This window comes from Mesorhizobium denitrificans (assembly GCF_003403035.1).
Taxonomy (GTDB): domain Bacteria; phylum Pseudomonadota; class Alphaproteobacteria; order Rhizobiales; family Rhizobiaceae; genus Mesorhizobium_G; species Mesorhizobium_G denitrificans.
Map to the genome: position 1 here is coordinate 1 of NZ_QURN01000008.1, position 57,671 is coordinate 57,671.

The 57,671-nt window shown below is 56.7% G+C and carries 56 protein-coding genes (1 of these 56 running past the window's edge); 25 read left to right on the forward strand and 31 right to left on the reverse strand.

The window, feature by feature from the left end; translation table 11 throughout:
* Positions 1-87: 87 nt before the first annotated feature.
* Both DY251_RS11590 and DY251_RS11595 read right to left on the reverse strand, forming a co-directional pair.
* Complete coding sequence (locus DY251_RS11590; RefSeq protein ID WP_116624076.1) at positions 88-579, reverse strand: hypothetical protein; 492 nt, start codon at positions 577-579, stop codon at positions 88-90.
* Complete coding sequence (locus tag DY251_RS11595; RefSeq protein ID WP_199498827.1) at positions 576-1,742, reverse strand: tyrosine-type recombinase/integrase; 1,167 nt, start codon at positions 1,740-1,742, stop codon at positions 576-578. Before DY251_RS11595 ends, DY251_RS11590 begins: the two co-directional genes overlap by 4 nt.
* Positions 1,743-2,020: 278 nt before the next feature.
* Here DY251_RS11595 and DY251_RS11600 point away from each other — a divergent pair, with 278 nt between their 5' ends.
* Together DY251_RS11600 and DY251_RS11605 are read left to right on the forward strand one after the other, a co-directional pair.
* Entirely contained in the window at positions 2,021-3,076 is a 1,056-nt protein-coding gene (locus tag DY251_RS11600; RefSeq protein ID WP_116624077.1) for an SGNH/GDSL hydrolase family protein, read from the forward strand.
* Complete coding sequence (locus tag DY251_RS11605) at positions 3,073-4,146, forward strand: acyltransferase family protein (protein WP_116624078.1); 1,074 nt, start codon at positions 3,073-3,075, stop codon at positions 4,144-4,146. The genes DY251_RS11600 and DY251_RS11605 overlap by 4 nt, the downstream gene beginning before the upstream one ends.
* Here DY251_RS11605 and DY251_RS11610 read toward each other — a convergent pair.
* The gene (locus tag DY251_RS11610; protein ID WP_116624079.1) at positions 4,138-7,284 is read right to left on the reverse strand and encodes an efflux RND transporter permease subunit; all 3,147 of its coding nucleotides are present in this window, start codon (positions 7,282-7,284) and stop codon (positions 4,138-4,140) included. The two genes, DY251_RS11605 and DY251_RS11610, sit on opposite strands and share 9 nt — an antisense overlap.
* Complete coding sequence (locus DY251_RS11615) at positions 7,281-8,330, reverse strand: efflux RND transporter periplasmic adaptor subunit (protein WP_342633568.1); 1,050 nt, start codon at positions 8,328-8,330, stop codon at positions 7,281-7,283. The genes DY251_RS11610 and DY251_RS11615 overlap by 4 nt, the downstream gene beginning before the upstream one ends.
* Positions 8,331-8,535: 205 nt before the next feature.
* Here DY251_RS11615 and DY251_RS11620 point away from each other — a divergent pair, with 205 nt between their 5' ends.
* A complete protein-coding gene (locus DY251_RS11620; protein WP_116624081.1) occupies positions 8,536-8,757 on the forward strand; it encodes a cysteine rich repeat-containing protein in 222 nt (73 codons plus the stop codon).
* Positions 8,758-8,769: 12 nt separating this feature from the next.
* On the opposite strand, the gene DY251_RS11625 is transcribed toward DY251_RS11620, so the two are convergent.
* A complete protein-coding gene (locus tag DY251_RS11625) occupies positions 8,770-10,236 on the reverse strand; it encodes a hypothetical protein (protein ID WP_116624082.1) in 1,467 nt (488 codons plus the stop codon).
* Between the two features lie 467 nt (positions 10,237-10,703).
* Here DY251_RS11625 and DY251_RS11630 point away from each other — a divergent pair, with 467 nt between their 5' ends.
* Together DY251_RS11630 and DY251_RS11635 are read left to right on the forward strand one after the other, a co-directional pair.
* A complete protein-coding gene (locus DY251_RS11630) occupies positions 10,704-11,966 on the forward strand; it encodes an SAM-dependent methyltransferase (RefSeq protein WP_116624083.1) in 1,263 nt (420 codons plus the stop codon).
* Between the two features lie 103 nt (positions 11,967-12,069).
* Entirely contained in the window at positions 12,070-12,384 is a 315-nt protein-coding gene (locus tag DY251_RS11635; protein ID WP_116624084.1) for a hypothetical protein, read from the forward strand.
* An 11-nt stretch (positions 12,385-12,395) separates the two neighbouring features.
* Here DY251_RS11635 and DY251_RS11640 read toward each other — a convergent pair whose 3' ends face one another.
* From DY251_RS11640 to DY251_RS11650, 3 genes are all read right to left on the reverse strand, one after another.
* A complete protein-coding gene (locus DY251_RS11640) occupies positions 12,396-14,207 on the reverse strand; it encodes a L,D-transpeptidase family protein (RefSeq protein ID WP_116624085.1) in 1,812 nt (603 codons plus the stop codon).
* Positions 14,208-14,395: 188 nt separating this feature from the next.
* Complete coding sequence (locus DY251_RS11645; protein WP_116624086.1) at positions 14,396-15,298, reverse strand: protein-methionine-sulfoxide reductase heme-binding subunit MsrQ; 903 nt, start codon at positions 15,296-15,298, stop codon at positions 14,396-14,398.
* Positions 15,299-15,357: 59 nt separating this feature from the next.
* Positions 15,358-15,708: a gamma-butyrobetaine hydroxylase family protein gene (locus DY251_RS11650; RefSeq protein WP_116624087.1), complete on the reverse strand. Its 351-nt coding sequence runs from the start codon at positions 15,706-15,708 to the stop codon at positions 15,358-15,360.
* A 140-nt stretch (positions 15,709-15,848) separates the two neighbouring features.
* On the opposite strand from DY251_RS11650, the gene DY251_RS11655 reads away from it, so the two are divergent.
* From DY251_RS11655 to DY251_RS11690, 8 genes are all read left to right on the forward strand, one after another.
* Positions 15,849-16,310: a pyridoxamine 5'-phosphate oxidase family protein gene (locus DY251_RS11655; RefSeq protein ID WP_342633569.1), complete on the forward strand. Its 462-nt coding sequence runs from the start codon at positions 15,849-15,851 to the stop codon at positions 16,308-16,310.
* Between the two features lie 87 nt (positions 16,311-16,397).
* Entirely contained in the window at positions 16,398-17,387 is a 990-nt protein-coding gene (gene moaA / locus DY251_RS11660; protein ID WP_245415947.1) for a GTP 3',8-cyclase MoaA, read from the forward strand.
* Between the two features lie 85 nt (positions 17,388-17,472).
* A complete protein-coding gene (locus tag DY251_RS11665) occupies positions 17,473-18,393 on the forward strand; it encodes a DMT family transporter (protein WP_116624089.1) in 921 nt (306 codons plus the stop codon).
* Positions 18,393-18,995, forward strand: coding sequence for a molybdenum cofactor guanylyltransferase MobA (mobA, locus tag DY251_RS11670; protein ID WP_116624090.1), 603 nt, complete (start codon positions 18,393-18,395; stop codon positions 18,993-18,995). Before DY251_RS11665 ends, mobA begins: the two co-directional genes overlap by 1 nt.
* Before the next feature lie 2 nt (positions 18,996-18,997).
* A complete protein-coding gene (gene mobB, locus DY251_RS11675) occupies positions 18,998-19,513 on the forward strand; it encodes a molybdopterin-guanine dinucleotide biosynthesis protein B (protein ID WP_116624091.1) in 516 nt (171 codons plus the stop codon).
* Between the two features lie 177 nt (positions 19,514-19,690).
* Positions 19,691-20,476 (forward strand): ABC transporter substrate-binding protein, encoded by a 786-nt coding sequence (locus DY251_RS11680; RefSeq protein WP_116624092.1) that lies wholly within the window; start codon positions 19,691-19,693, stop codon positions 20,474-20,476.
* Positions 20,477-20,599: 123 nt separating this feature from the next.
* A complete protein-coding gene (locus DY251_RS11685) occupies positions 20,600-21,247 on the forward strand; it encodes an ABC transporter permease (RefSeq protein ID WP_116624093.1) in 648 nt (215 codons plus the stop codon).
* Complete coding sequence (locus DY251_RS11690) at positions 21,244-22,074, forward strand: ABC transporter permease (RefSeq protein WP_116624094.1); 831 nt, start codon at positions 21,244-21,246, stop codon at positions 22,072-22,074. The genes DY251_RS11685 and DY251_RS11690 overlap by 4 nt, the downstream gene beginning before the upstream one ends.
* Positions 22,075-22,080: 6 nt before the next feature.
* Here DY251_RS11690 and DY251_RS11695 read toward each other — a convergent pair whose 3' ends face one another.
* From DY251_RS11695 to tpiA, 4 genes are all read right to left on the reverse strand, one after another.
* A complete protein-coding gene (locus DY251_RS11695; RefSeq protein WP_116624095.1) occupies positions 22,081-23,709 on the reverse strand; it encodes a CTP synthase in 1,629 nt (542 codons plus the stop codon).
* Positions 23,710-23,844: 135 nt separating this feature from the next.
* Entirely contained in the window at positions 23,845-24,876 is a 1,032-nt protein-coding gene (locus DY251_RS11700) for a L,D-transpeptidase (RefSeq protein ID WP_116624096.1), read from the reverse strand.
* A gap of 217 nt (positions 24,877-25,093) precedes the next feature.
* The gene (gene secG / locus DY251_RS11705) at positions 25,094-25,570 is read right to left on the reverse strand and encodes a preprotein translocase subunit SecG (protein ID WP_116624097.1); all 477 of its coding nucleotides are present in this window, start codon (positions 25,568-25,570) and stop codon (positions 25,094-25,096) included.
* Positions 25,571-25,713: 143 nt separating this feature from the next.
* Entirely contained in the window at positions 25,714-26,478 is a 765-nt protein-coding gene (gene tpiA / locus DY251_RS11710) for a triose-phosphate isomerase (protein WP_116624098.1), read from the reverse strand.
* A 151-nt stretch (positions 26,479-26,629) separates the two neighbouring features.
* On the opposite strand from tpiA, the gene DY251_RS11715 reads away from it, so the two are divergent.
* The 5 genes from DY251_RS11715 to DY251_RS11735 are packed head-to-tail and all read left to right on the forward strand — an operon-like array spanning position 26,630 to position 32,040.
* Positions 26,630-28,522 carry a SurA N-terminal domain-containing protein gene (locus DY251_RS11715; protein ID WP_116624099.1) on the forward strand — a complete coding sequence of 631 codons (1,893 nt, stop codon included), beginning with the start codon at positions 26,630-26,632 and terminating at the stop codon, positions 28,520-28,522.
* A 6-nt stretch (positions 28,523-28,528) separates the two neighbouring features.
* Positions 28,529-29,545 (forward strand): anthranilate phosphoribosyltransferase, encoded by a 1,017-nt coding sequence (gene trpD, locus DY251_RS11720; RefSeq protein ID WP_116624100.1) that lies wholly within the window; start codon positions 28,529-28,531, stop codon positions 29,543-29,545.
* Entirely contained in the window at positions 29,538-30,356 is an 819-nt protein-coding gene (gene trpC, locus DY251_RS11725; RefSeq protein WP_116624101.1) for an indole-3-glycerol phosphate synthase TrpC, read from the forward strand. Before trpD ends, trpC begins: the two co-directional genes overlap by 8 nt.
* On the forward strand, positions 30,353-30,835 hold the full coding sequence (gene moaC / locus DY251_RS11730; protein WP_116624102.1) for a cyclic pyranopterin monophosphate synthase MoaC: 483 nt from the start codon (positions 30,353-30,355) through the stop codon (positions 30,833-30,835). The genes trpC and moaC overlap by 4 nt, the downstream gene beginning before the upstream one ends.
* Positions 30,835-32,040 (forward strand): molybdopterin molybdotransferase MoeA, encoded by a 1,206-nt coding sequence (locus DY251_RS11735; protein WP_116624103.1) that lies wholly within the window; start codon positions 30,835-30,837, stop codon positions 32,038-32,040. The genes moaC and DY251_RS11735 overlap by 1 nt, the downstream gene beginning before the upstream one ends.
* Positions 32,041-32,111: 71 nt before the next feature.
* Here the strand turns inward: DY251_RS11735 and DY251_RS11740 are convergent, their stop codons facing one another.
* Complete coding sequence (locus tag DY251_RS11740; RefSeq protein WP_158553251.1) at positions 32,112-32,900, reverse strand: SapC family protein; 789 nt, start codon at positions 32,898-32,900, stop codon at positions 32,112-32,114.
* Positions 32,901-33,281: 381 nt separating this feature from the next.
* On the opposite strand from DY251_RS11740, the gene lexA reads away from it, so the two are divergent.
* Entirely contained in the window at positions 33,282-33,995 is a 714-nt protein-coding gene (gene lexA, locus DY251_RS11745) for a transcriptional repressor LexA (RefSeq protein ID WP_116624105.1), read from the forward strand.
* Position 33,996: 1 nt separating this feature from the next.
* Here lexA and DY251_RS11750 read toward each other — a convergent pair whose 3' ends face one another.
* A complete protein-coding gene (locus DY251_RS11750) occupies positions 33,997-36,450 on the reverse strand; it encodes a ComEC/Rec2 family competence protein (RefSeq protein WP_116624106.1) in 2,454 nt (817 codons plus the stop codon).
* 123 nt (positions 36,451-36,573) lie between these two features.
* Between DY251_RS11750 and gltX the strand changes: the two genes are divergently transcribed.
* Positions 36,574-38,001 (forward strand): glutamate--tRNA ligase, encoded by a 1,428-nt coding sequence (gene gltX, locus DY251_RS11755; RefSeq protein WP_116624107.1) that lies wholly within the window; start codon positions 36,574-36,576, stop codon positions 37,999-38,001.
* 184 nt (positions 38,002-38,185) lie between these two features.
* Positions 38,186-39,475: a citrate synthase gene (gene gltA / locus DY251_RS11760; RefSeq protein WP_116624108.1), complete on the forward strand. Its 1,290-nt coding sequence runs from the start codon at positions 38,186-38,188 to the stop codon at positions 39,473-39,475.
* A 57-nt stretch (positions 39,476-39,532) separates the two neighbouring features.
* On the opposite strand, the gene lpxB is transcribed toward gltA, so the two are convergent.
* From lpxB to DY251_RS11830, 14 genes are all read right to left on the reverse strand, one after another.
* Positions 39,533-40,693 carry a lipid-A-disaccharide synthase gene (lpxB, locus tag DY251_RS11765; protein ID WP_116624109.1) on the reverse strand — a complete coding sequence of 387 codons (1,161 nt, stop codon included), beginning with the start codon at positions 40,691-40,693 and terminating at the stop codon, positions 39,533-39,535.
* On the reverse strand, positions 40,690-41,562 hold the full coding sequence (locus DY251_RS11770; protein WP_116624110.1) for an LpxI family protein: 873 nt from the start codon (positions 41,560-41,562) through the stop codon (positions 40,690-40,692). The genes lpxB and DY251_RS11770 overlap by 4 nt, the downstream gene beginning before the upstream one ends.
* Positions 41,555-42,388 (reverse strand): acyl-ACP--UDP-N-acetylglucosamine O-acyltransferase, encoded by an 834-nt coding sequence (lpxA, locus tag DY251_RS11775; RefSeq protein ID WP_116624111.1) that lies wholly within the window; start codon positions 42,386-42,388, stop codon positions 41,555-41,557. The genes DY251_RS11770 and lpxA overlap by 8 nt, the downstream gene beginning before the upstream one ends.
* Before the next feature lie 3 nt (positions 42,389-42,391).
* On the reverse strand, positions 42,392-42,856 hold the full coding sequence (fabZ, locus tag DY251_RS11780) for a 3-hydroxyacyl-ACP dehydratase FabZ (RefSeq protein WP_116624262.1): 465 nt from the start codon (positions 42,854-42,856) through the stop codon (positions 42,392-42,394).
* Positions 42,849-43,898 carry a UDP-3-O-(3-hydroxymyristoyl)glucosamine N-acyltransferase gene (lpxD, locus tag DY251_RS11785; RefSeq protein ID WP_116624112.1) on the reverse strand — a complete coding sequence of 350 codons (1,050 nt, stop codon included), beginning with the start codon at positions 43,896-43,898 and terminating at the stop codon, positions 42,849-42,851. The genes fabZ and lpxD overlap by 8 nt, the downstream gene beginning before the upstream one ends.
* Positions 43,899-43,938: 40 nt before the next feature.
* Positions 43,939-46,335 carry an outer membrane protein assembly factor BamA gene (gene bamA / locus DY251_RS11790; RefSeq protein WP_116624113.1) on the reverse strand — a complete coding sequence of 799 codons (2,397 nt, stop codon included), beginning with the start codon at positions 46,333-46,335 and terminating at the stop codon, positions 43,939-43,941.
* A gap of 214 nt (positions 46,336-46,549) precedes the next feature.
* Positions 46,550-47,689, reverse strand: a complete 1,140-nt coding sequence (gene rseP, locus DY251_RS11795; RefSeq protein ID WP_116624114.1) for an RIP metalloprotease RseP — start codon at positions 47,687-47,689, stop codon at positions 46,550-46,552.
* 113 nt (positions 47,690-47,802) lie between these two features.
* On the reverse strand, positions 47,803-48,615 hold the full coding sequence (locus DY251_RS11800) for a phosphatidate cytidylyltransferase (protein ID WP_116624263.1): 813 nt from the start codon (positions 48,613-48,615) through the stop codon (positions 47,803-47,805).
* A gap of 26 nt (positions 48,616-48,641) precedes the next feature.
* Positions 48,642-49,388, reverse strand: a complete 747-nt coding sequence (locus DY251_RS11805; protein ID WP_281004458.1) for an isoprenyl transferase — start codon at positions 49,386-49,388, stop codon at positions 48,642-48,644.
* 10 nt (positions 49,389-49,398) lie between these two features.
* The gene (frr, locus tag DY251_RS11810; RefSeq protein ID WP_116624116.1) at positions 49,399-49,953 is read right to left on the reverse strand and encodes a ribosome recycling factor; all 555 of its coding nucleotides are present in this window, start codon (positions 49,951-49,953) and stop codon (positions 49,399-49,401) included.
* A gap of 27 nt (positions 49,954-49,980) precedes the next feature.
* Positions 49,981-50,703: a UMP kinase gene (gene pyrH, locus DY251_RS11815; RefSeq protein ID WP_116624117.1), complete on the reverse strand. Its 723-nt coding sequence runs from the start codon at positions 50,701-50,703 to the stop codon at positions 49,981-49,983.
* 133 nt (positions 50,704-50,836) lie between these two features.
* Positions 50,837-51,760 (reverse strand): translation elongation factor Ts, encoded by a 924-nt coding sequence (tsf, locus tag DY251_RS11820; RefSeq protein WP_116624264.1) that lies wholly within the window; start codon positions 51,758-51,760, stop codon positions 50,837-50,839.
* Between the two features lie 131 nt (positions 51,761-51,891).
* Complete coding sequence (gene rpsB, locus DY251_RS11825) at positions 51,892-52,677, reverse strand: 30S ribosomal protein S2 (protein ID WP_116624118.1); 786 nt, start codon at positions 52,675-52,677, stop codon at positions 51,892-51,894.
* A 197-nt stretch (positions 52,678-52,874) separates the two neighbouring features.
* A complete protein-coding gene (locus tag DY251_RS11830) occupies positions 52,875-53,690 on the reverse strand; it encodes a cell envelope integrity EipB family protein (RefSeq protein ID WP_116624119.1) in 816 nt (271 codons plus the stop codon).
* Between the two features lie 147 nt (positions 53,691-53,837).
* Between DY251_RS11830 and DY251_RS11835 the strand changes: the two genes are divergently transcribed.
* The 3 genes from DY251_RS11835 (at position 53,838) to DY251_RS11845 (ending at position 56,283) form a co-directional block, all read left to right on the forward strand.
* Positions 53,838-54,302 carry a RidA family protein gene (locus tag DY251_RS11835; protein WP_116624120.1) on the forward strand — a complete coding sequence of 155 codons (465 nt, stop codon included), beginning with the start codon at positions 53,838-53,840 and terminating at the stop codon, positions 54,300-54,302.
* A 6-nt stretch (positions 54,303-54,308) separates the two neighbouring features.
* Entirely contained in the window at positions 54,309-55,037 is a 729-nt protein-coding gene (locus DY251_RS11840) for a glycerophosphodiester phosphodiesterase (RefSeq protein ID WP_116624121.1), read from the forward strand.
* A gap of 94 nt (positions 55,038-55,131) precedes the next feature.
* Entirely contained in the window at positions 55,132-56,283 is a 1,152-nt protein-coding gene (locus DY251_RS11845; protein WP_245415939.1) for a GNAT family N-acetyltransferase, read from the forward strand.
* Between the two features lie 2 nt (positions 56,284-56,285).
* Here the strand turns inward: DY251_RS11845 and DY251_RS11850 are convergent, their stop codons facing one another.
* Complete coding sequence (locus DY251_RS11850; RefSeq protein WP_116624123.1) at positions 56,286-56,621, reverse strand: DMT family transporter; 336 nt, start codon at positions 56,619-56,621, stop codon at positions 56,286-56,288.
* Between the two features lie 80 nt (positions 56,622-56,701).
* On the opposite strand from DY251_RS11850, the gene DY251_RS11855 reads away from it, so the two are divergent.
* Complete coding sequence (locus DY251_RS11855) at positions 56,702-57,130, forward strand: HIT family protein (protein ID WP_116624124.1); 429 nt, start codon at positions 56,702-56,704, stop codon at positions 57,128-57,130.
* A 2-nt stretch (positions 57,131-57,132) separates the two neighbouring features.
* Here DY251_RS11855 and DY251_RS11860 read toward each other — a convergent pair whose 3' ends face one another.
* Positions 57,133-57,480: an AzlD domain-containing protein gene (locus DY251_RS11860; RefSeq protein WP_116624125.1), complete on the reverse strand. Its 348-nt coding sequence runs from the start codon at positions 57,478-57,480 to the stop codon at positions 57,133-57,135.
* Positions 57,477-57,671 carry the 3' end of an AzlC family ABC transporter permease gene (locus DY251_RS11865; protein ID WP_116624126.1) on the reverse strand. 546 nt of this gene lie beyond the right edge of the window, so only the last 195 of its 741 coding nucleotides appear in the window; its start codon lies beyond the right edge, outside the window; its stop codon occupies positions 57,477-57,479. The genes DY251_RS11860 and DY251_RS11865 overlap by 4 nt, the downstream gene beginning before the upstream one ends.

Here is a 57,671-nt window from a genome sequence, read left to right on the forward strand (position 1 = left end):
CCGCCGCTCACCGCTTTGGGGAAAGGTTCACATGGCTCAATTCTCAGTGGAAATTAGACGCCTACCCGGCTCACTTCTGGGTGGAAATCAACACTTGTATCTGTTGTATGCTTTCTTGACGTTATCGGGGCCCATGCGTCGCTGGCCGTTGCTTCGCGCCCATTCAGAAACGTACTCAAACGCTTCTAGCTCATTCATGTTCATTGAGCGTATCGCATACGCGACTTCTAGCGCGATACGTTTATGGCGGACGTGGAGTGCGGGATCACCGCCACCGCGGGGTTTGCCGGCAACTTTCAAGCCAAGCCTGAATATGTCCGCAGTCTCTTTCACTGCCGGGTCATCGAGCCATCGCAGATCCGCGTCGGGGTGTCCGCGAATTAACATCACGGCCAGCGCCGTGATCACCTCCTGTCCAAGCACATGACCACGCAATAACCAATCTGATAGGGGCCGCGTGTCGCCCTTGATGAGCCAATCCATGATGACTAGATCGCGTGCGTTGCCCATTGATCGATTGTGTTCTCGTGCGACGGCTAACGCTTCTCCGTCCCATTCATGTTCTGGCAGCTCGCTCATAGCGCTAAATCCGCCAATGCGTCTGCCGCTGCACTACCCACCAAATGGCCGTAGTGCTTTTCGATCATCGCGACGCTGGTCCCTGAGATTTGAGCTACCGTCAGCACCGGCAAGCCTCCGTTGACCAGATCAGTCAGGACGCAGTGGCGCAGGGTATAAGCGGACACGCCAGAAGGCAGCTTTGCCTTTTTAACCGCTTCCTTGACCGGCAGTTTCCACGCATCCTTATTCCACGCGCTGCCCGTAGCACGCTGGAATATGGGCGCAGCAGGCAGTTTTCCCTTGGTCTGTTGCGTCAGGAATTCGGCTATGTTCGCCGGTATAGCGATCTGGCGCGGTTTGCCGTTCTTATCCTTGCCGATCGTCAATGTGCTTGTCCGCTTGTCGAAGTCAGCGGCTTTCAACGCTGCCAGTGTGCCAGGGCGCAACGGCAATAGACACATGGATCGCAGGAATGGCCCCGCCTCATCATCAACTGATTCCAGCAGGCGCTTTCGCTCCGCACGGTCGAGGTAGATGTCACGCCGTTTGTCGGCACCTTTCAGGGGCTTTAGCGCTTCTTGCCATGCTGCATCCGTATTGGGCGGACCAGGAACGAGAATGCGGCCTAGTGCGGCGCGCAGCGGAACCATGTCACGGTTTACGGTCGATCTCGCACGCGATTTGGTACGTGTCTCGCCGCCCTTGTTGCGCGTGATCAATGCGGGAGCATTCTCCAAGCGCTTTCGCCACGCAGCAAGATGGTGGCGGCGCAGCTTATCTACACGGACATTGGCGATCGGATCATCAAAGACGTGACGCCGGAAAACACCCTCCGCGATCAATCCCGGCTTTTCCTTCAGATATGATCGGCAGGCGTCAGCGACCGTCTCGACCTTCTCGGCTCTGATACCACCGCTCTCTACCTGTTCGGCCCAAGCCTCAGCATCCTTCCTGGCCTGCGTAAACACCTCGTTGCCGGTCAGAGCGCCATAATCGCCCAACGGCTTGCGAAGGTACTTTCCCGCCTCCCCATAGGCCCGTGCAAACCACGTCCCCTTCCCGCCCTTCCGAGATGGCCGGAAGCCGAGATAGCAGCCTGCCCGCAACCGTTGCCAATGAGGTTCGTCCCCCACCTTTGGCCGCAATCTATCCCGATCGCCTATTCTGCTCAGGTCTGCCATCTGCCTTTCCATGAAACGCATGAAATTTCCATGAAATACAGCCTTGAACAGCTTTGGACAAGAGTGTATTGTTTTCAGATGGTTAGTTATCCACCCTTGTCCAATATTATCCGGTTTCTCGCCCTTCACACGGGTGGGGTCGCAGGTTCAATCCCTGCATCGCCCACCATTCCGCGCCAGCATTTTTCAACAATAGTTCGCAAATGCGAAAAGACTTTCGCAATTGCGAAATGCTGCTAGGCTAACGCATTATCGGATATATCAGGGGCGGTTCTGCCATGAAGAAACCGATTGCGTTTTTTGCCGCGCTACTGGCAGCACTTGTTGCCGCTGCACCATCAGCGCACGCTGAGAACTCATATCTGCAAAATATCAGGCTCGTCGGGCGCTTTCTCGTGGACGGCTCCCGCGCCGCGTTCGAATGGCCGGGCAGCGCCATAGAGATAAACTTCGATGGAAGTTCGCTCGATCTATCGCTGACCGATACGGGTAACAACAGCATGATGGTCGAGGTGGACGGGACCGTTTCCCGCATCAATCTCGAAAAAGGCCGGCATGATTATCATATCGTCGGCACCGAGAAGAGCGGGCCACATTCGGTTCGGCTGATACGGCGTACAGAAGCTTTTTTGGGCGCAACTGTCCTCGAAGACGTTCGTGTGAACGGCACGATCCTGCCACCAGCGCAGAAGCCGCATAGCCTGCTGGTTATCGGTGATTCAATCTCGACCGGATATGGGGTCGAGGGCAAAGACACCAAATGCGGTTTCAGCGGCGACACTGAAAATCAGTATCTGACTTACGCGGCAGTTGCGGCTCGGCGTTTCGATGCTGACGTCATATCTCTGGCATTTTCCGGCAAAGGCCTGGTGCAGAACTACGATGGCAAAACAAATGCGACCATGGCGGACATTTATGGCCGCCTTCTTCCGTCGCGTACCAGCGACGCGCCACTGCCGAAATCCGATGTGATTATCGTGCATCTTGGCAGCAACGACTATGCCAATGGCGCGCGTCCGGTAGGCTTTGTGCAGCGCTATCTGGAGTTGCTTGCTGCGCTGCGCGAAAACGCTCCCGATGCACAGATCTATGCTGCAATTGGTCCCATGCTCGCCGGAGACGATCTGGACGTTGCGCTGAAATCAATCAATGAAGTGGTCGATAAGCGCCATGCGGAAGGTGATGCGAAGATCGCAACCATTCAGTTTACGGATCCGGTCGGAACCCCCTCACGTGGGTGCGACTGGCATCCAAACGAAGCGGGACAAGCGTTTATGGCTGAGCAGCTAACCGCGCAAATCCAGCGCGATCTCGGCTGGGCACAGGTGGAATGAGCGCGTCTTCTATCGCTTCCGTGGCGCCTGTCGACCGCACAAAAAGTCAGGCGCGCTCGAAGCTTGTAGGGCTTCAGATCCTACGCTTTGTGGCAGCGTTTGCGGTCGTGCTTTTCCACATTGGCAGCGCCTATCAGATCAAATGGGGCTACGAGAGCAATGTGTTTGCTATCGGCGCGGCCGGCGTAGACATATTCTTCGTCATCAGCGGCTTCATTATTGCCTATACGACCGACGCGGCGCGTGGAGCCTGGCATTTCTGCAAACGCCGTATAGTCCGCATCGTGCCGCTCTATTGGATTTTGACGCTGGGTATTGCGGCGATTGCCTTTATCAGGCCGGAGCTGTTGAATTCGACATTGGTGAACGGCGAAACGCTGTTCAAATCGCTATTTTTCATTCCGTTCGAAAAGGCGAACGGCGCCATTCAACCCATCCTGTTTTTAGGTTGGACGCTGAATTATGAGATGTTCTTTTATACGGTCTATGCGGCGTGCACCGCAGTGGGTTTGCGCACACCCTTTGCTCCTGCCCTATTGATTATTCTGCTCGTGGCGCTCGGCAGAATTGTGCGGGTCGATCACATTGCATGGCAGTTCTACACAAACCCCATAATGCTCGAATTCGTGTTCGGTATCACGCTCTATGCGATCCATTCGCGCTGGCCGGAGGTGTTTCGTCGACATTGGCTGTTCATTGCGGCGCTCGGCCTTCTGATCGCAGCACGACAACTCCTGCCCGGCTTACCCTGGATTTTTGCAAACGGCGTACCAGCGGCGACGCTAGTGGCGTTTGCGCTGACCTGGGCACCTAAGCACACGCCCTTGATAGCGATGCTCGTTCTATTCGGAGACTCATCTTATTCGCTTTATCTCTCCCACCCCTACATCATCGAGGCTCTTGCGAAGGTTTTGCCGGCGGATGCAGGCTTGTTGGTACAGATCGTTGCGGGTGCTATTTCCAGTTGTATCGCGATTGTTGCATCGGTCGCGCTATACAAGCTCATCGAGCAGCCGTCACAGAAGCTGTTTTTAGCGCGCACGCCGCAACTGGTGCGAAGCTCAGGCTGATTGAGCGGGTTTTGCACGTGTGTTTCCGCGCGCTGCCCACCATTCCTCAATGCGCTGGAATACAACGAAGAATGTCGGCACGAACAGCACCGCCAAACAGGTGGACGCAATCATGCCGGAGAACACCGTGATGCCGATCGATTTGCGTGCGCTGGCCCCTGCTCCGGTAGCGAACACGAGCGGCGCAACGCCAAGCGTAAATGCAAACGAAGTCATGATGATTGGGCGGAAGCGCGTGCGCGCTGCATCCACGGCAGATTGCAGAATCTCAGTTCCCGAATGGCGCAGTTCGCGCGCGACCTCGACGATCAGAATCGCGTTCTTTGCCGACAGCGCGACAAGCAGGATCAGACCGATCTGAACATACAAATTGTTGTCTACGCCGAGCCCCTTGAGCACGATGACCGGCCCAACGAGAGAAAGCGGCGTTGCAGCGATAACCGATAGCGGCGCAATCCAGCTTTCATACTGCCCCGCAAGAACGAGGTAGACCAGAAGCAATGCAAGCGCAAAAACAAGGTAAATCTGGTTACTTACGAGCTTTTCCTGAAACGAAAGTGCGGTCCAGTCATAACCCATGCCGGACGGGAGCGTTTGGTTTGCCACCTGCTCCAGCAGCTTGAGCGAGTCGCCCGAGGAGAAGCCCTTGGCCGGTATGCCAACCACCGACGATGACGGGTAGAGATTATACAGGCTGATAAGCGACGCGCCGACACTTGGCTTGATCGTCAGCAGCGTGCCGAGGGGTATCATGTCGCCATCGGCGTTTCGCACAGTCAGGCGCGAGATGTCGTCAGGCAACAGACGAAACTGCGCGTCACCTTGAACATAAATCTGGAACACCCGGCCAAACTTATTGAACTGGCTGACATAGGTCGAGCCCAGATAGCCGGCGACGGTCTGAAAAACCTGATCTGTCGTGAGCTTCAGATTCTGCACCTTTTCGCGATCGATCTCGACCTGGTATTGCGGGACATTTGCGCTGAACGATGATGAAACGCGCGATATGCCCGACTGAGTCTCCGCTGAATGCACAACCGCATTGGTAGCGCTTTGCAGCTTGGGCAAATCGAAACTTCCGTCACGCAGCTCGATCTGCATGGTGAAACCGGCGGCGTTGCCAATGCCCTGAATGGCCGGCGGAGGCAGAACGAGCGCCACGCCATCATCGAGTTGGCTCAACTTGGAGCTAAGCGTTGCGTAGAGCGACGCAAGGTCTTCGCCCTTGCCGCGTTCGCTCCATGTTTTCAGAATTATGTAGGCAACGCCCGCATTCGCCAGAGAAGCGTTGTTGTCGAGCGCGGAAATGCCGGAAATCGTAACGACCTGATCGACGCCGGGCGTTTCTTTGGCAATCTTGGTGAGTTCGTTGAGTGTGGCGCGCGTACGCCCAAGCGCTGCGCCATCCGGCAGTTTGACCGCCGCCAGCAGATAGCCCTGATCCTCAATCGGTATGAAGCCGGTCGCCACGCGCGAAATACCGTAACCAGCAGCGCCGATGATCATCAAGGCGGCGAGGGCGAGCACCGTGCTGTGATGGACCATCGCGCCGATCAGACGGGTGTAGCCGTTTTCGGCGCGCTGATAGATGGCGTTGAAGCCGCGATAAAAGGCGTTGCGCTGTTCCGGCGGCACAGGCCGACGCAGCCATGTCGCGCATTGTGTGGGCTTCAATGTCGCCGCGTTTACGGCGCTGATGAAAGCCGTAGCTGCAATGACCAGCGCGAATTGCGCATACATCTGACCCGTTAGACCCGGCAGGAAAGCCGCAGGAAGAAACACGGCCATCAGCACAAGCGTGATGCCGATGATCGGGCCAAAAAGAACGTCCATCGCGCTAATGGCAGCGTCATGCCCGGACATTCCGCTTTCGATATTATGCGCGGCACGCTCAACCACGATGATCGCGTCATCCACCACAATGCCGATGGCCAACACGATGGCGAACAGCGTGGACAAGTTCACCGAAAAGCCGAGCGCCCACATTGCAGCGAAGGCACCAATGATGGTGACGGGAACGGTTGTGGCGGGCACCAACATCGCGCGCCAGTCTTGCAGGAAAACAAGAATGACGATCAGCACGAGAATGGCGGCTTCAAAGAGCGTCTTGTACACCTCGTCAATCGCCTGCCCGACAAATTCGGTTGTATCGAACGGAATTGTGTAGTCGACACCCTGCGGGAATGCGCGCTTCAGCTCAGTCATCTTGTCGTTGACGAGCTTGGCGACATCCAACGCGTTTGCGCCGGGCGTCTGGAAGATCGCCATACCGGCTGCTTGCTTGCTGTCCAGATCGAAAAACTGGCCGTAGGTTTGCGCGCCAAGTTCAACGCGGCCAATGTCGCGCACACGCGTCATGTCGCCCGTTGCGCCCGTCTTGACGATGACATCTCCGAATTGGTCCGGCTCATCAAGACGGCTCGACACCTCAATAGTGTATTGAAACGACTGGCCGTCCGGCGTGGGCGGCGCACCCACCTGCCCCGCCGTCACCTGCTCGCTCTGCTGTTGGAGCGCTTGCACGACATCCTGAACGGTCAGGTTTCGCGCGCGCATCTTTTCGGGATCAAGCCAGATTCGCATTGAGTACTGACCTGCGCCGAACACGCTGACACCGCCAACGCCGGGCAAACGAGAGATTTCATCGCGAAGGCTGATGGTCGCATAGTTGGACAGATACAGGCTGTCGCGCGAACCGTCCGGCGATGTGAGCGTCACGATCTCAAGAATCGAGGTAGACTTTTTCTGGACATTGACGCCCTGCACCTGAACCGGTTGTGGTAGCGCCGCCAGTGCCGCTGAAACGCGGTTCTGCACAAGCACTTGTGCCTCGTCCAGATCGGTCCCAATCGCGAAGGTAACAGTCAGATTGTAGCTGCCATCAGAGGCGGCGAAAGACTGCATGTAGAGCATGCCGTCAACGCCGTTCACCTGCTGCTCAATCGGCAACGCAACCGTGTCGATGACAGTGCGGGCGCTCGCGCCCGGATACCGCGTTGTTACCGAAACCGTGGGAGGCACGACGTTCGGGTATTGCGCGACCGGCAAGTTATAAAGCGAGACAATGCCGATAACGACGATGAGAATCGCCAGCACATTGGCGAGAACAGGCCGCTCGACAAAAAAGCGCGCAATCATTGTGCGCTTCCGTCTGCTGCGACCGCCTCAAGTGTTTTCAGTTCAGGCTCGATCTTCTGGCCGGGAACAGCCTTCATCAATCCGTCGGTCAGAACCTTGTCTTCGGGCGACACGCCCGCAGTCACAACCCGCAACTGCCCGACAAGCTGACCGATCTCAACCGGGCGCTGCTCCACCACATTGTCCTTGTTCGCGATCAGAACATATCGCCCTCCCTGATCCGTGCCGATTGCGCGGTCGGGCACAAGGAGTGTGTCGGGCCGATCGCCAAGCGGCACCCTGACGCGTACGAAATATCCGGGCAGCAATCCCCTGTCAGCGTTGGGGAAAACGGCTCGCACAGCAAGCGTCCCAGTCGAGGATGTGACTTCGGGCGCCACGTAATCCAGCATGCCCTTGTGCGGAAAACCCGTTTCCGTTTGCAGGCCAATCTCTACCGGCACTTTTCGCAATTCCTGCTCAGTGATGCCGCGCTTGGCCATGCCCGCGCGAATTCCCAGAACGTCCTGCTCGCTGACCATGAAATCGACATGGATAGGGTCGAGCTGCACAATTGTAGCTAGCGTTGTGGGGCTGCCTGCGCCCACATATTGCCCTTGAGAAACCTGCCGGGCGGTGACGATGCCATCAAACGGCGCCTTCACCTCGGTGTAGCTGAGATTAAGCTCAGCCTGCTTTACATCGACTTGGGACTGCTGAACCTTTGCCGCATCTGCATCGGCCGCCGCGGACGCCTGATCCGCACTCGATGGCGCCACCACCTTTTGCTGAAGCAGTTCCTGCTGGCGTTTCAGCTCGGCCGCGGACACTTTGCTGGCGGCCTGCGCGGAAGCAAGCCCGGCCTGCGACTGCTGGAGCGCAAGTTGATACGGCTCAGGTTCAATCAGAAACGCGCGCGCGCCGGCTTTCAGCGTGTCGCCGTCCTTGTAGTCGATCTCCTGAATAAAGCCCGGAACGCGCGCCAAAAGGGTTGCAGTGTTAACGGCCGAGGTGTTGCCGGTCGCTTCAAGGAAAGGCGTGACCGACTGTTTGAGGGGCAACGCCACCTCTACCTTCGGCGGCGGGGGCGGAACATAGGTATTTTCCTCACTGCACGCTGTAAGCCCCGCCGACGCCAATAGCATCACGGTCGGGAGCGCAAATCGCCCGCACAACGTCATTCTCGGACCCCTCCAGAGACAAGTGACTGTAGGTCAGATCGTGATAATGTGAAAGCGTCAGTTCCTAACGTTCGTGCCAGGGAGCACAATCATGCGAATTGCGCATATAATCGCTTTTAGTGGAGCGCTTATCGCCACCAGTTCTGCCCATGCACAAACCGCGGCAGAGCAAGCCGCATGCAAGGCAGACTATGAAAAATTCTGCGCAAGTGTGATGCCGGGCGGCGGGCGCATCGTGAAATGCCTGAACGAGCATCTCGCCGAGCTTTCGCCTCAATGTCAGCAGGTGGTTAAGGCAAACACCCCGAAATAGTGCGCCATCAGATCAACGGCGCACCACGTACCTCGATACCAGCGCCGCGAGCACCATGTAGGCGATGGCGGCCAGCAGTGCCAACGCAATGGGCGCAGCGAACAGCGCGATCGTACGCGGGGTTATGGTTGGCTGTGCTGGTATAGCCGGTGCAGACAGGTCAGCGTAAAACGTCGAGGACGCCGTGCGCAGGCGATCAACCGATGCCGTGTATAGGCTACGGTAGTCCTCGGTCAATTTCCGTAAGGCAGCAGCAATGTCTGCTGGGTTCTCGGAGCTCGCCTGCGGCGCGCCGGGACTCGAGATCATTATCAATTCGCGTTCAAGCCGACCAATATTGGCATTTATCTGGTCTCTTTTGTTCATGATGTCCGGAACCATCGGGGTCAAAGACGCGCGCTGTGCCAGAGCCAGCAATTGGGAGAGCATGGTTCCGTCGCTCTGCACGACACTTTCCATCGATGGCTGCAGCGCAGCCTTGCCGATCGGATTGCTGAGCACGTCCTGCAAGGTGCGATTCATTGTCTCGGCTTCGCGCTTGCTTGCGGCCAGACGCGACTCCAAATCCTTGCGATATGCGACCACCGAAGGATTGTCCGTAGCAAACACAGGAGCCGCAAAAGGTGCGAAGTGAACGGTGCGGAACTGCCTTAGATTTGCTTCCAGATCATTCGCGGTCAGCCCATTAGCATTGGTAACGGTTGCCAGACGATTGTCGTTTGCCATCATATCGAGGCCGCGCAGCATCGATACGATTTTCATTTGAGCCGCTGTCACGCTTGGCGGATTGGAGAGATCGCCGTCGTCCTGCTCTGCCATCAGGTTCGGCAAATCAGTATTCAACAGAGTGCGGTAACGGTCGGTGTAAACATCACGCCAAGCTTGAGGTAGCGCTTTGGCAATCGCAACGGCAACGCTGCCCGAAACACCAAGCGCTGCGGGGCTGACATCAATGCGGAGGCCGCCCATGTTTGCCGAGAGAAGATCGCGTTCCAGATCGCTGTTCAAGGAATCAATATCGGCCTGCGTGATGCCACGCACAGCAAGGCGTTCCTTGTAGCGCCTCATAATTCCTTCGGTCCACGGCGCTTCGAAGCTTACTCCGATTCCACCATTCAAGGGCACGTCGTTGCCTAAGCCAAGTTGCTCTCTAACGCGCTGAAGCACTTGAGGATCGAGCAAGTCTCGGGGCAAAAACACGCTCCCGTTGGGATATGTGACCACAATTTTCAGACGGTCATTGGGGTCGCCGACATTGCCTTGACGCGTTATTTCCATACCCGTCAAAGAAATATAGTGCGTGACCGGCGCGGGGGCTCGCGGAAACGAGCTGGCGGCAGCCCAAAGCCCAATCAAGATGCCGATTGCAAGCGCTATCAGGACTATGCCCCGCTTGCGCCAAACCGTCCGGAAGACTTCGGCAATTGTTGTTTCGTCGGGTCGTGCTTCGACTACAGCTTGCACAGGCTCTTTCGCCATTTAGTTCTGCCAATTCGTTGCGCCGGCGCTTTTCGCCGATATGGGATACCGGGCCACGCCTAAACCGGATAGGAAAGCGGTGTCAACGCACGATGATATATTGGCTTCAAATTCCGACGGCCGTTAAAAGTCCGCGTAGCATTCGGATCGCCGCATCTGTTGCCTGCCCACCATTGCTGACAGAATCCCAAACAACAAAACCGGCTATCGCCAGAACGATAATGACGTAACGCATTGTATCGTTGCTATCTCCCGCCCAAAATCGAATTTCCCCAAGCGGCTCAAGTTACCATGTTCCTATGCGCATGTCTCGCAACCCCTTGCAGATCTTCCAAATGCCGTGGAAAATCATCTTCGGAGAGCAGGCTATTGGCGTGGGTTTCGCGATTTTGAAACCGATATAACGAACAAGCCTGTTTTGATGGTTGGCGCGCCAAGTTCAGGAGAGGGACCGCGGCGCATTGCGGATGGGGGAAGGATTGAGCGCACGAACGCAATCCGAGGTTGCTCAAGCTATTAAGCTGGACAAGACCAGTTTTGAAGAAATTGCGCGGGGCCTGCCGTCTACGGCGCGCTTCGTATTGCAGAGCGCGATGCATCTGCCTTATGGCACGCTGCGCGTTACGCTGCCGGATCGCCGCACTGTGCAGATCGACGGGAAGCAGCCGGGGCCTGCAGCAGAAGTCGTGCTCAACAATTGGCGATTGCCGCAGCGCGCATTCGCAAGTGGCACGATCGGCGTTGCGGAATCCTATCTGGACGGAGATTGGCACAGCCCCGATGTGACGAGCTTTCTTGAACTGTTTGTCGTCAATACCGAACAGGGCGACCAGATGGCCGGCGGCGCGAACTGGTTCCTGAATACCTTCCAGCGTATCCGGCATTGGCTGAACGACAATACTCGCACGGGGTCGCGCAAGAATATCTCGGCGCACTATGATCTCGGCAACCGCTTCTACAGTCAGTGGCTCGACCCGAGCATGACTTACTCGTCGGCTCTTTATCAAACGGGGGCCAACGATCTGGAAGGTGCGCAGGCCGCGAAATATCGAGCGCTGGCAAATGATATCGGCATTCGCAAAGGCGCGCATGTGCTCGAAATTGGATGCGGTTGGGGTGGATTTGCAGAGTTTGCTGCGCGCGAATTCGGCTGCAAGGTTACCGGCCTGACCATCAGCCAGGAGCAATATGACTACGCCAAACAGCGCATCGACAAGGCTGGGCTTTCGGATCAGGTGGAAATCAAGTTTCAGGACTATCGCGATGAACAGGGGCAGTACGACCACATCGCGTCGATAGAGATGTTTGAGGCCGTGGGTGAAAAGCATTGGCCGATCTTTTTCGGCAAAATGCGTGCTTGCTTAAAAAAGGGAGGAACGGCGGGACTGCAGATCATTACGATCAACGAAGCCGCCTACCCTAACTATCGGCGCAAGCCTGACTTCATACAGCGTTACATTTTTCCGGGCGGAATGCTCCCTACGCCGGCAATTCTCAGAGCGCTGGGCAACGAACATGGTTTCGCTTACCTCAAGGAACGGGTTTTCCCACAGGACTACGCCCGCACGCTTGCGGAATGGCGCGAGAGATTCTGGGTATCTTGGGAAAAAATCCTGCCAATGGGTTTCGACGAACGCTTCAAGAAGCTATGGGAGTTTTACCTACACTACTGCGAGGCTGGATTCCGTGCGGAATACATCGATGTACGGCAGATCATTTATAAGGCTTAGCCGAGGCGCCGAAGCGACCGTACGCATCATATTGCCTTGTGTACTCTTGCTGCCGCTATTCGCGGCGGGCGGGTGCACTCGTACTTCTGATGGCTCGATTGTTATGGCTCAATCCACCATGCCTTCCCATCAGCCGTGGTGGAGTCGCTCCAAGCCCGAGCCCTTGCCGGCGCCGGACGCGTATCCGCCGCAGCCCGCGGCAACGGCTACTCCAGCGGCAGCGCAGCCGGTTCGCACGCCAGTCCGTCGTGTGAGTTCACCACCGCGCCCGACGTCCCAGGCAGGCAAGGCAGTGCAACGCTATTCGGGCATGCGCGTGGGCGTGCGCCCACCCTTCACGCCTTCCGAAAGCGGCAAACCGCTCAACTGCGCGAACAAGACGCAGCCGGGCGGGCGCGTGAAGGTAGTTTGCGAATAACTTCTTCGGGCTTAGCCGTCGGTTTGCGCTACGGTTGGTGCAGGATTGCGCACAACCTCGGTACGATCTAGCGCTGCTTGCAGCTTTTCATCACGCCCGTAGACGTCCGCGAAATACTCGACGGTTCCGCTCTCGGTCGGCCAAGCCGTAAAATACGACACGTAGACGGGTACCTTCGGCGTCTTCTCCATCGAATGCCCCTGCGCGAGCTTCATCGCGACGTGGTCGCGGTCTGTGCCAAGCACGGCAGCGGCCATGCCGCGCGGATCTTGTAAGCGAATGCAGCCGTGGCTCAGTGCGCGCATGTCGCGGTCAAAGAACTGCTTTTGCGGCGTGTCATGCATGTAGATTGCGTGCTTGTTCGGGAAGAGTATTTTCAACTCGCCCAGTGCATTTGCCTCGCTCGGCGCTTGCCGAACTGCAAACGGAACCTTGGAGCCATACGCACCCCAATCCACCGCAGTGGATGGCACGCGCTTGCCCTTGGAATCGAACACTTCATAACCCGAACGATCCAGATAGCCGGGGTCGCTACGCAGACGCGGAAGCATCTCATTCACGATGATCGACTGCGGCACGCCCCAATATGGGTTGTAGTCCACCTGTTCGATCTCATCGTAGAAAAAGCTGGTCTGGTTGGTCGTTTTGCCCACAACCGCACGCATGGTTAGCGCTGGTGTTTCGCCCTGGATATAGCTCGCCGTGAAGGCAGGCTGATTGATCCAGACGCGAGGACTGCCGAGCTGCGAGGGAAGCCAGCGCAGCTGTTCAAGCGCAACCAGAACCTTTTCCAGCCGGTCAGCCTTTGAAGTGCCCGCGATGGCCTTGACCGTGCGCGGACCGATAACCCCATCTGGCTTCAAGCCGACTTTCTTCTGCTCTGCCTTGAATGCCGCAACCAGATCGTCCGAATAGGTTTCGCTGTCGCGCAGCCGGTAAAGCGTCTCGCCATATTCACCGCCCGTATCGTCATCAAGGCGGCTTGCAACAAGACGGATCAGCTTCGGCAACTCCGTACTGGATTGCCCCGGCTTCAAGAGAAGGTCGGAATCGACCACGATTTCGTTCTCAGCGCTTTCGCGCAATACCGCCAGTTCATCGCGCAGCGCTTTGTATTGCGGATTTTGCGGATGCTCTGCCTCCAACATCGCACGCACATCATCGGCGTGGGAGAACTGCGTCAGCAATCCCCTGAGATCCACGTCCTTCAAAGGAAAATCATAGTAGCCTGAGATGCGGTTAGGATCGACGCGCCCGCCATGTGCATCACGCGCATAGCGAAGCACGCGAGCGCTCATCTCCATTTCATACGCCAGCAAATCCTGCGGCGCAGAACTGGCGGGCAGATCAACTTTATAATCAGCCGCATTCAGGCCATAGCTATCGGCCTCCGCCAAAACCGCCGCCGCGTCCTTTGCGTGCTGGTTAGGCTGGCCATCGCTTATCCAAATAAATTCGGGCTGCGCGGCGTAGTACTCGGAGATGGCCGCGGCGATCTGCTTTTCAGCGCGTATATCAACGGCAGAAAGCAGACGAATATTGTCGCGGAACGGATTAGCTGAACCGTCTGTCGCCGGCGCAATTGCAAGCACCAGCGCAAAATCGACCCGCACCAACGGGTCAGCTCGATAGGTGTAGTAAGATGGTGCGGAAATGGTAGCGGCAGCCGCCGCTTTGAAGCGCTTTGGAGTTACCGGCGCAGGCGGAAACTGCTGATCCTGGATCACCCGACGCTTCGGCGGACCGAACAGCGCTTCAAGCAAGCCTTGCGCCTCTGCTGCGCTCGAAACGAACATCGCAGTGCCGCCAAGAGACAGCGCCATCAGTGATTTGAAGAAACGACTCACAGAGAGTACCCCACTTTTCTCGCCGAACCCCTGCCCTGTCGGCCACAGTGAAGCAACCGCTTTACGGTTAAGATTACGTATCCATACGGCAGTTGACCACAGCTCTCCCGATTTTGTGATCTTTCGTGGCAATTCGATGGTCGCACTCTTGCTGGCGCGCATTCTTAGGCTGCGGCGCGCACTGCTCTGCTTCGTTGCGAGCCTACTTTGCCACCCTGCTGCCATTGTCTAAGCGCGGCTATAACTGCCACGCCCAAGCCAACAAAAAGCACCCACCAAGCCGGTCGGATTGAATAGCCAAAGGTCAAATTGGCAGCGAGAACCTTGGCGGGCGGAATGTTGGTCGCGAGCGCATACCATCCATACTCTGCGGCTGCCGTTGTCAGCGAGGACAAAACCGCCAATACACAAAGCACCCATATCGAACTGGTGTTTACGCCTCTTGTGTGCGCGATGCGCCACAGCATCAAGTAGATGAAGAACCCTGCCATCAAAGTCGGCTCATAAACATCCGCCTTGGTCTGCATAAAGAAATGCAGCGCTGCGAGAATGGCGATCAAGTACGCCAGCCTATGCAGGCGGTTCCAGCTTTTGCCCATGCGCCGGATCATTGCGTCTGTCGATGTGATGCCCAGCGCGCAAAGCCCAAGCAATGCGATAAATCCAATTGTCAGATAATATCGAAGCACGATTTCCGCGGCGACCTTGGAAATATTGAGCTTCTGGTCAAAAGCGTAAAGGATCAGATGGGCGATTGCATAAAATAACGCTGCAAGACCCAATTGCCGCCGAACGGAGATAAGCTTCGGAAAGTTGACGATACGGCGCAGTGGCGTGATTGCGAGCGAAATAAACAGAAAACGTATCGCCCAATCGCCCGTGAAGTGAATCGCTTCTGTTATGGGTCTTGGACCAAGCGGTCCGGCTGGCGCACTCGCCAGCGTGCCGGAAACGGCACGCCAGATCAGCAACGCGGCAGGCGCGAGTATTCCGATAAGGGATATTGCCTTCAGCGGTGAAAAGCGCCCGCTTTTGTCATTCCAAGGAAGTTTGCCTGCCGCGATCATGCTTTAACCGTCCGTCGCTCAATACTGACTATACGGCACTCGCAGCACAAACGTTACAGCTATCCCCTGCTCAAACGCTTTTCAGCAAGCTCGTCGAGATAGCTTTGCCAGAGCGCATCCTTGTCATGACCCAACCGATGCAGATAATCCCATGTGAAAATGCCGGTGTCGTGGCGATCGTCGAAAGCAATCCTGACAGCGTAGTTGCCGACAGGCTCGACGCGCGAAATTGTGACGTTACGCTTTCCCGGCACGGTCACACGCTGTTCTGGCGAATGGCCCTGCACCTCCGCCGAGGGAGACAGAACGCGCAGCATTTCTGCAGGCAACTCGAAAGGCGCGTGCGCCGGAAAAGTGACCGTCAAAAATTTCCGGTCCTTCGATACGCGTATCTCCTTGGGTGCGGCCATTCTTCTCGCTCTCGCTTTGCAGTTCTGCGTTTGTTGCAACGCGCATGGCGCGCGGGCAAGCATATTCGACATGCTCGTATCAGCGGCGAAGCGTCACCTGCGACACAGGGTACATTTATGGCATATTGCGGAAGAAATAAGTGAGGAGTTTGCCGTTGCACGTCCAGACCATGAGCGAGGTGGATTGCCTCCGGTTTATCGAAGAGCACAGGCTTGCGCGGCTTAGCTGCGCGCTTGATGGACATCCCTATGCGGTGCCGATCCACTATGCGTTTCGCAACCATTTCTTCTATTCCTTCTCCATGATGGGAAGAAAGATCGAGACTATGCGCCAGAATCCGCGCGTGTCGTTGCTGATCGATGAATTTGGCAAGGATCGCGGCTGGACGAGCGTGGTGGCAGAAGGCATCTACGAAGAGTTGCCTGACCGCATCGGCTCGAAAATCGAGCGCGACCATGCATGGTCACTGCTCTCGCAGCATGCAAGCTGGTGGGAACCCGGCGCGCTCAAGCCTGAGAAAGGCGTTCCCGCTGGTGATACGGATCATATTTTCTACCGTATTTCGATTGACAAGATATCTGGCCGCAGAGCGAGCGCATAAGTTGTCGCTGTTGCGCTGCACCAACCAAAGCACGAGCCTGCCCAACTTGAACTCACGGCAAAGAAGCCCGACATTACGCTCATGAGCATGATTGACCCATTCGGCCGGGATATAAGCTACCTACGGGTTTCGGTTACCGACCGTTGCGACTTCCGCTGCACTTATTGCATGGCGGAAGACATGGCGTTTTTGCCCAAGAAGGACCTGCTTTCACTGGAAGAGTTGGAGCGCGTTTGCAACGTGTTCATCAGCAAGGGCGTGCGCAAATTGCGCCTTACCGGCGGTGAGCCGTTGGTGCGCAAGAACATCATGCATCTCGTGCGCCAGTTGTCGCAGCATCTGCAAAGCGGCCAGCTTGAAGAACTGACTCTGACGACGAACGGCTCGCAACTCGTGCGCTTTGCTGACGAGCTTGCCGAATGCGGCGTGCGCAGGATCAACGTTTCGCTGGATACGCTCGACCCTGAGAAGTTTCGTACCGTTACGCGCTGGGGCGACCTGTCCCGTGTTATCGCCGGCATCGATGCGGCACAGGCAGCAGGCATTCACGTAAAGATCAACGCAGTCGCGCTGCGCAATTTCAATGACGCGGAAATTCCGAGCCTGATGCGCTGGGCGCATGGTCGCGGCATGGATATGACCGTTATCGAAACAATGCCGATGGGCGAGATCGAAGCGGACAGAACGGATCAATATTTACCGCTTTCGCTGTTGCGTGCGCAGTTGGAGCGCCATTTCACGCTAAGCGACATACCCTACAAGACAGGCGGCCCTGCCCGCTATGTGCATGTGGCCGAAACCAATGGCCGCCTGGGCTTTATCACGCCCATGACCCATAATTTCTGCGAAAGCTGCAACCGCGTGCGCCTCACCTGCACCGGCACCCTGTATATGTGCCTTGGGCAAGAGGATGCTGCAGATCTTCGCGCACCGTTGCGCGCGTCCGAAAGCGACGAACTTCTTTCGGCAGCGATTGACGAAGCGATTGGACGCAAGCCCAAGGGGCATGATTTTGTGATTGATCGCCGTTCAAAGCGCCCGGCATTGGCACGCCATATGAGCGTTACGGGCGGCTGAGTCCCGATCTGGACCAGACGAATCCATTTGCGTAAGGGACTACAGGTGCTAGATCGCCCAAATAGAAGTTTCGGGCGGAGCAGCCGTGGCACTAACGCACAATCAGCGCGGCGCGCTCTTTATGGTGATTTCGCAAATCGCCTTCATCATCAATGACACATTGACGAAGATTGTCGCTGCACACCTCGGTGTTGGGCAAATCATGGCTGTGCGCGGGCTTTTTGCATCGACAATCATCGTGTTGCTGGTTTGGCGTCTTGGCCACATGCGACCAATGTCGCTGACGCTGAAGCCTGTAATCCTGCTGCGCATGCTCGGTGAAATGGGCGCGACAGTCGCGTACCTTATCGCTCTGTCTCATCTTCCTATCGCCAACGTCTCGGCCTTGTTTCAGTCTTTGCCGCTCGTTGTAACCATGAGCGCGGCTCTGTTTTTCGGCGAAAAGGTAGGCCCGCGCAGATGGCTTGCAATCACCGCTGGTTTTATCGGCATCTTGCTGATCGTACGGCCCGGCCTTGAAGGCTTCAGCACATATTCGATCTACGTCATCATCTGTGTATTTTGCTGTGCATTGCGTGACCTCGCTACGCGGCGCGTGCCTGACCACGTTCCGTCCATGTTCATTTCCATGCTGACCGCGGTTGCGGTCACAATTTGCGGCGTGCTCATTATTCCATTTTCGGGCGGGTGGGCGCCGATGGCTACGCCGGATCTTGCCGCCCTTCTGGGCGCGGCAATCATTCTCCTGACAGGCTATCAATTTGTCATCCAGGCCATGCGCGTGGGCGACATCTCGTTCGTCGCACCATTTCGCTACACAAATCTGCTCTGGGCGATAGGCATAGGTATTCTGGTCTTTGGTGATTTGCCCGATCTGCCGATGATTATTGGCTCGGCAATCGTGGTGGCGTCTGGCATTTACTCGCTCTATCGCGAACGTGTTGTAGGGCGTGGACGCCCGATAGCGGAAAGCACGGCGTCCGCGATTGCAGCGGACGGCGTGTGATGCTCGACACCAGCGCAATCGCTGGCATTGTGCTTGCGGGTGGGCGCTCCAGCCGGATGGATGGTGAGAACAAAGCTCTGCTGCAGCTTGCTGGCGAGACGTTGTTGACGCGCGCGATTCAGCGCCTGCGTCTTCAGGTCAAAGCGCTTGCCATCAACAGCAATGTCCCCATTCCAGGCAATGGGTATCCCGTTATTGCGGACACCGTGACAGGCTATGCGGGGCCGTTGGCCGGTATCCTCACAGGTATGGTTTGGGCAAGGGATCAGGGACTTTCCCATATTGTGACTGTGGCTTGCGACACGCCGTTTTTCTCTACTGATCTGGTTGATCGGCTGGGGTCGGCGCCTGGAGGATCGGGCAGGATCGCGCTTGCCGCGAGCGCCGGACGCCTGCATCCGGTATTTGGCCTATGGCCGGTGCATCTCGCCGAAGATCTATCGAACTATCTGGAAAGCAATGCGCGCCACTCCGTGCTGACCTTTGCGGAACGACACGGTTTCGAGACGGTCGCGTTCGACTTCGGCGCCGTTGACCCATTCTTCAACATCAATACGCGACAAGACCTTGCCGAAGCCGAGCGCTTGGCGCAAAAAGCTTAGCCATGAAGCATCGCGTATTCGGAATCACGGGCTGGAAAAATTCGGGCAAAACCACGCTAGTCGAGCGTTTGGTCACCGAGCTTACGCGGCGCGGGTGGAAAGTTTCGACCGTAAAGCATGCGCACCACGCCTTTGACATCGACAAGGAAGGCACAGATTCCTTTCGGCACAGAGAGGCGGGGGCATCGGAAGTCGCCATCGTTTCTGGAAATCGATGGGCGTTGATGCACGAACTGCGCGACGAATCCGAGCCCGATCTGGGTGCAATTCTTGAGCGCCTGGCGCCCTGCGACCTCGTGATGGTAGAGGGCTACAAGCGCGAAAATCACAACAAGATCGAAGTGCGGCGCATGGACGCCAAGCAGCGCACCCCACTCGCGCCGAACGATCCAACTATTGTGGCGATTGCTGCCGATCACGACGTGACTGAGTCGAATCTGCCCGCATTTTCGTTAGATGAGACTGCTGCTATCGCAGACTTTATTGAGCGCACCGCTGGGTTGAAGCGAAATAGCTGACGCAACGTAAGCCTAATATGTTCTGTATCGACGATAGCGTCTTTCTGACATCCCGCTCATTTGCAGTTGCAATTTTTCAAAAAAGAGTGGGAGTATCGGGTTTAGCCGGCAGCGTTAAGCCCGCTTCCGGGGTGTCTCGAACAAGGGATGCCAAAGGGTCCAACAGAGAGGAATACTATGCGCATAGCACTAAAACTCGCGCTTGCGGCGACGGCAGCCATGCTGGCCATCGGCGCAGCACAGGCGCAGGATCGCACCATAAAAATCGGCACCGAAGGCGCCTACCCACCCTTCAATAATCTGACCTCGGCCGGCAAGCTTGAGGGCTTTGACATCGACATCGGCAACGCACTTTGCGAGCAGATGAAGGTGAAGTGCGAATGGGTCACACAGGATTGGGATGGCATCATTCCCGCGTTGCAGGCCGGCAAGTTCGATGCGATAATCGCATCCATGTCGATCACTGACGAGCGCAAGAAGCAGGTCGATTTCTCTGCAAAATACTACAACACGCCGCCATCAATCGCCGCTCCGAAGGACAGTGACATCAAGGGCGTGACCAAAGAAGATCTGGCCGGCAAGAGTATCGGCGTTCAGGGCGGCACGACGCACTTCAATTACGCCGAAAAGACCTACACCGACAGCGAGATCAAGCCATATCCGACCGCGCAGGAAATGCACGCCGACCTCGCAAACGGCCGTCTTGACGCGATCAATGATGACGTGATCGTCACCCAGCAGTTTCTGGATACGCCGGAAGGTCAGGCTTGCTGCAAGCTGATCGGCACCATCGCGCCAGTCGTGGAAATTCATGGTCCGGGCGCTGGTATCGCCGTGCGCAAGGGCGACAAGCTCGCTGATGAATTCACGGCGGCGATCAAGGCAATTCGCGAGAACGGCAAGTACAAGGAAATTAACGATAAGTACTTCAAATTCGACGCCTATGGTGCTGAAGGCTCATAATTATTTGAACTGTAACGGCGACCTCCGGGTCGCCGTTTCCACATTGGGCTGAATGCTGCGACGAGGGGAACAGTCGTGCTAGAGCTTTTAAGCTGGGGGCCAAACGGGTGGCTTGACGAGATCATGAGCGGTGTGTTCGTGACCGTTTCGCTTGCGCTGGCCACGCTACCTGTTGGTCTGGCGCTTGGGTTTCTCATTGCGCTCGCAAAACAATCGTCCGAACCGAACTTGCGCATAGCGGGCAATGTCTACACCACGATCTTTCGCGGTCTGCCGGAACTGCTGACGCTGTTCCTGATCTATTTCGGTGTTGCGCTGCCGCTATTCACCTATCTTTTCCCGGATGGCGGCGACCAGTTCACGAGCTTCGTTGCAGGCATGGTCGCACTGGCATTCGTGTTCTCATCCTATGCGAGCGAAGTTTTTCTCTCGGCGTTTCGCGCCATTCCTCGCGGCCAGTATGAAGGGGGTTACGCCGTTGGCCTTTCCCACGGGCGCACCATGCGCCTCATCGTTCTGCCGCAACTCATTCGCATCGCCCTGCCCGGCCTCACCAATCTGTGGCTTATCCTGCTGAAGGATACCTCGCTCGTTTCCGCCATCGGGCTAGCCGACATATTGCGCGAGACCAGCATCGCGGCGCGCGTGAGCAAGTCGCCATTCCTGTTTTTCGGCTTTGCCTGCCTGATCTATCTCGTGCTTGCGGTCATTTCTTCGGTTGGCATCGGCGGCATTGAACGATGGACCAATCGTCGGGAGGCGACCCGATGAGCCTCGCCAGCCACGTCACCGACGCCATGGAACGCCCGCCTGCAGCGCCACGTCCGTGGACCGGCGCGCGGATAGCTGGCGCGATTTTTCTCGCGGTTTGGGTACTTATCGGCCTGACGTTGATTATCTATCTCGTGAACCGGTGGAATCCGGAACTGTTCAGCAATTACGCCCCGAAATACATGCAGGGGCTTTGGGTCACGGTTCAGCTTGTCGTGATTTCCATGATTATCGGTTCGCTGCTTTCTATTCCGATAGCTTACGGACGCATGTCGAGGAACCCGATCGCGTCTTCTTTGGCCTATGCCTATGTCTATTTCTTCCGCGGAACGCCCCTGCTCGCGCAGACATTCCTGATTTACTACGGCCTCGGTTCCTTTAGGCCAGAGCTTGAAGCGTTGGGCCTTTGGACCTTCCTTCGCGAGGCGTGGTATTGCGGCATTCTCGCATTCTCGCTGAACACCGCGGCCTATCAGGCCGAAATATTGCGCGGAGCGATCCAGAGCATACCAAAGGGCCAATGGGAGGGTGCGGCGGCGCTCGGCCTGCCGACATGGCTCACCATGCGCAAGATTATCGCGCCACAAGCGCTCATCGTTGCGCTGCGCCCATACGGCAACGAACTGATCCTGATGATCAAAGGTTCGGCCATCGTTTCGATCATCACGGTATACGATCTGATGGGCGAAACGCGCCGTGCCTTTTCACGTAGCTTCGACTTTCAGACATATATCTGGGCGGCGATCATCTATCTGACAATCGTGGAGTTGCTGCGTCACATCATTGATTGGATCGAACGCAAGATCACCAAGCATCTGATCCGCTAAGGCGGATCAGACCAGACGGCTCTGCTCGACCGCAGCGCCAATGAAGCTCGCGAAAAGAGGGTGCGGCTCGAACGGTCTGCTCTTCAGTTCCGGGTGATATTGCACGCCAATGAACCAAGGATGGTCAGCGTATTCCACCGTTTCAGGAAGCACACCGTCGGGTGACATGCCCGCAAAAACCAGACCGCAATCTTCCAGCCGCTTCTTGTAGTCGATATTGACCTCATAGCGGTGGCGATGACGCTCGGAAATATCGGTGTCACCATAGATTTCGGCAATCTTCGAATCAGGGCTCAAACGCGCGTCATATGCGCCGAGACGCATCGTACCGCCAAGGTCGCCAGTCGCGCGGCGCTTTTCGAGCATGTTGCCCTTGAGCCATTCCGTCATCAAACCGACGACCGGCTCCTGCGTTGCGCCAAACTCGGTGGACGACGCCTCGGAAATACCCGCGAGCGAGCGAGCGGCTTCGATACACGCCATTTGCATGCCAAAGCAGATTCCAAAGTAAGGCACCTTGCGTTCCCGCGCGAACTTCGCGGCGAGAATCTTGCCTTCCGAGCCGCGCTCGCCAAAGCCACCCGGCACGAGAATGCCGTGTACCTTTTCAAGGAACGGCGCAGGATCTTCCTTCTCGAAAATCTCGCTCTCAATCCAGTCAAGCTTTACGCGGACGCGGTTTGCCATGCCGCCATGCGACAGGGCTTCGATCAGCGACTTATAAGCGTCCTTGAGGCCGGTATATTTGCCGACCACTGCAATCGTGACCTCGCCTTCGGGATTGTGGATGCGCTCGGCGATTTCGGCCCAGCGCTCCATGCGTGGCTTCGGTGCGGGATCGATCCCAAACGCTGCCAGCACCTCGGAATCCAGCCCCTCAGCGTGGTAGGCGGTTGGCACATCATAGATATGGCTGACGTCCAGCGCCTGAATCACCGCGCTCTCGCGCACATTGCAGAACAGCGAAAGCTTGCGGCGCTCTTCTTTGGGAATTTGCCTGTCGGCGCGCACCAGCAGAATGTCCGGCGCAATGCCAATGGACCGCAATTCCTTGACCGAGTGCTGCGTCGGCTTTGTTTTCAACTCGCCCGCAGCCGGTATATAGGGCATCAGCGTCAGGTGGATGTATACGCACTGCCCGCGTGGCAGATCGTTTCCGACCTGGCGAATCGCTTCGAGGAACGGCATTGCTTCAATGTCGCCAACGGTGCCACCGATTTCGCAAAGAACGAAATCATACTCCTCATTGCCATCCAGGATGAAATTCTTGATCTCATCCGTGACGTGCGGAATGACCTGCACGGTCGCGCCCAGATAGTCGCCACGACGCTCGCGGTCGATAATGTTCTTGTAGATGCGCCCAGTGGTTATGTTGTCGCTTTGGTTAGCCGAGCGCCCCGTAAACCGCTCATAGTGGCCAAGGTCCAGATCGGTTTCCGCACCGTCGTCCGTAACGAACACTTCGCCATGCTGATAAGGCGACATCGTGCCGGGATCGACGTTGAGATAGGGATCAAGCTTCCTGATGCGCACGCGGTAACCCCGCGCCTGCAAAAGTGCACCTAGTGCTGCAGCAGCAATGCCCTTGCCAAGTGAGGAAACCACGCCGCCGGTGATGAATACATATCGCGCCATGGGAGTCGGTGCTTATCGCGACGGTTTTGATTCCGCCAGTGGAAAATGATGATCGCCACCGTTTTTCAGAGGCGACAGTGAACACAAAAAAAGCGCCAGCCCCGAAAGGCTGGCGTTCAACTGGAAAATCGACGCTTACAGAACGACGACGTTCGTGCCGACCTTAACGCGGCGATACAGATCGATCACGTGGTCGTTGATCATGCGGAAACAGCCATTCGAGGCGTTTGTGCCAATGCTCTGCGGCGCAATTGTGCCGTGGATGCGTAGGTGCGTGTCCTTATTGCCGTCATACAGATAGATCGCGCGCGCACCGAGCGGGTTTTCGCCGCCGCCGGGCATGCCTTCCTTGTACTGGCCGTATTTCTTCGGATCGCGTTCCTGCATCTCCTTGGTCGGGATCCAGCGCGGCCACTCCTGCTTGTCGCCAACGCGCACATCACCCTTGTACTGGAGGCCTTCCTTGCCAACTGCGATGCCATAGCGACGCGCGGAGCCCATTCCCTCTACAAGGTAGAGGAAATGATTGGCGGTATCGATGACGATCGTGCCACGCGGGTAGCCGGAGAATGCGACTACTTGCGGCTCGTATTCCGGCTTCGGACGGAACTTCTTGGTCTGCTCCTTAACACGCAGCGCGTTATCCAAAGCGCGCGTCTGCGGCAGATACTGGTCTTCCTCGCCGAACAGCGAAGCCATGAAGCCACCCTTGGCCACATTTGCTTCGCTGCGAAGCTCACCATTGTTGCCATTTGCGAGCACTTCCGAAGTTTCAGGCGTCATCGCGACAGGCTGAATGGGTGTTATGGGATTGAGCGGCGGAAGCTTGGTCTTGCCCTGCGTATCAATCTTCTTGAGAAGGCTTGGCTTTGTCTTGGCATCGTCCTGCTTCGCCTTGGGTTGGCCAAAAAGGCTGGCAAACAGTCCCTTGGGCTTCGGGGCTTCAGCGACTTCCTTGGCGGGCTTGGTCTTGCCCTTTTTTGTGTCCGCTTTCGCGGTCTTCTTTGTCTTGGAAGGTGTCTTTTTCACCACCTTTTTCTTGACCACAGGGTCCGGCGTGATTGCCGCCGTAGTTTCCTGTTTAACTGTTTGAGCGAATAAGGTCGCTGGTGCGCCAAGCATAAGGGCCACGCCGAGGCCCATTGCGAGAAGGCTGCGAGAAAGCATTTTTGCCGATCCTGAAAAATTTCCCAAGCGCATCACGGCAGACCGCTTCTGCCGTAACCGCCACCGCGTGATCTATACGGTTCATGGTGACTCGGCTCAAGCCGCAGTCACATTGTCAGACGCTCACAACATCTTGAAAGCGCTCGTTTGTTGCGAAGTGTGTTTTCTTCACAACAGAGCCAACCATCATGGTTTCACGATGGTTAAGAGAACAACATCAATTGTTCGGTACAGCTGGCGCGGCTGGCTGTGCGGGAGCAGCCGGCTGTGATGCCTCTGGCGCAGCCGGCTGAGTAGCGTCCGGCGCAGCAGGCGCTTCTGCCGGCGCAGTTCCTTGCGCGGGCTGCGACTCACCCGTAGCCGGTGCAGTCGTGGAAGATCCGCCGAGCTGATCGAGAACGCCGCGATTCGCCGGAGTGCCCTGCTCCGTCTGGGTTGCCGGCAAGCGATTCAGGATATCTGTCGGGCTCTCGGAATAATAGCGCGCGAGAATAGAGAGTAGCAGCGACGAGAGGAAGAAGGCCGCCGCCAGAATAGCCGTTGTGCGCGTCAACGCGTTGGCTGCGCCGCGCGCCGTCATGAAGCCGGAACCACCACCGATGCCTAGGCCGCCACCCTCGGAGCGCTGCAACAGCACAACCCCAACGAGTGCGAGAACGATCATCAGATGGATGACGATAACAACGGTTTCCATAGATACTGCCTGACGGTTTTAGCTGCCGGTGCGAGCTTCAGCGCGCGGAAGGCGGCTCCTTACAATGGTTTGTGGGCATTTCCAAGCCCAACGCGGCATATAGGGGCGAGGCTGGCACGTACCAACCGCCCCCATCACGAAATTCAGCCTTGGCGATAGGCTTCTGCAATGCCGAGAAAGTCGGAAGCCTTGAGACTGGCGCCACCCACCAGCGCGCCGTTCACATTGGCTACAGCAAGCAATTCGCCAGCATTCGACGGCTTGACCGATCCGCCATAGAGAATGCGCATCGCATTTGCTCCATCGCCCAGCACGCGCACCAATTCTGCACGGATATGCGCATGAGCCTGCGCAACATCGGGGATTGTAGGCGTCAGGCCAGTGCCGATTGCCCAAACAGGTTCATAGGCAATCACAGTATTCGCAGCGGTTGCCCCACTTGGCACAGAACCTTCAATCTGCGCAGTGAGGATATCCAGCGTGAGGCCTTTTTCGCGCTGGCTTTGCGTTTCACCGATGCAGATGATCGCTACCAACCCGGCGCGCCAAGCAGCGCGCGCCTTTTCGTTGACGACCTCATTGGTTTCGCCGTGGTCAATGCGGCGCTCCGAATGTCCAACAATGACGAAGCTCGCACCTGCGTCTTTCAGCATTTCGGCCGAGATGTCGCCGGTGTGTGCGCCGTTCTCGCTGGTGGCACAATCCTGACCGCCTACCCGCACCGCAGATGACGACAGAACATCATAGGCGCGCGCGAGCAAAGTTGCCGGCGGGCAGATCAGTGCATCTACCGGCACATCGAAGCCGTGCGTGAACGCGCCGCCAATCGCGACCAGCTCCGGCATCGAGGCATTGGTGCCGTTCATCTTCCAATTTCCAGCCACAAGCGGGCGAATTGAACTGGTCACGGATTGCGTCTCCTCAAAAAACTGTGCGCTCTCACTATCAAAATGCAGACACAAAGCAATCGACACTGCGGCTCAAGGGCGCTATTGGCGGTGACTTCAAACAGTCAAACGACTGCCCTGAGTATATATAAGAGCGAACGGATAGTTCTGGATGCTTGATTCAATGCGGAGCGCAGCCAACACTTGGGTTGCGAAATTTCTGTTCGTTATTCTCGTCGTCAGCTTCGTCGGCTGGGGAATTAGTGGCCAGCTGCACAATTCGCCTTCGATGGGCTCGGTTATTTCTGTGGGGGAAACGTCCGTCAGCCCAACAGAATATCGCCTGGCCTATGATCGCGCTGTCTCGCAGATGTCGCAGCAGTTCGGCACACGTCTGACGCCGGAGCAGGCAAAAATGTTCGGCCTGCCGCAGCAGGTATTGAGCAGCCTTGTCGGTGGCGCGGTGTTGAGCGAGCAGGCGCGCAAGCTCGGCCTCGGCCTTTCCAAGGACCGCATCGCGACCCTCACCGCCGATGATCCGGCCTTCAAGGGACCGGATGGCCGTTTTGACAGACAGCAGTTCGACTATGTGCTGCGTCAGGTCGGCATGTCGCCGCAGAATTACTTCGATACCCGCGCCAACGAAGCCGTGCGCCTCCAGATCGTTGATGCGACGACCAATGGGATGCAGGCTCCGGCAGCATTCTTGCGCGCCGTGGCGCTTTATCGTGGCGAAGATCGAACTGTGGATTACATCGTACTGCCGAAGTCTTTGGTCGAGCCGATTGAAGAACCATCAGCCGACGTACTAGCCAAGTGGTTTGAATCGAACAAAGCGAAATACGCAGCGCCGGAATATCGCAAGATTTCTTACGTAAAGCTGGAGCCGGAAGACATTGCGGACACCAGCGCAGTTACGGATCAGCAGGTTTCTGAAGATTACGAAGCACACAAGGATAAGTACACAACCGCTGAGACGCGCGTTGTGGACCAACTTGTGTTCGCGTCCGAAGAGGAAGCCAAGAAGGTCTCTGACGAATTGAAGTCTGGCACGAAGTCATTTGACGACGCAGTTGCTGCGCAGAACAAGCAGGCTTCTGATGTTGCCCTCGGCACGCTCAGCAAGGATCAGATTCCCGACAAGGCCGTCGCCGATGCCGCCTTCGCGCTGGCTGAAAATCAAGTGAGCGATGTGGTCAGCGGCCAGTTTGGTCCTGTGATTGTGCGCGTCACGAAGGTCAATCCGCAATCCGTGAAGGCGCTTGATGAGGTCAAGGACGATATCCGCAAGAATCTCGCGCTGACCGAGGCAAATCGCGTTTTGATGGACGCCCACGACGCATATGAAGACGCGCGTGCAGGCGGTACATCAATGGCAGATGCGGCAAAGCAGCTAAAGCTCAAGGTCGTGACCATTGATGCAGTCGACAGACAAGGCAAGCGTCCCGACGGAACGATCATTGAGGGCCTGCCCTCCTCTGCCGATTTGCTGGAAAACGCATTTCAAGCGGACATCAAGGCAGAGAATCAGCCTGTAAATGTCGGGTCCAGCGGCTTTGTGTTCTACGAAGTCGATTCCATTGAAGCGGCGCATGATCGCACGTTGGACCAAGTGAAAGATCGCGCTGTAGCTGACTGGAAGGCCGAGCAAACCGCGACGCGCTTGCAGGCGAAGGCAGACGAAATTGCCAAGCAGGTAACTGACAGCAATACACTCGATACGATTGCCTCTGGCCTGAGTCTGGAAAAGCAGACGAAGCGTGGGCTTAAGCGCGGCGCCAATGATGCAGATTTTGGGCAACCCGGCGTTGCGGCAGTGTTTGGTTACGCGGACGGTCAGATTGGGCAGTTCGAAGCGCCTGACGGCTCGTCGCGCATCGTGTTCAAGATCATCGAGACAATCGAACCGGCGGATGCGGACGCTTCAAGCATTCCTGAAGATGCGCGCCGCACATTTGGTGGCGGAATGGCCAATGATCTTGTCGACCAGTTGGTGTCGCGCCTGCGCGGCGAATATGATGTCGAGATCAATCAAAATGCGATTGATCGCGCATTGACGTATTGAGGTAGCATGAGCGCTCTGAAACCCCATATCGCAAAGGTCGCTTCGGGCGCGACGCTTTCCTTTGACGAAGCAAAGGATGCGTTCGGCATCATCATGTCTGGCGATGCTACGCCCGGGCAAATCGGTGGCTTCCTGATGGCGCTTCGTGTGCGCGGCGAGACCATTGATGAAATCGGCGGCGCTGTGTCTACCATGCGCGACAAAATGGTGCGCGTTGATGCGCCAGAAACAGCGATTGACATTGTTGGTACGGGGGGTGACGGGCAGCACAGCCTGAACATCTCGACTGCCTCGGCGTTTGTAATTGCTGGCGCAGGCGTACCCGTCGCGAAGCATGGCAACCGGAACCTGTCTTCGCAGACCGGATCAGCCGACGTGCTGACCGCGCTGGGCGTAAAGCTGGATATTGACGCCGCGCAGATCAGCAAGTGCATCAATCAGTCTGGCATCGGCTTCATGTTCGCGCCATCGCACCATCCGGCCATGCGCCATGTGGGACCAACGCGCGTAGAACTCGGCACGCGGACAATCTTCAATCTGCTGGGGCCACTCTCCAATCCAGCGGGCGTGCGCCGCCAACTTGTGGGCGTGTTTGCGCCAGAGTGGATCGTGCCTATTGCCGAGGCGCTGCGCGCACTTGGAACAGAAATGGCTTGGGTCGTGCACGGCGACGGGTTCGACGAAATAACCGCAACCGGCGAGACGCAAGTCGCAGAGTTAGTAGACGGCGAGGTTCGCAGCTTCACCGTTAAGCCGTCCGATGTCGGCTTGCCTTTCCATTCGAAGGAAGCGCTGCGCGGTGCTGACCCCGCAGCAAATGCGGAAGCGCTGCGCGCTCTGCTCGATGGTGCGCCCGGCGCCTATCGTGACACCGTGCTGATGAATGCCGGTGCCGGCCTCCTCGTTGCCGGTGTGGTGTCGAGCTTTAAAGAAGGTGCCGCGAAGGCTGCCGAAGTCATAGACAGCGGCAAGGCGCGCGAGACATTGTCTAAGCTCGTGGAGGTTTCAAACTCCGATGGCTGACATTCTTCGTAAGATCGAAGTATACAAGCGTCAGGAAATTGAAGCGGCAAAGTCGCAGGTTTCGCCCGCTGACATTGCTGTGATGGCGAAGGACGCTCCAGCCCCACGTGGCTTCTTTAATGCGTTGAAGCGCAAGCAAAACGCGGGCTTGATCGGATTAATCGCGGAAATCAAAAAAGCCAGCCCGTCCAAAGGCTTGATTCGCGCCGATTTCAATCCGCCGTCACTTGCAAAGGCATACGAAACCGGAGGCGCGGCCTGCCTCTCGGTTCTAACCGATGGGCCGTCATTTCAAGGCGCGCCTTCCTTCCTGACTGCGGCGCGCAATGCAACCGCCCTGCCCGCTCTGCGCAAGGATTTCCTGTTCGAGCCTTATCAAGTCTATGAGGCGCGCGCCTGGGGTGCCGACTGCATCCTTATCATCATGGCAAGCGTGAGCGACGACGAAGCCCGCGCTCTTGAAGATACGGCATTCGAGCTGGGCATGGATGTGCTCGTGGAGGTGCACGATGCAGCCGAGATGGAGCGCGCGCTGAAAATGCGGTCGCAATTGGTTGGCATAAACAACCGCGACCTCAGAACCTTCAATGTCAGTCTCGAAACGTCTGAACGACTGGCACGCATGGTTCCTGTTACGCATCTGCTGGTTAGTGAAAGCGGCATTTTTACCAATGCAGATTGCGCGCGACTCGAGCCCTACGGCATCAGCACGTTCCTTGTCGGCGAAAGCCTGATGCGCGTGGATGACGTCGAAAGCGCAACGCGTGGGCTGCTCGGCCTCGATAAATCCGCCATCCGAGCGAGCGCTTGAAAATGGGCCTCACGCATCTCGATAGCGGCGGCCAGGCGAATATGGTCGATGTTGGCGAGAAGGCCGAAACGCAGCGTATTGCCGTGGCTGAAGGCTGCATTGTAATGCGCGACGAAACGCTGAATATGATCCTTGAAGGCAACGCTCAAAAGGGCGATGTTCTGGCGGCCGCGCGCATAGCGGGCATCATGGCCGCGAAGAAAACGCACGAACTTATACCGCTTTGCCACCCGCTGTTGCTTAACAAAGTCTCGGTGGATATTTCTGCCGATCGCGATTTGCCGGGGTTCCGTATAACCGCCGCGGCGCGCGTCACCGGCAAAACCGGGGTCGAAATGGAAGCGCTCACCGCCGTCTCTGTCGCCTGCCTAACAATTTACGATATGGCCAAGGCCATCGACCGAGGCATGACCATTACCGGCGTGCAGCTTGTCGAAAAAAGCGGCGGGAAATCTGGCCACTATCGTCGGGATGAATGATGTCGCTCCTTCCGGTTGAAGACGCGCTCGCAAAGGTAATAGACGGTGCGCAACCACAATTGGAAGAAGCTGTCGCGCTGCACCGCGCGAATGGGCGCGTGCTTTCGCAGCCGGTCGATGCCCGCCGAACGCAACCACCATTCGATGCCTCCGCAATGGATGGGTACGCCGTTCTTTCAGCCGATCTATCGACAATCCCAGTTGTTCTGAACGTTGTCGGAGCTGCGGCTGCGGGAACAGGCTTCGCCGACGAGCTGAAATCCGGCCAAGCGGTGCGAATTTTCACGGGCGCGCCGGTGCCGTCGGGCGCGGACACAATCGTCATTCAGGAAAACACCAGCCGACCAAGCGAGGCCTCTGTCGAGATTTTCGAAGCGTCTGCAGCCGGACGACACATAAGGCATCGTGGTCTGGATTTCGCGACAGGCGATACGCTGCTTGAAGCTGGCCGCGTGCTGGATCCTGCCGCACTTTCGCTTGCCGCAGCTGGCAATCACGCCGACCTAATGGTCTGGAAAAAGCCGCTGGTCGCCTTGATTGCGACCGGTGACGAACTATTGCTTCCGGGCAATGAGCTGGGGCCAGATCAGATCATTTCCTCCAATGCTTATGGTGTGGGAGCAATTATAACCCAAGCTGGTGGTCAGGTGCTTGATCTTGGCATCGCGCGCGATGATCGTGAGGAAATCACATTCTTTGTTCAGAAGGCGATGGACGCGGGCGCGGATATCATCGTCACCCTTGGCGGCGCTTCCGTCGGAGATCACGATCTGGTCAATCACGTTCTCACTGATCTCGGTATCGAACTCGATTTCTGGAAAATCGCGATGCGCCCCGGCAAACCGCTAATGTTCGGCAAACTGGGGAAAACGCGCTGTCTCGGTCTACCGGGCAACCCGGTTTCAAGCCTGATTTGCTCGCATCTTTTTCTAAAGCCGCTCGTCCGCGCACTCGCGGGGTTGCCACCTGTCTCTTGCGAACGGGACGCAGTGCTCGATGTGCCCATGCCCGCCAATGATGGCCGACAAGATTATGTTCGCGCGTACGTGGTCAAACAGGATGGCATTTTTCACGCGACGCCGTTCGCTACGCAGGATTCGTCCATGCTACGTACGCTGGCTGACGCCAATGCAGCCATCATTCGCAGGCCCGGCGCGTTGCCAGCATTGGCTGGCGATCCATGCCGGGTACTAATGTTGCGCTAGCCGTTACGAGCCGCATGAAATAAAATGGACCGCGTCAATGCCTTACTGGCGCGGCCCAATCTTTTCTATCCCTAGGCGGCCTTGGCTTCCGGCTTCGGCTCGCGCTCCGCTTTCAGGTGAAGCAAGGTTTCCCAGTTTTGTATCGAAGCAATGTGCAAGGAAATCGCAGCAAGCCAGCCATTTGAGTGCCATTCCTGCAGTAGTGATGGATTGGTCAGCGCGTGGAATTTCTTTGCATCGACCGTGCTGAACCCTTCCATCGTGAACTTATCGCTTTCCGAAAACTGCATCGCAGCCTGACGCGGCATCAAAAGCTCCTGCTCTTTGAGCGCGCGCCCAAATGCTTCGCTTCTCAGATGATCTGCGTGAAATGCCTGGCAGAACGAAATTGCCTGCGTTGCAAGCTCGGTGGAACCACCTAGCTCATCAAACAACGGCTGCGCATCTTCCCGCTCGTCAATATCGGCCAAGCGGTCGGAGCCCGCATCGATCGCGAGGAACTGCTGACCGCTATCGACGACCTCTGTCACGATAAAGGGATAACGACGCAAATATGCGGGCACATAGGCCCCCGTGCGCCAATTTCCTTCCTCCGTCAGGAACAGATTTTTTCCGTCGTTCAATCCAACCAATGCGAGTGGCGCGGGCTGTTCGCCATCAGCGAAGATAATAGGATAGTGGCGAACCGCATGTGAAAACTCGCTCACGAGAAGAGGAATGGCGACCGCATTCTCGCTAAATCTATAATTATCGAGTGGAAGCAACGCCTTGCGCTTATGCTCTTCAAAGCGCAGAACTACCGGATCCTTGTAAAGAAGCGGAAGGCTTTGCGATGTACTTTTAGTTTGAGTTCCAGTCACCCGAGATATCCTTTATTACTTAACGTGTTTCGCCGCCTGTCACTAACCGGATGCCTATACCGTAGATTGCATTCGCTCATTCCCCCGTTAATTTCCGAGCAGTGGCCATGCCCCTTTTGAACCACGCCTATTTATATATCAGCATACAATCATAGACGTTTTAAGCAAGTAATTTCATTTGCTAATTTATGTTTATCTTAATATCAAAATTTTCTGTTTCTTTGAGCGCGGCCTGCGCGCGTATCGTGCTTGATCGGCGTTGCCAGCAAATTTGACAATCCATCGCTTCACCGAAAGTTAAACGGTTGCGGAACACAAATGGAACAGATAGTGTTTGTTCCTGATTTGTTTTCTGTCTGATTCTTTCGGGGGAGCCAAAAAATGCTCACGCGCAAGCAACACGAGCTTCTTATATTTATCCATGAACGCCTCAAGGAGGCGGGCATTCCGCCATCCTTCGATGAAATGAAGGAAGCTTTGGATCTTGCATCAAAATCCGGCATCCATCGACTCATCACAGCGCTGGAGGAGCGCGGCTTTATTCGCCGCTTGCCAAACCGAGCGCGTGCATTGGAAGTGCTGCGATTGCCGGACTCCATTGCACCCGGATTGGGTAGTCCGAAGAAGTTCTCGCCGAGCGTAATCGAGGGGTCCCTGGGTAAACAGCAATCTCCGGCGCCTCTGCGTCGTCCTCAGCCAGGTAATGATGAAGCAGGCATCTCAGTACCGGTAATGGGGCGCATCGCAGCCGGTGTGCCGATCGATGCGATCCAGAACCAGACGCATAGCATCGCCGTTCCACCTGGAATGATCTCAGGCGGCGAGCATTTCGCGCTCGAAGTCAAAGGCGACTCGATGATCGAAGCGGGGATATTCGACGGCGATACGGTCGTTATTCGCCACACGAACTCGGCAAGCCCCGGCGACATCGTCGTCGCGTTGGTAGACGATGAAGAGGCCACGCTGAAGCGCTTCAGGCGCAAAGGCGCATCCATCGCACTGGAAGCTGCAAATCCCGCCTATGAAACCAGGATTTTCCCGCCTGACCGCGTCAAGGTTCAGGGCAGGCTCGTTGGGTTGATCCGCGTTTACTGAGTCATTCTTGGTCTGCGGCTTTCTGCTGGCTTGATGAAGTTGAGCGCTTGGTTGGCTTGTATGGCGGTAGGCCACGGGCTGCCCGTGAAAACATGCGCTGACTGTGCCAGGGGCGATATGGTTCGGTGATGCCGAAATCGATCACGATCTCGGCAGTTGCGCTGATCGCTTCAACGGGAAAGCGAATTGCCGCGACGCCTCTGTGCGCCAGTGAAACGGCGTCCACTATCGTAATTGGGTATGTTCGACACGGCCTGTTCTTGCTGTATGCCTGAAGAATAACCAAATCCGCAACGGCGCAGATGGCTGCTGGAATATTTACATTGGCAGAAACAGCAATAACTGCCCCTGTGTTGTGCTCAGCCAAACAGAGACCGCTCTTGCAGGTGAAAGCCTGGGCTGAGACATTAGCTAATAATGTCTCGGTCTGCTCGCGGGATAGCTGCGGCTCTCGAGCGGCGCTCCGTGCAATCGGCTCGTGGCTATCGCGCTTTGTATCAACGGCGTTGCTTCTGCTTGAAGCGTGCATCAGCGGCATGGGTGCGATCACTTCGTCAGCAACGAGTGCACGCTTCCAAGCCTCCAGGGTAAAATTGTTCGACAGCCGCTTGTTCAGCAAAATGGTCGCGCCGTTGCCACGCATGGCTACCAACTGCGCGTCTTCGGAGACGAGCATATCTGGAAGTGTCGCATGAGCCATTGCCCATAGGCCAGCGGCGGCAAATGCTGGCGCTATCCATCGCAGACGCGTGGTCGGTACAGTCGACGCTAGCAATGCCGCTGTCAGCCACAGGACCGAGCTACCCGGTATCAACCCCACCGCGTCAAATGGTGAGCGCGCGGACAGCCAGTCCGATATTGCGATCATTGCGCTCAAGCCTTGGCCAACGATAATCAGGAAATATCGTTCGAGGCCAAATGGCATCACAATCATCGCCAGCACGGAAAATGGCATGACTATGATTGAGACAATCGGAGACACTGCAAGATTCGCAAGCAGACTTAGCGGCGACACCCGCTGGAAATGCCAGACGCCGAATATCGCGGTCGCAAAGCCGGCAATCAGCGCCGTCGCTACTGTTCCAAAGAACAGCATCGACATCATCCGGGCCACTTTCGCGATTGGATGATCGTCTTTTTGAGGGCGAAGCCGCGTCACCCAGCCCGGCTTTGCGCCAGCCCAGATTGAATATGCACCAATAAGAGCAGCGGTCGCTGCAAATGACATCTGAAAGCTTGGCCCGACGATTTCGTGCGGCGAAAGAACCAGCACCACGATCGCGGCGATGGCCAGGTTGCGCATGGATAAAGCGCGGCGATCCATAGCCACAGACAGCAACATGATCGCCAGCATTAGAAAACTGCGTTGGGCTGCAATGTCGCCTCCGGAGATCAAAAGATAAAGGAAAATGAGCAGCAAGGCGCCGAGCGCTGCAAACTTCTTGGTTGGATGGCGGGATGCCCAGTTGGGGAACAGCGCAAGCGCCCAACGGATGCCACCCATAGCAATACCCGCAACCAAAGCCATATGCAGACCCGAGATGGACAATATGTGCGCCAGGCCCGTCCTTCGCAGCGAGTCGTTCACATGTTCTGGAATCCCGGCACGCACACCCACCATCAATGCGGCGGCAATTTCACCCTCCGGCCCGGCAATCGCATTGCGGATACGCTCTGCAATACGATTTCTGGCGTTCTCAAGTGACGTGAAGAAATGCCAACTGGTGTTCGCCGAGACGAGTTGCGGCGGCGTCAGAAAATATCCGTTCGCACCGATACCATCAAAATAGCTTTCGAACGAAAAGTCATAACCTCCGGGCAAGACTGGCCCAGAGGGCGGATGCAATTTTACGACGCCTGAAATGCGAGCACCGGCGACAAGTCCGGTGTTCAACTTTGCTGTCGACAGACGCACTATGTCGGGCTGGTAGCGCAATGTCGGGCGCTCGGTCTTGACCACGGACAAAACCAATCGCACGCGCCCGTTCGCCAGCAGGTCTATGGCCAATATGTCGCCGGTCAATCGCGTCGAGATTTCACTGCCCAAAACTTTTGTGCTGGCTCGATAGACCTCAAATTTGGCAAGCACTGCGCCAAACGCGACAAGCGCAACCGCGAGCGATGCGATGTGCCAAAGCGGTCGCGACCGCGTTGCCAGCGCCAAAACTGCCGGTGCAACAACCCAAAGCACGAGAAGCAACCAGCCCGGCTCTGACGCCGCCCGGAAATATCCGAGTGCGCCGCAGCCCATCGCAATCGGCACGCATAGGTCGAGCGTCCCGCGTTCGCGTTCCAGTATGAGCGCTTGGCGGGCGCGCGAAGCGAAGCCGTCGCCCGCTTTGCGGATTCGCTCGGGCACGGTCCGCTTGGGTACATTCGGACACTGCCTAAGTGGCGCGGCGCGCGGTGCGATTTCCGGTTCGGCTGTGGTTGCCGCAATTGGCTGTGCGGCCATCACGGCTCCCCTGCTTCGGCACCCGCCCCTTGCACCACCGGGGACCTATGCTACATGAGCGCCAGCGAATGGCCATGCATATATTAGAGACTGCTTGGTTAATATACAGAAATCGGAAGAGCTATGCCCGACAAGGTCGTCACGCGCTTTGCGCCTTCACCAACTGGATACCTTCACATTGGCGGCGCACGAACGGCGCTGTTCAACTGGCTTTATGCGCGCAGGCTTGGCGGCAAGATGTTGCTGCGCATCGAAGATACTGACCGTGAGCGCTCGACCGAAGATGCCACGCGCGCAATTCTGGACGGCTTGAGGTGGCTTGGCCTGGACTGGGACGGCGAACCGATTTCCCAGTTCGGGCGGGCGGAGCGACATCGCGAGGTGGCGGAAGAACTCGTGCGCGCAGGCAAAGCTTACTACTGCTACGCCTCGCCGGAAGAGTTGAATGAGATGCGCGAGAAGGCACGCGCTGAGGGTCGTCCGCCGCGTTATGACGGACGTTGGCGCGACCGCGCGCCCGCAGAGGCGCCGGCGGGTGCAAAAGGTGCAATCCGGATCAAGGCGCCGACCGAAGGCGAAACGATTGTGCATGATCGCGTTCAGGGCGACGTCCGCTTTCCCAACAAGGATCTGGATGATTTCATCATTTTGCGCTCTGACGGAAACCCAACCTATATGCACGCCGTCGTCGTGGACGATCACGATATGGGCGTAACCCACATCATTCGCGGCGACGACCACCTGACGAACGCTGCGCGCCAAACGGTGATCTACAACGCGATGGGGTGGGATGTTCCAATCATGGCGCACATTCCGCTCATTCATGGCGCCGACGGTGCAAAGCTTTCCAAGCGTCATGGCGCGCTTGGAGTCGAGGCTTATCGTGAGATGGGTTATCTGCCTCCTGCTCTACTCAACTATCTCGCGCGGCTCGGCTGGAGCCACGGCGACGACGAAGTCATGTCCATCGCCCAGATGACCGAATGGTTCAACATTGACGATGTCAACAAAGGCGCGGCCCGTTTTGATTTCGCAAAGCTGGAGGCGCTTAACGGAATCCATATGCGGCACATGGCCGACGAAGAATTGCTGGAGCGATTGATCGAAACACTGCCGTTTTTGCCGAATGGCGAGCAATTGGCTCAGAAGATCGACGCGCACCGCAGGGCGCAGTTGCTGGCCGCAATGCCGGGGCTGAAAGAGCGGGCGAAAACATTGGTCGAACTTGCCGATGGCGCGGGATTCCTGTTCGCGCAACGTCCGCTGCAGCTGGATGAAAAGGCCGCGGCGGTCCTCACCGATCAAGCGAAAGCCACGCTCGCAGGCGCTTTAGGGCGACTCAGGGACATATCGCCGAATGACTGGAACGCGGCTTCCGCCGAGGCGGCTATTCGCGCATATGCAGAGGATTCTGGCATAAAGCTCGGCGCGACTGCTCAGCCTCTGCGCGCGGCGCTCACGGGGCGAACGACTTCTCCGGGGGTGTTCGACGTGCTGGCGGTTCTTGGCCGCGAAGAAAGTCTGGCGCGCATATCCGATCAAATCGATTAGGGCAGTTTCGTTGACTTATTGCCTATTGAATTCAAGCTATTGCGGTGCAACATTGCGGCCCGGTGCCGCTCTGTTCGGCGCCTGCGATGGTGCGACATTCGCTATCGCGTACCTATAGAATTCTATCTGCGCGCCCGGGATATTCTGTCCGTGATCGGCGCGTCATGCCTGAAGGGAGTTTGCCATGACCAACTCGATTGCGAAGCTGGATTTTGATGGAAAGACTCACGAATTTAAGGTGATACAAGGCACTGTAGGGCCAGAAGTTATAGACATCGCCGCCCTCTACAAAGACACGGGCGCGTTCACCTACGATCCGGGGTTCACATCAACTGCCGCATGCGAGTCCAAGATAACCTTTATCGATGGCGATGCTGGGGTGTTGCTGCACCGCGGTTACCCAATCGAGCAATTGGCAGAACATGGTGACTTTCTCGAGGTCTGCTATCTCCTGCTTTATGGAGAATTGCCGACGAAAAGCCAAAAAGAGGATTTCGACTATCGCGTAACGCGCCACACGATGGTGCATGAGCAGATGTCGCGCTTCTTCACCGGGTTCCGTCGTGATGCTCATCCGATGGCAGTCATGTGCGGCGTTGTTGGCGCGCTGTCGGCTTTCTATCACGACTCAACGGACATTTCGGACCCATATCAGCGCATGATTGCGTCGATGCGGTTGATTGCGAAGATGCCCACCATCGCGGCAATGGCGTTCAAGTATCATATCGGTCAGCCTTTCGTTTATCCGAAGAATGAGCTGAGCTACGCGGCCAACTTCCTGCATATGTGCTTTGCCGTGCCGTGCGAGGAATACAAGGTAAACCCAGTGCTTGCGCGCGCGATGGATCGCATCTTTATTCTTCATGCCGATCACGAGCAAAACGCATCGACGTCTACCGTTCGGCTGGCAGGTTCGTCCGGCGCAAATCCATTTGCGTGCATTGCTGCTGGCATTGCGTGCCTTTGGGGACCGGCCCATGGCGGCGCAAACGAAGCTGCACTCAATATGCTCGGCGAGATCGGCAGCGTTGACCGCATTCCAGAGTTCATCGATCGCGCAAAAGACAAGAACGATCCGTTCCGTCTGATGGGTTTCGGCCATCGCGTTTACAAGAACTACGATCCGCGTGCCAAGATCATGCAGAAGACGACGCATGAGGTGCTCGGCGAACTCGGCATCAAGGACGATCCGCTGCTTGATGTGGCAATGGAACTCGAGCGAATCGCGCTAACCGACGATTATTTCATCGAAAAGAAGCTCTATCCGAATATTGATTTCTATTCGGGCATTACGCTCAAGGCGCTTGGCTTCCCGACCACGATGTTCACAGTACTCTTCGCGCTCGCGCGTACGGTTGGCTGGATCGCGCAGTGGAAGGAAATGATCGAAGATCCGCAGCAGAGAATTGGCCGCCCGCGGCAGTTGTATACCGGTGCGCCAGAGCGCGATTATGTGCCGATCGCGAAACGCTGACATCTAGCTACAAGCATTTCAAAGGGGCGTTGCAACTATCGCGGCGCCCCTTTTGCTTTATTTCGCGATTGATTGCAGCACCACTTCTGCGGCGAGTTCACCCGATGGCCGTGCGGTTTGCATTCGATGCCTAACCTCATCGAATCCCTGCTTTTGCCACTGCCGAAAGGCGGTGTCGTCCATCAGCGATTCTAGCTGTCTTGCCACATAGGCGGGGCGCAACATCTCATCGATATATTCAGGAACCACGACACGGTCCGCGATCAGGTTAGGCAATGAGGCGGACCAAGCCGTGATCCATTTGCGGGCCACTCGCGCAACAGGATCCAGTTTGTACGTCGAAATCATCGGGACGTCAGACAGCGCAAGCTCCAGCGCCACCGTACCGGAGGCGATAAGCGCGGCATCGGCCTCACCAAAGGCGCCCCATTTCTCATCCTGCCCCAACAAGATTTTTGGCTTTTCAGGCCAAGCGCTTACCGCCTGCTGAACCAACGCTGCAACATTTGAAACCGTGGGCAGAACCATCTCCAGCTTTCGGCCTCTAGCGTGCAAGATTTCTACAATCTCGCGAAAAGGCTCGATCAATGCACGCACTTCTCCCTTCCGGGAACCAGGCAGCAGCAACAATTTGGCTGGTTCGGCAGGATCACGCGAAGACTTTTCGCGCTGTCTGCGTGCGGCTTTGAGAATTCCGGTATAATGCGACAATCGATGTCCGACGAACGTGCCCGGCGGACCACCAAGCCGCACCAATTCTTCAGGTTCAAACGGTAGCAGGCAAAGAATGTGGTCGACATAAGGGCGCATCGCGCGCGCCCTGCCCGGTCGCCATGCCCAGACGCTCGGGCAAACATAGTGGATAATTGGAATCTTTGGCGCACTTGCCCGAACCTTCGCAGCAACTCGCAGATTAAAGTCGGGACTATCGACAGTTATCAAGCAATCCGGTTGCTCGGCGGCAATGTAGCGCGCAGTTGATCCTATCCGCGAAATCAGGCGCGGCAGATCCTTTACAATCGCACTTAGCCCCATGAGCGCAATGTCGCTGGAAGGAAACAGCGATTTCAGGCCAAGTCCACTTAGTTCGTGGCCGCCAACACCGATGAGTTTAATCTCTCTTTGCGTGTTCGACTGAAGCGCGCGAATTAGATCGGCCGCCAGCAGTTCTCCCGATTCCTCGCCGGCTATCACCGCGATTTTCAACGGGCGGCTCAACGCTGTGCCTCCGAAGGCAGCCCGACAACAAAAACCCCTAAAGAATCGGCGCGTTCAATCATCTCTTTGAAGCCAAGCGCGAGGGTTGAGTCAGCCAGAACGGCCACGCCGTTGAGTTTTGCTGCGGCAACCCGCTCAACGGTTTGCACGCCAATCCCTGGCAAATCTATACGCCATTCCTGACCGGGCTTTACGCTCTTGACCAGAACGCCACCTGGCTTACCCGCCAATCGTCCGTGGCCACGCAGTTGGGCGACGCGCTCCAGCAATCCATCGGTGCCCTCGATACCCTCCAGCGCAATTGCCCGGCCACCAATTGCAACAGCCGCCTGCCCGATATCCAGCGATCCAATTGCCTGCGCCGCTTCAAGCGCCGCCTGAATATCGCGCATATCGCTTTTGGTTGGGCGCTTTTTGGTATGAACGCCTTCTGATACGAGAAGGTCCGGCAGAATTTCGTGCGCGCCAAGTACCTTGATTCCCTGCTGCTCTACGTGGCCGACCAAACTGCGCAGTAGCGCATCATCTCCCTGACCCAATGCTTTCGCGAGTTTCGGTAAGACCGCCAATAGTGGCATTATTGGCCAAATCGAAAAAAAGCGGGGCCTGCGCGCGACAGTTCCGGCAAAAACCAACTGGCTTATCCCGCGAGATTTTAGGTGGGAAAGCAGACCACCTGCGGCCTCAAGCTCAATTGTAGTGTTCGGAAAAGCAGCAAATGCGTCCGGATTTTCCACCTCGCCTGCTATCATTACGATATAGGCGCCCAAACCGCGGGAGGCGAGCGCGTTTGCGAGCTCGATTGGAAGGCGGCCGCCGCCCGCAATTATTGCGGTAACAGGACTTTGCGCCGCGCCGGCGCTAGCCATCGGATTCAGGTGCGTCGACAGCACCACCCTTAACCGGCGGCGTAACGAAGTATCGTTTGCCACGCACACTCAGGAAATCAACGATTCGCATGGAAAGCGGAGAGGCCGCGAATTTTTCGCGCGCGATTTGTAGATTGTCGGCCATTGGGCGGGATTGGTCAAAAATTGTCAGATACGCCTCGCGCACCATACGGATATCGTCTTTGCTCATGCCCGATCGCCGCATGCCGACAATGTTCAATCCCCGAAGGTCAGCAAGATTGCCTTGCGCCATGCCAAAAGGAATAACATCGCCCGAAATGCCCGACATGCCCGCGAGAAACGCATTGTTGCCCACCCGCACAAACTGAAGGACAGCGGTCAGGCCACCTATCGTCACATTGTCGCCGATCTCGCAGTGACCGGCCAGTGTTGCGCCGTTCGCCATAATGACATTGTCACCAACAATGCAATCATGCGCGACATGGCAATACGCCATTATAAAGCAGTTTTTTCCAACCGCCGTATGGCCGCGACTGGAATCAGATCCGGCATGGATCGTCGCCGCTTCCCGAATGGTCGTTCCCGCACCGATGGTAAGCGTCGTGACCCCACCTTTATGCGCTAGATTTTGAGGTTCCTCGCCGAGCGCTGCGTGCGGATACACGCGACAATTGTCGCCGAGGGTCGTTGCACCAGCAATCGATACGTGACTGGAAAGCCTTACGTTTTCGCCAATGACGACCGAAGGCCCAATGTGGCAAAAGGGACCGATAACCGACCCCTTTCCGATTGTAGCGCCCCGCTCCACAACGGAGCTTGGGTGAATCGTAGCGCCTTCTGGCATATGCTATTCCGTCTTTGGCGAGATCATTGCGGAAATCTCCGCCTCTGCAGCTTTTGCGCCATCGACCATCGCCTCACACGCAAAACGCCAGATGTTCCCACGCTTTTTTGTCTTGCGAACATGGATTTCGAGTCTATCGCCCGGCACGACCGGCCGACGGAACTTCGCATTATCAATGGTCATGAAATAGACCAGCGTCGGCTTGTCAGCCCCGCTTGAATTTACACAGATCGCGCCTGCCGTTTGCGCCATAGCCTCAATGATGAGCACGCCAGGCATGACAGGATGATCAGGGAAATGGCCCTGGAAATGCGGCTCATTGAATGTGACGTTCTTTATCCCTATCGCGGAATCATCGCCGTCGATTTCCACGATCCGATCTACCAGAAGCAGCGGATAGCGGTGCGGCAAAAGCCGCAACAGCTTCAATATATCGACCGCCTCAAGCTTGGAGCCGGATTCACTCATGCGCATCTCCCGATTTGCGCCCCGCGAGCTTGCGGATGGCTGATACCTGCCGGAAGAAATCTCTTACCGGCACGGCTGGCGCGCCTGCCCAACGGGCGTCGTCCGGAATATTATCCATGACACCCGAGGCGGCTGCAATCTGCACACGCGAGCCGATGGTTACGTGATCTGCAATGCCCACACGCCCCCCGAGCATTACATAATCACCTAACGTAACGGACCCCGACAGACCACAGTGGCCAGCAATAACGCAACCGCGCCCAATTTTCACGTTATGAGCGACCTGAACGAGATTGTCGATCTTGGTGGCTTCACCAATGATCGTATCGTCAAGCGCTCCTCGATCAACGGTCGAATTTGCGCCAATCTCAACATCATCCTGAATGATGACGCGACCGAGCTGCGGCATGCGCTCTGGGCCTTTTTCACCAAAGACAAAGCCAAAGCCATCCTGACCGATGCGCGCTCCACCGTGAATTGTGACCCTGTCGCCAATGAGCGCGTACTGAACAGACGCACCCGGCCCGACATAGCCGTTTCTGCCGATCTTGCAGCCATGACCGATCGCGGCATTCGGCGCAACAACAGTGCCTGCGCCAATGGCAGCGTTCGGCCCAATCACCGCGCCGGCTTCGACTATCGCCCCATCTTCAATCATAGCTGAAGGATCGACCGTGGCGTGCGGTGATACGCCCCGTTCAGCGGTTAACGGACCGGGAATAGCCGACGCCGGAAACATCACGCGCCCAACCCGCGCGAAAGCCAACTGAGGCCGACGATGCGCGATTGCTACGGTGCCTGAACAAACTTCGCTGACGAGATCCGGTGTGCAAATAACCGCGGTCGCGGAGAGTTTTTTAAGAAGAGCAGCGTGCTTGCGCCCTTCCACAAAAACCAGTGTGCCCACGCCTCCGGCTTCAGCTTTTGCCAGACCTGATATTTCGGCGCTCTCGTCAACGCCATCTGAAAGTGACGCGCCAACCAATCGCGCCACATCACCCACGGTGAAGCGCCGCGAAGGAACGAAAAAATCGGTGGTCATGCAAACCTGTGGTTCTGACGGGCGCACAAGCGCCCGTGCCTTAGAACTTTGTGGATACGCCGAAGCTGAATTCCTGAACTTGGTCGTAATCTTCCTTGACGACAGGAATTGCGTAATCAACCCGCAGCGGACCGAAAGGCGACGCCCACAGCAAGCCGACACCAACCGATGCGCGCCATTTCATGTCGTCACCCTGAACGTTTACACCAGCAACATTGATGTCACTGCCATAAAGCGTTGCAGCATCAGCGAACACTGCGCCGCGCAGGCCGAGCGCTTCTGGCACCATCGGAAGTGGGAATTGCGCTTCCGCAGATGCATTGATGTAGGTCGTACCACCAAGATGGTTTTCTTCAGGATTATCAACGTTCGCGTCATAAGGACCGATGCCGTTGTAATCAAAACCACGAATAATGCGGTTGCTGCTCTTGAACTGGTCGAAAATGCGCAGACCGTCATCGCCATTGGCTATGATGTGACCGCCGCCCACCGACACAAGACCAACAATGTCCATCTCTTCGCTGAGGGTCTTATACGCCAGAGCGCGCGCGGTAAGCTTCAGATAATCAGCATCACCGCCAAGTCCGGCATACTCAGTGGTGAACGTGCCATAAAGCCCTTCACGTGGGTTCTTCTTATCGTCAATGGTGTCGTAAACGATTGTTCCACTGACGGCCGACTTAACCCACGGCGATTCCTGGCTGAGTTCGATTGCCTGAATTACCGCCTGCGAAAGGTTCGGCGCGCAATTTGCGTCAGGAATGCCGTCGTCGTTGGCATCACACGTATCACGATAGCTGTATTCTTCCTGCGAATACGTATAGGCGAGCTGAGTGGAGATCGACTCCGTGATCGGCAAGCCGAAGCGCACCGTTCCGCCAGTCTGCGCACTTTCATAATAGGTGTAACGGCGTGTGTTGCGGAATATGTCGAAACCAGCGGAAATGCGGTTTCCGAGGAAATACGGCTCCGTGAAGGAGAACATGAAGTCCTTGGAATTCTCACCGCCACCCGCCGACAGACGAATGAACTGACCGCGACCAAGGAAGTTGCGCTCGGTGATCGAGCCTTCAGCCGTCGGACCCGACGTTTCACCACCGGTCGAATAACCGGCACCGATGGCAAATTCGCCAGTCGACTTCTCGACAACGTCAACAACAAGCACGACTTGATCTGGCTGTGAACCTGGAGCCGTCGAAATATCGACCTTCTGGAAGTAATCGAGCTTTTCGAGACGACGCTTCGCGCGCTGGATCAAGACCTGATTGAACGCATCGCCCTCGCTGATATCGAATTCGCGGCGAATAACGTAATCGCGCGTACGGTCGTTACCGCGAATTTCGATACGCTCGACATAAGCGCGAGTGCCCTGATCAATCGTGTACACCACGTCGATCGTGTGATTCTCGAAATTACGATCACCGCGCGGCGTGACCTGCGCAAATGCGTAACCGCGGCCAGCAACTGTTTCGGTCAAAGCGATGATCGTGTCTTCAACGTCCTTAGCGCTGTACCAGCTGCCCGAACGCGTTTCGACAACGGAATTCAACGAATTAGCGTCGATTTCCGCGATGCTGCTTTCAACGCTGATATTGCCGAAGCGATAACGCTCGCCTTCTTCGACCGTGATATTGATCGTGTATTCGTTGGTCGCGTCGTTCAGGTCGGCGGTAGCCGAAATGACCTGAAAGTCCGCATATCCACGATTGAAGTAGAAACGGCGCAGCGATTCCTCGTCCGCGCGCAAGCGATCATCACTATAAATATCGTCGCGGAAGAGGAAGGAAAGATAGCCGGAAGCCTTGGTCGATATGACCTGCGCCAGGCGGCGGTCGCTGTAAGCGTTGTTGCCGTTGAAGTTTACGGCAGCAATCTTCGTGCGCCCACCTTCATTGATTTCGAAAACGACATTTACGCGATTATTGCCAAGATTGATGACCTGAGTGCGCACAGTCGCATCATCACGGCCAATCGCCGAATACGCGTCCTTGATTGTCTGTGCGTCTGATTCCATCTGCGCGCTGGAAAAAGCCGAGCGCGGCTTCAGCTGAACCGAATTGGAAAGCTGCGTGTCCTTGACCTTCTTGTTGCCCTGGAAGAGCACCTGATTGACGATCTGGTGCTCGGAGACTTGAACGACAAGCGTGGAGCCGGAGACGTTCACCTTCACATCGGAATAGAGCCCGGTCGCAAAAAGACGCTTCACAGCTTCATCGATGTCGTCGCTGCTTACGTTTTGCCCCGGCTGAATGCCGATCTGGTTGCGAACAGTAGCCGCATCAATGTCTTCGCTTCCGCGAACATCGATATTACGGATGACTGCAGCATGAGCCACGGAGATTGTTGCCAACTCCACGACAACTGCGCCAGGAAGCACAATCGCGGCGGACATCGCCACCGCGGACGCGGCGCTTAGATAACGAGTACGTGCCTTCATCGGGCCTTACTACCTTTTTTCTCGAAGTCCCCACGGCGAGAAGACCGGACTTTCTGGGATTCCCGATCCCGTAATAACGAGATTTTCCCTACACGCAAGGCTCCGGGTTAATTTCAATTTACTAAGCACCGAAGCGTGGCAAACGCGTCACGCCTTACTCGACACTATGGTAAATACTGTGTCAATTTTCAGCGATTTTGATCTAGTTTTCGGTCTAGCAGCCGAAAATGTCGTTCCAGAATACGAATCCCATAAACATCAGCACGAGGAAGAATCCCGCGCGATACACGGCTTCCATCGCCCGTTCGGAGACAGGTTTGCGCCATATCGCCTCGATTCCATAGAAAACGAGATGCCCGCCATCCAGCGGGGGAATCGGCAAAAGATTGAGAAATCCAATGCCCACGGACAATAGCGCGACTAATTGAACCAGCCATTCGAAACCAAGTTTGGCCGCCTGCCCCGAAATTTTCGCGATCTTGACGGGACCGCCAAGTTGGCAGCGATCCTCACGGCCAATGACGAAGCGTTTCAAAAATTGACCCGTTTGACCTATGATCGTACCGGTTTCGCGCACCGCTTCGACAACCGAACCGACCGCGCCATAGCGCTCGACACGCGGTTGACCTAACTTTTCATCGTTCACGACGCCTATGACGCCGACATTCACCTTGTTGCCCAGCGCGTCTTCCTGCTCCACCACGCGCGGCGTTGCGACGAGGCTTACTTCCTTGTCGCCGCGATGCATGACGAAAACGAGTGGGTCGCCCGCCCTGCCCGACACCAGTCGGCGCACATCCGAAAACGTCGTAACCGACGTTCCATCAACCGAAACGAATCGGTCGCCCGGCATAAACCCGGCTTCCTCTGCAGCCGAACCCGGCTGAATGCTTGCCACCATCGGCTCGCTAACGGTGCGGCCATAGGCGTAAAACATCACCGCAAAAACAGCTATTGTGAGCAGAAAATTGAACATCGGCCCGGCAAAAACCGTGAGCGCGCGCTTCCAGACCGGCTGCGTGTGAAAGGCTACTCGCCTTTCACTTTCCGTCAGTTTTTCGAGTTCTTCGCCATCCGGCGTGCTCGTGGCGTTCATATCGCCTACGAATTTGACGTAACCGCCGAGAGGAATTGCGGAGAGCTTCCAGCGCGTTCCGCGACGATCATTAAAGCCGATAATTTCGGGCCCAAAGCCAATTGAAAAAGCTTTGACACCGATTCCGCACCACCGGCCCACAAGATAGTGGCCCATCTCGTGCACGAAAACGACAACGGTAAGAACGAATATGAATGGGACGAGCGTGCCCAATAGCACCCCGTCTGTGCTGAACAATGTCGTCAAGAACTCACCCACCCAATCCGCCGCTTAGCTGTTTCAATGCAATACGCAAGGATGACGCCAAAGAAAAGGCAGCGCAAACAACCCGCGTCGCAACTAGGCGTGAACAAAGCAGGGCCTGATGCGCGCTAACCGAATATCCCATGTGCGGGAAAATCCAATCCGCCGCCAAATACGCCCGCGACATATAGTGCAATGGCAGCGATAACGAGCCCGTCGACCCTGTCCATCACGCCACCATGGCCGGGTATGATTTGGCTGGAGTCCTTCACCCCGTGTTGCCGCTTGATCCAGGATTCGAACAGATCGCCGACCTGAGACAAAGCCGAAAGCACCAGCGCAAGGCCAACGTAGAGCAGTGGATTCCCCAAATCCAACCACGACACCAGGATTAACGCGGAGAGTGCCCCGCCTATGAGGCCGCCAATCGCGCCGCTTTGCGTTTTGCCGGGCGAAATGGAGGGGGCGAGCTTTGGCCCGCCAATGATGCGACCCACGAAATAAGCGAGTATGTCTGTTGCCCAGACAACGGCAAAGAGGAAGAGAATCGCAGCAAGGCCCCGTCCGTCATCGGCTCTTAAATAGGCAAGTGCCGCTCCCGAAAATCCGGCATAGGCAAGCGCAATAGTGGTCCAGCGATCTGTTTTCGAGAGGACGGAATATAGCAACGTGACCACAATGCCCGCGGCCAGCATAAGCAAAACCAGCAATGCCTGTACGTTGAACAGCAGCGCGAGCATTGCGACCGCGAAAAATACAGCAGCTACGGATTGATTGAACCAGTTGGAATCATTGCGAGACATGCGACAAAGTTCGACAAACATCCCGACCGCGATCACCACGCTCAGCAGCCGGAATGGTCCCCCGCCACGCCAGGTCATCAGCAGCACGACCGCGGCGAGAACCACCGCGGAAATGATCCGAAGCTGAAGGTTGCTCATAGGTTGGCGCGGTTCGCTGGTGGCACTCATGATGCGACAGCTCCAGCCTTGCGCCCGCCAAACCTTCGGTCGCGCTCGCCAAACATTCGTATTGCCTCCTCAAAATCGGCGGCGCCGAAATCTGGCCAATAGCATGCGAGAAACAGCAATTCACTGTAAGCGCTCTGCCAGAGCAGGAAGTTTGACAGGCGCATCTCGCCGCTCGTGCGAATCACCAGATCCGGATCAGGCATGCCGGCAGTGTCCAGCAGGGCCGCGAAACGTTCAGAATCAATATCGGAAGGCTCGATCTCGCCGCGCTTTGCAGCCTCGGCCAGCTTTTGGGCCGCGCGCACAATCTCATCGCGGGCACCATAATTGAAAGCGATATTCAGGTTGAGACTCGTATTCAGCGCGGTCAGCGATTCCGCCTCGGCCAGAAGGGCGAGAATATCCGGAGCCAGCCCCTCCCTACCCCCGATGATGCGCACGCGAACCCCCGATTTGTGCAGTTCGGCCAGATCGCGACGAATAAAGAGTTTGAGCAACCCCATGAGGTCGCTTACCTCGGACTGCGGACGCGACCAGTTTTCGGAGGAAAAAGCATAAAGCGTGAGCCATTCGACGCCCAGATCCGGCGCGGCGCGAACGGTTGCGCGCAAAGCCTCGACACCGGCGCGGTGACCGGCAGCTCGCGGCAGGCCGCGCGCCTTCGCCCAGCGGCCATTGCCATCCATGATTATCGCGACGTGAACGGGCGTCCCCATATTTGCGTCTTCCTCTGCATCGAACAGCGGAAGCCTCCTAGACCTGCAAAATCTCGGCTTCTTTTCCGCTCAGCAAGCTGTCGATCATGTTGATCGTATCATCGGTAAGTTTCTGAACTTTTTCAGATTCGCGGCGATGGTCATCTTCACTGATGTCACCGTCTTTCTCGGCTTTTTTCAGGTAGTCCATGCCGTCGCGGCGAACATGCCGAGCCGCAACCTTCGCGTTTTCCGCATAGCCATGCGCAATTTTGGCCAGTTCCTTGCGGCGCTGTTCGTTCAGCTCCGGCAGAGGAATGCGCAGATTATTGCCGTCGACGATTGGATTGAACCCAAGATTGGCCTCGCGAATCGCGCGGTCGACGGCGCCGACCATCGACTTGTCCCAAACATTAACCGCCAACATGCGCGCCTCAGGCACGGAAACCGTGGCCACCTGATTGATAGGCATGGTTGAGCCATAAGCGGGAACTTGAATCGCGTCGAGCAGATTGCTGGAAGCGCGGCCTGTGCGCAGCGATGCAAGATCGTGCTTGAACGCGTTGATCGCACCATCCATCCGGCGCTGAAGATCTTGGAAATCACCACTCATTGCTTTTCTCCCAGCCTGGATTTTTGTCTATTCGTCCGAAACGACCGTGCAACGACCGCCACCGCGCAGGATTTGACCCAGACCACCCTGCTCATGAATTGAATAGACGATTATCGGAATGTGGTTTTCACGCGCAAGGGCAATCGCGGCAGTATCCATGATCGCAAGCCCGCGGCTAATCACTTCCTTATGTGTGATGTGCTCGAAGCGCGTCGCCGTTGGGTCCTTCTTGGGATCTGCCGAATAGACGCCATCGACCTGCGTGCCTTTGAACAGCGCATCCGCTCCAATCTCTGCGGCACGCAGCGCGGCCGCGGAATCCGTTGTGAAGAACGGGTTGCCAGTGCCGCCCGCAAAAATCACAACCTTCCCGGCATTCATATAGGCGGTCGCCTGTCGTTGCGAAAAGCTTTCGCAAAGCTCCGGCATCGCGATGGCTGAGAGCACTACGGCATCGACGCCGATCTTTATAAGCGAGGTGCGCAGGGCGAGCGAATTGATGACCGTTGCCAACATGCCCATGTGGTCGCCGGTAACGCGGTCACCGCCTTTGGACGCGACAGCAACACCGCGGAAGATGTTGCCGCCACCAATTACGACGCCAACCTCGACGCCGAGCTTGCGCGCTTCCGCAATGTCGGACGCGATGCGATCGACAACAGAAACATCAATGCCGAAATGCTGGTCGCCCATCAGCGCCTCACCCGAGGCTTTGAGAAGAATTCGCCGATATTTGGGCTGGCCCGTCATTGTGTCCTCGAACTGCTCACTTGCTGCAATCGCCGGAAGTGCCGCTTGGTGATGAAACCGGTTGCCGGATACACGACGGGCGCCGCGATGTCACGCGGCGCCCGTCGTAAAATGCGTATGAAAAGTGGTTTGCTTACTTCTTGACCGCAGCAGCGACTTCAGCAGCGAAATCGCTTTCTTCCTTCTCGATGCCTTCGCCGAGAGCAAAGCGCACAAAGCCGGTGATCTTTGCCGGAGCACCGATTTCCTTTTCCGCCGCCTTGAGCGCGGCTTCAACGGTCAGGTCGGGGTTCATCACGAATGCCTGCTTTAGCAGAACGACTTCTTCGTAGAACTTGCGAAGACGGCCTTCGACCATCTTTTCGATGATATTCTCCGGCTTGCCGGATGCGCGAGCCTGATCCGAGAAGATCGCCTTTTCGCGCTCGACAGCGGCTGGATCCAGCGCGTCCACGTCCAGCGAAAGCGGGTTGGTTGCAGCAACGTGCATCGCGACCTGACGCGCAAAAGCCTTGGCCGCTGCCGCATTGCCCGTCGTTTCAATCGCCACGAGCACGCCGAGCTTGCCGAGATTGTCGGCTACGCCATTGTGAATGTAGGTCGCAACACTACCATGCTCCACGCCGAGACGTGCTGCACGGCGGAAGCTCATGTTTTCGCCGATGGTGCCGACTGCGTCCTTGATGGTGTCCGTCACCGACTTGTCGGAATGCGGATACTTTGCGGCCGCCGTCTTGGCCGTGTCGCCGCCATGGGCAAGCGCAACCTTGGCAACATTGCGCACCAGATCCTGGAAAGCTTCGTTGCGAGCAACGAAGTCGGTCTCGGAATTGACCTCCACGACGACTGCTTCATGCAAGCCTGCATCGATTCCGATCAAGCCTTCTGCTGCGGTACGGCCAGCCTTCTTGTCAGCCTTGGCGATACCCTTCTTGCGCAGCCAATCTACGGCGGCGTCCATGTCGCCATTCGTCTCGGCCAGCGCGGCCTTGCAGTCCATCATGCCTGCGCCGGTGAGTTCACGCAGTTCCTTAACCTGTGCAGCAGAAATGCTCATCTTTGCCTCTTCGTGTCTTGCAATGCGCGAGCGCACCACCGGAAACCGACGATGCGCTGCACGTAACGCCTTCAAGCGTCAAATTCATGAAAGCAAAGGGCCGCAGACGCGGCCCTCGCCAATGCGGCGGCTTACGCCTCCGGCTTGTCCTCAGCGGGTGCGTCTTCCAACGTCGGCTCAACCGGAGCCACTGAGGAAGCGCCAACGTCGATACCAAGACCGCCCTGCTGGCGTGCAATACCGTCAATCGCAGCCTTTGCGATGAGGTCGCAATACAGCTGGATCGCGCGGGCAGCGTCGTCGTTGCCCGGAATTGGGAAATCGATCTGATCTGGATCGCAATTGCTGTCGATCACGGCGACAACCGGGATGCCGAGACGTTTGGCTTCCTGAATGGCAATCGCTTCCTTGTTGGTATCGATCACGAACATCAGGTCCGGCGTCGAACCCATTTCCTTGATACCGCCGAGAGCCTTGTTCAGCTTCTCGCGTTCACGGTCGAGGTTCAGACGTTCCTTCTTGGTGAAGCCCGAAGCATCGCCACCGGCGAGAATTTCGTCGAGCTTGCGCAGGCGCTGGATCGAGTTGGAAATCGTCTTCCAGTTGGTGAGCATGCCGCCCAGCCAACGCGCGTTGACGTAATACTGGGCCGAACGGCTGGCAGCATCGGCCACGATGTCCGAAGCCTGGCGCTTGGTGCCGACGAACAGGACGCGACCGCCCTTGGCGACAACGTCCGAAACCTGCTTCAACGCGTTATGAAGAAGCGGAACGGTCTGCGACAGGTCGATGATGTGAATGTTGTTGCGTGCGCCGTAGATGTACGACGCCATTTTCGGGTTCCAGCGATGCGTCTGGTGGCCGAAGTGAACGCCAGCTTCAAGCAGCTGACGCATGGAGAAATCTGGCAGAGCCATGCTTTATTTTCCTTTCCGGTTGGCCTCCACGGACGTCTGACAGCTTCGGCTCGAACCGCACGAAAGAGATTACTTTCGGAGATTTTGCCTGTACCGCCACCGGAGGTCTCCGCCGGATTTCTCCCGGTCGAACACCCAAAGTCCGTGTGTGGAATGGCGCGGCATATAGATGGTGCGCACCGATATTGCAACCCCGCCTATTTTTGCGGGCAGGATTTAGGTTCGGGCAGCAGCGCCAGATTGACCAGCTTCCCCTTCATGGAAAAGTCGCCATAGTCCATCACGAGGTCGCGCGTCACGCCATTTGGATGCAGCTTGAAGGAGATTCGATATTCCGGCAGCTCTTCTCCGCCGTCATCATGCATGTCGAAATATGCAATATCGACCGGCCAAAAGCTGTCTTTGCCCAGCAGTTTCAAATCAGCTTTGATTTCCGGGTCGTCCGCCTTGGGTTCGGCCTTCTTGCCCACCACCACGGTCGTGGTCATGACGCGATCGCCATCCTCGGAGCCGTCGAACAGCGTTGTCTCGAAGAAGTTCTCGCCCTTGTCTGCCTTGCCAAGCAATTCAAGCAGATGCTGCGTTGGAAACTGCGTCGATGCCAGTTCGAGCGATTCCTTTTCCGGCTTTTCGATCTTCACATGCAGGCCGTTTGGCTCTTTGGTAGCCGTCCCCCGCAATTCCTTGTCCAAACTGCTGTCGACATAGGATTTCGTGACAAAGCTGAAGTTCTTGCCCTCACCATCCTCGAACGTGGTGGTTTGCTGATCGGTCATACGGCTAACATCGCGCGTATCTATCTGGGTTACAAAGCGAAAGTTCACCGTGTACCCCTCGCAAGGCGATCCATTGAACTCGTAGACCATGCGTCCGGCCAAACCTGTTATGCCGGAGCGGTCGCTCGCCTTGTCCAGCGCCAGATCATATACTGCGCGATGCGGAACGAGTTGCGGCCCGGCCACAGCGGGAGCGGCGGATGCGGCAAGTATGAGAAAAGCAGCGGCTCGGCGCATAGGTTCTCCGGCAAAAGACTCCGGGTCACGAACGCCCGAGTCTGTGAATGATCCGGCATAGCCTAAAAAAAGTCGTGGCGTAAGCGAGGCAAAAAGAGCAGTTTCCGCCCCGGATTGTGCAAACCGCACATAGAACAGGAAAGAATTATGACCGATAAGATTGAAAAGCGCCTCGCCGAAATGGGCGTCACCATTCCAGCAGCAGCAGCCCCGGCCGCCAACTACGTGCCATTCATGCAGTCAGGCAACCTTCTGCTCACGGCAGGCCAGCTTCCCCTGAAAGATGGAAAGCTAGCGGTGAGTGGCTTGCTGGGGCGTGATGTGGATGTGGCTGCCGGCAAGGAGGCGGCGAAATATTGCGCCATCAATATTCTTGCACAGGTCAAAGCGGCGCTTGGGAGCCTCGACCGCATCGGCAAGCTGGTCAAGATCACGGTTTTCGTGGCGTCGGATGCCAGCTTCAATGAACAGCATCTTGTTGCGAATGGCGCGTCGGATTTTCTGGCGGAAGCGCTCGGTGACAAGGGCAAGCACGCACGTTCGGCCGTTGGCGTCGCCTCGCTCCCCCTCAACGCGTCGGTCGAAATTGAAGCAATCGTAGAAGTAGCGTAGCGCGCCATGTCCAAAACCGATCTTGCCTGGCTTACCGAGCGCCCTATCGCGCATCGCGGTCTTCACGATCTCAATCATGAGGTCTGGGAAAATACGCTTTCCGCATTCAAGCGCGCGGCCAAGAAGAACTTCGCGATTGAATGCGACGTTCACCTCACCGCCGATAATGAAGTTGTGGTGTTCCACGACAATGCGTTGGGCAGGCTGACGGGCACAGACGGTTTTATTTCACAGCGCACAGCGGCCGAAATGACGGCGCTGCGGGTGGGTGGCACCAAAGACCATCCGCCCCTCCTCTCCCAACTTCTCGATACGGTCGACGGCAAGGTGCCGCTCATCATCGAGTTGAAAGGCATTCCCGGTTACGATGACGGCCTTGTCGAGGCCGTCGGTCGGCAGTTGGAGCACTACCAGGGCAAAGTCGCCATCATGTCGTTCGATCACTGGCTGATCCGCCAATTCCCGAAACTGCCGGACATCCCAGCGGGACTCACCGCTCTCGGCACCGACAATAAGGACTTCGAGGCGCATTTCTCCATGCTTGGTCATGGCATCGATTTCGTGTCGTATTGCCTCGCGCACCTGCCCAACCCATTCGTCACCTATATCCGCAAACGGCTGAAGATGCCGCTCATAACGTGGACCGTGCGCGACGAAGCAGCCATGCGGTTCAGTGCGCAGCATCATGGGCAGATTACCTTTGAGGGATTCGACCCCGAAATTGCCGTGGCATAGCGCCTTGTCAGCGCCGTATGGCGATGCCACCTAATGCTGCATGGATGATTTGAAGCAAGACAAGGATGCGGCTGGCGGGGAGTATTCCCTTCAAATGGCTTCCAGCATCGGCGCCTTCACGCGCGCCGAATGGGAAGGCTTGGCCGGAACCTCGCGAGATAAATCATCCGGCACTTATAACCCATTCATTTCATATGATTTTTTGACCGCGCTTGAGGAGTCTGCCTGCGCTGTCAGTAAGACTGGTTGGCAGGGTTGCCACCTGCGTCTTGAGGGCGCAGATGGCAAGCTTGTTGGCGCTGTGCCCTGTTACGCGAAGCCTCACAGCCAAGGCGAATACGTGTTCGATCACGGTTGGGCTGATGCGCTGGAACGCGCTGGTGGCAATTATTACCCCAAACTGCAATCGTCTGTGCCGTTCACGCCCGTAACGGGGCCGCGATTGCTGGTTCGGCAAGACGCCGACAGCGCGTCCGTCAAGGCCACGCTTGCCTCCGGTCTTCGCAGTGCCACCAATCGGCTTGGCGTATCGTCCGCCCATGTCACGTTCGCGGAAGAGGCTGACGTTGCCGCGCTTACGAGCGCTGGCTTTCTGGAGCGCGTCGATCAGCAGTTTCATTTCTTCAATCGCGGCTACGGCAGCTACGACGATTTTCTCGCGGACCTTTCTTCGCGCAAACGCAAGGCGCTGAAAAAGGAACGTCGCGAGGCGCTATCTGCCGGCATCACGGTCGAATGGCTGACCGGGACAGACATTACAGAAGAGGCATGGGACAGTTTCTTCCGCTTTTACATGGACACCGGCGGGCGCAAATGGGGTCGCCCTTATCTCAACCGCCGCTTCTTCGCTCTGATTGGCGAGCGTATGGCGAATGACATCCTGCTCGTCATGGCGAAGCGCGACGGGCGCTATATTGCCGGGGCGATCAATTTTATTGGCTCCGACCGTCTGTATGGGCGCAACTGGGGCTGCATCGAAGACCACCCCTTCCTGCATTTCGAGATCTGCTACCACCAAGCCATCGATTTCGCGATTTCGCGCAAACTCGCGGTCGTCGAGGCGGGTGCGCAGGGTGAGCACAAGCTGTCGCGGGGTTATGTCCCGGTGCCCATGCATTCCGCGCATTTCATCCGCCATCCCGGTTTGCGGCGCGCGGTTGCCGACTATCTTATTCGCGAGCGGCAGGAAGCCGAGGCTGTCAGTGCGTACTACAGCGAGCATACCCCATTTCGCAAAGACGAATGAGGTTAGTGCGCCACGGAATTTGAGAACAGGTTGATAACTGCGACGCCAGCGATAATCAGCGCCATGCCGATCAAAGCCGGGGCATCCAGCACCTGCCGAAATACAATCCAGCCAATTGCGGAAATGAACACAATGCCCGCGCCGGACCAGATCGCATAAACCACACCCATCGGCAGAACGCGCAAGCTTAGCGCAAGAAAGTAGAAAGCGAAGCCGTAGGCGACCAGCGACACGATAGTGGGAACGAGCCGCGTAAAACCTGCTGTTTCTTTAAGCGCCGAAGTGCCGACAACCTCGAAGCCGATCGCAACGATCAGCCAGACATAAGTCCAGTTCATGATAAAATCGCTTCCAAATTGGTTGACGCAGTGGCTACGGCGACAAAAAGCTGTCATCAACACTGCGTAGCGAGGCTGATATGACTGCAAAACAATATGATTCCAACAATGTTTTCGCAAAAATCTTGCGGGGCGAAATGCCCGCACACAAGATTTATGAGGACGAAGACACGTTTGCCTTCATGGACATCATGCCGCGCGGTCCCGGTCATTGTCTGGTGATTCCAAAGCGCCCTGCCCGCAACATTCTGGACATTGAGCCCGACAGTCTCGCAACTGTCGCCCGTACCACGCAGAAAATTGCAAAAGCCGTAGTCAAAGCGTTCAATGCAGATGGCGTGACCGTCCAGCAATTCAACGAAAGCGCCGGCGGCCAGATCGTGTTTCACCTGCACATGCACATTATTCCGCGCTTTGAAGGTGTTGCGCTCAATCCGCCAGGCGGCCCGATGGAAGACAGCACCGTTTTGGCGGCCAATGCTGAAAAGATCGCCAAGGCGATCGCTTGAACCTATCCCAATAGCAGCCCGGCAAAGAGCACGACCTCGGCTGCTGCGATGCCCACCACGATTCGACGCTGAACAAGCAGGTACGCGACGAAGCCCGCCGCCATCGCAACTATGCGCAATATTAACGATGTGTCCGCCAGCGCGCCGCTCGGAAACACGACCAGATTGCCGATAACTGCCGCGACAAGTGCCGTCGCTACACAGCGTATGAACACGATTACGTCTGAGTTTTCGGCCGCGCGCCCGCCGAAATACACGCCCAGATAACGCCAGACATCTGTTGCGAGCCACCCCGCGACGAGGATGAACAGATAGGGCCACCACCAATATTGCAGGGCAGTAAATGTCATGCGGAAATCTTTACCCGCCCAGCCTTGTGCCAGAGGAACGCCAACGAACCGCAAACAAATCCGGTAATCAACAAATCAAAGCTCGGCGCAACGAAATGCACCAGCGGCCCGCCAACGATCCCCAACCCCATAGCTACATGGGCAGCGCCTTCCCGCGCTGAACCCCAAAGCGAAGTCAAAAAGTAAATGGG

Coding starts and splice junctions, on each gene's coding strand:
- moaA (WP_245415947.1), top strand. CDS start 16,398: ATGATTGACCCATTCGGCCGGGATATAAGCTACCTACGGGTTTCGGTT.
- DY251_RS11605 (WP_116624078.1), top strand. CDS start 3,073: ATGAGCGCGTCTTCTATCGCTTCCGTGGCGCCTGTCGACCGCACAAAA.
- DY251_RS11845 (WP_245415939.1), top strand. CDS start 55,132: ATGGCTTCCAGCATCGGCGCCTTCACGCGCGCCGAATGGGAAGGCTTG.
- secG (WP_116624097.1), bottom strand. CDS start 25,570: ATGGAAACCGTTGTTATCGTCATCCATCTGATGATCGTTCTCGCACTC.
- trpC (WP_116624101.1), top strand. CDS start 29,538: ATGGCTGACATTCTTCGTAAGATCGAAGTATACAAGCGTCAGGAAATT.
- mobB (WP_116624091.1), top strand. CDS start 18,998: ATGAAGCATCGCGTATTCGGAATCACGGGCTGGAAAAATTCGGGCAAA.
- pyrH (WP_116624117.1), bottom strand. CDS start 50,703: ATGACGGGCCAGCCCAAATATCGGCGAATTCTTCTCAAAGCCTCGGGT.
- DY251_RS11750 (WP_116624106.1), bottom strand. CDS start 36,450: ATGGCCGCACAGCCAATTGCGGCAACCACAGCCGAACCGGAAATCGCA.
- DY251_RS11695 (WP_116624095.1), bottom strand. CDS start 23,709: ATGGCGCGATATGTATTCATCACCGGCGGCGTGGTTTCCTCACTTGGC.
- DY251_RS11840 (WP_116624121.1), top strand. CDS start 54,309: ATGTCCAAAACCGATCTTGCCTGGCTTACCGAGCGCCCTATCGCGCAT.
- DY251_RS11685 (WP_116624093.1), top strand. CDS start 20,600: ATGAGCGGTGTGTTCGTGACCGTTTCGCTTGCGCTGGCCACGCTACCT.
- DY251_RS11650 (WP_116624087.1), bottom strand. CDS start 15,708: ATGGCCGCACCCAAGGAGATACGCGTATCGAAGGACCGGAAATTTTTG.
- DY251_RS11850 (WP_116624123.1), bottom strand. CDS start 56,621: ATGAACTGGACTTATGTCTGGCTGATCGTTGCGATCGGCTTCGAGGTT.
- lpxD (WP_116624112.1), bottom strand. CDS start 43,898: ATGACCACCGATTTTTTCGTTCCTTCGCGGCGCTTCACCGTGGGTGAT.
- DY251_RS11625 (WP_116624082.1), bottom strand. CDS start 10,236: ATGGCGAAAGAGCCTGTGCAAGCTGTAGTCGAAGCACGACCCGACGAA.
- rpsB (WP_116624118.1), bottom strand. CDS start 52,677: ATGGCTCTGCCAGATTTCTCCATGCGTCAGCTGCTTGAAGCTGGCGTT.
- DY251_RS11635 (WP_116624084.1), top strand. CDS start 12,070: ATGGCTCAATCCACCATGCCTTCCCATCAGCCGTGGTGGAGTCGCTCC.
- gltA (WP_116624108.1), top strand. CDS start 38,186: ATGACCAACTCGATTGCGAAGCTGGATTTTGATGGAAAGACTCACGAA.
- DY251_RS11735 (WP_116624103.1), top strand. CDS start 30,835: ATGTCGCTCCTTCCGGTTGAAGACGCGCTCGCAAAGGTAATAGACGGT.
- DY251_RS11640 (WP_116624085.1), bottom strand. CDS start 14,207: ATGGCGCTGTCTCTTGGCGGCACTGCGATGTTCGTTTCGAGCGCAGCA.
- DY251_RS11690 (WP_116624094.1), top strand. CDS start 21,244: ATGAGCCTCGCCAGCCACGTCACCGACGCCATGGAACGCCCGCCTGCA.
- mobA (WP_116624090.1), top strand. CDS start 18,393: ATGCTCGACACCAGCGCAATCGCTGGCATTGTGCTTGCGGGTGGGCGC.
- DY251_RS11590 (WP_116624076.1), bottom strand. CDS start 579: ATGAGCGAGCTGCCAGAACATGAATGGGACGGAGAAGCGTTAGCCGTC.
- DY251_RS11830 (WP_116624119.1), bottom strand. CDS start 53,690: ATGCGCCGAGCCGCTGCTTTTCTCATACTTGCCGCATCCGCCGCTCCC.
- DY251_RS11715 (WP_116624099.1), top strand. CDS start 26,630: ATGCTTGATTCAATGCGGAGCGCAGCCAACACTTGGGTTGCGAAATTT.
- DY251_RS11855 (WP_116624124.1), top strand. CDS start 56,702: ATGACTGCAAAACAATATGATTCCAACAATGTTTTCGCAAAAATCTTG.
- DY251_RS11620 (WP_116624081.1), top strand. CDS start 8,536: ATGCGAATTGCGCATATAATCGCTTTTAGTGGAGCGCTTATCGCCACC.
- DY251_RS11770 (WP_116624110.1), bottom strand. CDS start 41,562: ATGGCTAGCGCCGGCGCGGCGCAAAGTCCTGTTACCGCAATAATTGCG.
- DY251_RS11835 (WP_116624120.1), top strand. CDS start 53,838: ATGACCGATAAGATTGAAAAGCGCCTCGCCGAAATGGGCGTCACCATT.
- DY251_RS11630 (WP_116624083.1), top strand. CDS start 10,704: ATGGGGGAAGGATTGAGCGCACGAACGCAATCCGAGGTTGCTCAAGCT.
- lpxA (WP_116624111.1), bottom strand. CDS start 42,388: ATGCCAGAAGGCGCTACGATTCACCCAAGCTCCGTTGTGGAGCGGGGC.
- DY251_RS11645 (WP_116624086.1), bottom strand. CDS start 15,298: ATGATCGCGGCAGGCAAACTTCCTTGGAATGACAAAAGCGGGCGCTTT.
- DY251_RS11600 (WP_116624077.1), top strand. CDS start 2,021: ATGAAGAAACCGATTGCGTTTTTTGCCGCGCTACTGGCAGCACTTGTT.
- DY251_RS11680 (WP_116624092.1), top strand. CDS start 19,691: ATGCGCATAGCACTAAAACTCGCGCTTGCGGCGACGGCAGCCATGCTG.
- gltX (WP_116624107.1), top strand. CDS start 36,574: ATGCCCGACAAGGTCGTCACGCGCTTTGCGCCTTCACCAACTGGATAC.
- trpD (WP_116624100.1), top strand. CDS start 28,529: ATGAGCGCTCTGAAACCCCATATCGCAAAGGTCGCTTCGGGCGCGACG.
- lexA (WP_116624105.1), top strand. CDS start 33,282: ATGCTCACGCGCAAGCAACACGAGCTTCTTATATTTATCCATGAACGC.
- tsf (WP_116624264.1), bottom strand. CDS start 51,760: ATGAGCATTTCTGCTGCACAGGTTAAGGAACTGCGTGAACTCACCGGC.
- DY251_RS11800 (WP_116624263.1), bottom strand. CDS start 48,615: ATGAGCAACCTTCAGCTTCGGATCATTTCCGCGGTGGTTCTCGCCGCG.
- DY251_RS11610 (WP_116624079.1), bottom strand. CDS start 7,284: ATGATTGCGCGCTTTTTTGTCGAGCGGCCTGTTCTCGCCAATGTGCTG.
- DY251_RS11700 (WP_116624096.1), bottom strand. CDS start 24,876: ATGCTTTCTCGCAGCCTTCTCGCAATGGGCCTCGGCGTGGCCCTTATG.
- fabZ (WP_116624262.1), bottom strand. CDS start 42,856: ATGAGTGAATCCGGCTCCAAGCTTGAGGCGGTCGATATATTGAAGCTG.
- bamA (WP_116624113.1), bottom strand. CDS start 46,335: ATGAAGGCACGTACTCGTTATCTAAGCGCCGCGTCCGCGGTGGCGATG.
- DY251_RS11595 (WP_199498827.1), bottom strand. CDS start 1,742: ATGGCAGACCTGAGCAGAATAGGCGATCGGGATAGATTGCGGCCAAAG.
- frr (WP_116624116.1), bottom strand. CDS start 49,953: ATGAGTGGTGATTTCCAAGATCTTCAGCGCCGGATGGATGGTGCGATC.
- DY251_RS11860 (WP_116624125.1), bottom strand. CDS start 57,480: ATGACATTTACTGCCCTGCAATATTGGTGGTGGCCCTATCTGTTCATC.